The sequence below is a fragment of the Vibrio sp. 10N.222.52.B12 genome (assembly GCF_002875385.1).
Taxonomy (GTDB): domain Bacteria; phylum Pseudomonadota; class Gammaproteobacteria; order Enterobacterales; family Vibrionaceae; genus Vibrio; species Vibrio jasicida.
Window position 1 is genome coordinate 1 of record NZ_MDAW01000109.1, and the last position, 43,719, is coordinate 43,719.

Sequence of the window (43,719 nt, forward strand, 5' to 3'; positions counted from 1 at the left end):
AACTTTGACTTTCCTTACCTTTTAAAGGGCTGAGAGCCAACTTTGGACTTTTCGCTGAAATGGGCGCAACTCCCCATATAGCTCTTATCGCGCAAACAACAGAGTTAACCGAAGATGAGATCTCAAAACTCATCAACTAATGATTTAGTTTCATTCCGACATAATGGCGAAGTGTTAATGACATTTCGCCATTTTTTTAACCGCAAATTGTGACGCCGTAACCATTCATTTCATGAGTCGCTGTGCGACGAATACTAGAACGCGCTCACGAAGTGAGTAAGATGCGTCCTTCCCGAGCTCTCAAAAGCTTTCTTTTATTCGCAGTGATTCCGGTACAAAAATTGCCCTTCGCCTTGCTAGAATGCGCGAGCGTAGCGAGTAAGACTATTCACTGTACTATGCGTATATGCTCTATAGCTTCTTGTCGTATGACAAAAGAAATGTTCAGCGCAGCCAGCTATGCATTTTACTCTTTTAATCATTTGATGCCGATGCTGGCTGTCGGGGCCCATCAAAAGCATCCGCTAATTCTGAATTGTATAGTGTTGTTGATTGCTTTTGATGGGAGGTTCCTTTGAGCGAAGCGATAGCCTTTTCTTAAATATTTATTCTTATATTAATTCTATATACGTAGTTTACATATTTATTCTCATAAGAACGGTATGTCTCTAGATGACCTTTTACAGGTAAAATTAACAGTGATATTCTATAGGTATCTTTTCTGTGAATACTATTTTTTAGGGTGAAATCGTCCATTTGCGTTCACAGTGGGTGGTAACAACGATAGAAATGAGGTGAACACCATCACGAAAGTATGACTTAGATCACATTCAACCTTGTATAGACGTGCAGAATCCTCCGCTTGCGCGGATTCATTGATAAGAGTTAGTGTGGATTGAGGGAGACCTGGGGACTATAAGCCTCGAATACCCGCAAATTTGATTCAGCTACGAGCTCAAACTTATTTGCATTCAAATAGCGTTGTACGACGCCGTTCGCCATGTCTCTAAAACTAATCCAGGCATGACGAAGCCCATTTTTAATTTGACGCTTACGAGTCTCGATGATGGATTCAGCAATGTTTCTGTAACGAACCACTTTCAGATCATTGAAGAACACTTCAGAGAATTGCTTATACGCAGGAGCACCACGAACAGTGCCCTCAACATCACCAATAGGGATGTTAATGGACTCGGAGTTGTAGTAACCCGCTCGTTTAAGGTAACTAATGGCCTTATTAAAGGATTTCGGCGCAATGTACTTACCAAACCGCAAAGCATGGTCTTCATGAAACTGGTGATAACTTAATGGTTTCATACCTTGTGGTGAGGGTTCACCGACACGGCCACTGATAATATCAGTGTTAACCAAAAGACAAGCGAGTACCCTCGCGACGAGTTCACGCGCTTGACGATTATTCATTTCAGGCACCCACGTATACAATTCAGGAAAGCGTCTAGGGTTATCGATAAATTCCTCACACGCTTTTAGGATCATTGCAAACTCAGTAGGAAGATCTACCACCCTTGGGTTTTCTTTGTCACGTAACACACGGCGTTTAGTAAACCCGATTTGATAGTTCGGGTTTGGCTTACCTTTGGCTTCCAGACGTGCTTTTTCCGCTTCAATGGCAGCGTGGTGGATATCAATACACTCTTCAACACGCGCTTTCCGTGCAGCTCGATACGCTGCGCTCGTCTTCTTTCGTTGAGCACGAATATGCTCTTGCGCTTCTTGTGCAAGATCAGAAAGAGTTTGAGAAGTGTAGTGCTCAGAGAGTTGCATAGCATACCTCAACAGAACTCAAGCACTGGTGTAATGGAATAAACCCACTAACGATGTGAACGCTTGAACTGAGAGTATGCTTTGATAGATCGCACCTAGGGTGCGTAAGGTTTGATATTTTCATCTTCGATTCCCAAGTTTGTATGCTCTGCTTGGGTGACTAGTCCAAGCAGTTAAACTAAAGATATAGATAAAAACCATAAAGATCAACGATCAAATTTCATAACAAAGATCGACGCATACAAAAAAGCCAGACCCTTGGGAAAGTCTGGCTTCGTTGTTGAATGTTTAAATATCGAAGTGTCACCTTCAACCACTCAATTGACCTTAATACACTGCATAGAAGACTATGCAGGTAGCGTGCTATGCAATGCACTCTGATCACCATCTATTCTAGTAGACTAGAGATAGGAAATCAATGCAAAACGAGAGGTATCTTTATAAATAACCTAACATTTGTGTTTAAAATGCATAATTAGAGTTATCGTGAAATTTTTAACGTCAATTACTAGATTAGTATGTCAAATAAGTTCTTGTTAAATTTCAAACCACTTCCATTAAGTATGCAGCTCTGTTCCAAATTTCTCTTGTCTTTTCCTTATGCACTTATAGATAAAAATAAAAACATAGAGAAGAGGAATAAGTAAGATCGCATAGATGATCTTAAATAGATAATTATCACTAATTTTTTGAAGTAATGTGAGTGACGTTGATGTATTAAAGAATAATCCGATCCAAATAACAGTATACAATGCTTGTCCTATAATGCTAGAAATAATAGAGCGTTGCCAGATCGAAGCTCTGTAAAGTTTCGAACTTAACGTCTTAAATATCATATTATTAGCTTGATCTGCTGACAATATGCATAAGCTGTTTATTAGATAAAGGCTAATTAGAGGGTAGAAAACTTCACGATAAGTCCCTTCTATTTCAAATATATAGAATGTTAAAGCAATAAGGCCAGAAGAAATAGCACAGAGACCTGCACCAAAATATGTTGTAGTTTTTGCATATTCATATCTCAATGTTGCATTTATTGCGTCTAAAATAATAAACGTCATTGGAAAAATAAGAATACCAGCGGGTTGGAAAGTACCAAAAATCTCCACCGTATCTGGCGACATTGGGATAGCAATGAGCAAAGTACATAGATACAAGCTAGTTAGAAACGCATACCATTTAATATCTAACTTTGTCATTGAAGTCATTGCATAAATAGAATCTCTATCTTGCTTGCAGTCAAAGAGCCTAACGACCCCTCTTGTAACAAGTTCATGCGGCTTCTCTTTCAATACGCAGTCATTATCTTCATTGGTGTAATAAACTAATCCGTCTTCAATTTTTAATAAATTCAATCTTCTTGTCATTGATATGTTCCCTGTTAATCCTAGAGATCACCTTGCCAATGGGAGAGTCTGTTTTTTGGGGTGCTTCAGGATGCCAACTCATTGTCAAAAAGTTGTCTTCTCGATACAGCTCTATTATATCTCCCTCTCTTTCAAACAAATACAAACCACCTCCAAACTTTCGTTTTGTGACTATATTGATTGAGTCATCATGATAAATAATCTTTTCAAATTTTGAAATTGGCATATCAGTTTCATACGTTCCTATTTTTTGAAACCTATTATTTACAATAGACTCAATATCAAACACTTTCTCATATACACCAGAAATCTCTTTTCCCGTCATTAGCCATTCATAAGAAACATCTAAAGATTCAGCAATTTTTCTCATGTTCTTATGTGGCTTTTTTATTTTATTATTTAGTAGCTTACTAATATAGCCAGCTTCAATATCTACTTTCCTTGAAAGCTCTGCCGCTGACATTCCTTTCATAAACAGTATTTCACTTAACCTTCCACCAAGAGTATTTACGTCTTTCACGACTCATCACCTTCCTAACCGTCAATCTACTCTTAATTTTTATATAAAATTTAGGTCATATCACTTGAAAATACTTTCAAAAAGTTTCATTATACTTTCATGTTGACTCTCAAAATGTCACACAAGCAAGAGATAAAAAGCAAAACAACTTATTATCAATAAGTTAGTTATCTTTGAAATGCTTTTTTGTGACTGAAGTTAACAAAAAAACGTAACGTTCTTTAACAAACAATGCCAAGGCAGATGACGTCTCGCCGCAACTACCTCGTTGGATAACGACATAGCATTGCACAGAGCCATCGAAGGGGAAGCCATGATATTCCTCAACCACGCCCTACGTCTAGCGAACGGGTAGGGCGCTGTATGCCTGAACAGCTTAAAGTGAAAGGCTCGATTAACGAGGAGCAAGCCATGCGCGCTAAAGTTCGTTGTTATCAACCAAAACAAGTTAATAAAACGCTTTGTGCTCGCGCGCAAAGAACCAAAGTTGACCGTGCTACCAGCGCAACCTGGAGCACGAGTTCACTGAAAACGCTTGGGCTTGAAAAGCCTAAGCAGCAACAAGCGCAATGGGAAGCCCGACTATCTTCTCTAATGCAACATGAAGAGACATCAATACCCTTGGTATAAGCACAGCTCTGCCTCTATGGAGGCGGAGCTTTTTGCGTTTGTAAAGAACGAGGTTCTGAGCCTCACCTCAAGCGGCCCCGCCTATTTTTAGGTGGGGCTTTTTTATCGCTGCAAGGTTCATGGATACGCCCATTTGCTCGGCATTGGTTTTGTCATTTGATACCGACATAGAAAACACTCTGTTCATCGTCAAACGGTGAGTGATGCCAGCACTTCACCCCCCCCCTACCCAGTCGGGCATCAGCCTTGTAAGCGCCACACGACGCGCAGTCTATTGGCAGTAGGCTAAAAAAGAGCAAGCCGCCCACCTAAAACAGCTCCTATCCAATCCACGAGTGGGCGTATCCATGAGCTTTATTGCAAAAAAGGACATCACGCCATGGAGAAACACACCAGAAAGCGCTCAAAGCAGCAAGAGGAATACGACAAGAGGCAGGGCCACGCTCGCCGCCGTATTGAAATCATGCACGAGTTGAAACAACTGGGGCTAGACCCTTTCAAAGACGACAAGCTACTCATCCGATAACACATAAATAACGCTGCACTTTTTCAAAGAGTGCAGCGTTATTTCAATTTGGAGAACCCAACCTATGTCTTTATTTAAAAACATCCAACGCCGCGGCAAACAACTCGCCGTCGCGTCTTTCACCCTGGCGTGCTCGCTCAGCGCCCACGCCTCAAGCACCGGTCTCCCCTGGGAAGACCCGCTCTCTAAAATCGTGGACTCCATCACGGGGCCGGTTGCTTTTGGTGGCTCAGTGCTTGGCATTGTAGTCGCAGGCCTCACGCTCATATTTGGTGGGGAGATGGACGGTTTTGTGCAAAAAATCATGATGATCGCACTGATTGTGTCAATCATTGTGGGGGCCGTTAACTTGCTGACGATGCTGTTTGGCGTCTCTGGAGCACTCATTGCTTAAAGGAGGGCTCAATGGACGATGAATTACAGCTCACCCCCATTTACGCGTTTAACCGTGCGCACCTTGTGATGGGAGGCGAGCGCGAGATTGTCATGATGTCGATGTTACTGGCCTTGGTCTTGATGGTCCTTCAAAACCTCTATACCGCCGCGCTTGGCGTCATCGTGCTGTTCTCGATGTTGGTTATTGCAAGAGCCATGGCCAAAAGCGACCCCATCTTAACCAAGGTGTATAAACGTTACGCCCGCTATCAACGTTATTACCCCGCGCACAGCGTCAAATACCTACATAAACCCAACCAAAAAAGCGCACGCTAACGTGCGCTTTTTCGTTTCCGATACAGGACATGTCTATGTTGTCTATGAAAACCTATCGTGAGCAAGCCAAAGGGCTGCCTGATTTATTGAACTGGGCCGCCTTGGTGGATGACGGCATATTACTCGGCAAAGATGGCTCATTTACCGCAGGTTGGCTGTTCTCTGGTATGGATGTCGATACCGCCACCAACATGGAGCGCAACGCCATGATGAGCCGCTTAAACCAAGCGCTATCCTCATTAGGCACCGGTTACATGGTGCACGTCGATACCAATCGAGAGCTCGCCACCTCCTACCCCGCGCCAGAGCAGTCCCATTTTCAGCACCCTGTCATGCAGATGATGGACGACTCAAGACGCCTTTTTTTTGAATCACAAGGGGATAAGTTTGCCACGCGAAGCGCCATTTTTATTACGTGGCGCCCCACGTCAAAACGCCTTTCTAAAGTGACCGATTTACTGTTCGACCATGGCAGCACCAAGCGCACGAGCATGGCCGAACGCAACCTGACGCTGTTTAAAGACAAAATGGCCGACATTCAGGGTCGTCTTTCTGGCGTGTTTTCCTCATTGACCCGATTAGGGTTACAAGAGAAACAAGACCACGCGTTCGATGAGATGCTGGCCTATCTTCGCTTTGCACTGACAGGCGTTTGGCATCCCGTTGCTGCCGCCTATACCCCTCTCCCTGTCGATAGCCACATTGGGGGCGTGGAATGCTGGCCAGGATTTCAGCCGAAAATTGGCGAGCACTATACCAGCGTGATCAGCATTGATGGTTTTCCTGACTTTAGCCACCCGAACATGCTGCACCATTTAAGTTTGATGAACGTCGAGTTTCGTTGGAACACCCGTTTTGTTTTTTTTGATACCAATGAAGCGCACGCGTTGCTGGAAAAAGAGCGCAAAAAATGGGACCAAAAGGTGGTGTCTTTTAGAGATAAGCTGCTCAAAAATCCCGATCCGAAGGTGGATGACGATGCGCTAGAGATGGTCGCGCAGTACAAGCAAGCGCAAACCGACCTCTCCGCGGGGCGTGTCAATTACGGGCAGTACACCTCGACCTTTATCTTGCGCCACCAAGACCTTGATGTGCTCAGTGAAATGAGCGAATACGTGGTGAACATTCTCAATAATACGCTTGGCTTAGCGTGTCGAGTCGAAACGGTGAACGCCACCGAAGCGTTTCTTGGCACGCTGCCAAGCGACAGCTTGCACAACATCCGACGCCCTTTATTGAGTACGTTAAATCTGTGCCATTTACTGCCAACGGCCAACATTTGGACGGGCGAAGCCACCTGTCCTTGTCCCTTTTACCCTGAAAACTCACCGCCACTGATGGTCTGCACCGCGGCTGGCAACACGCCCTTTCGGCTCAACTTACACGTCAGCGACGTGGGCCACACCTTGATGTTTGGTCCGACTGGGGCCGGTAAGTCCACCTTTTTGGCCATGCTGGTTGCGCAAATGATGCGCTATCAAGGAGCGCGGATTTTTGCCTTTGATAAAAAATACTCCATGTACGCGTTGAGTCAGCTGGGCGGGCTTCATCTCGATATCGGCGCCAGCGGCTCGCGTGAACAGCCTGCGTTCGCGCCTTTGTCCGCTCTCGATACGGATTTTGAATGGTGCTGCGACTACGTTGAAAAATTGGTGGTGCTGCAAGGCGAAACCGTCACCAGTGATATGCGCAGCGCCATCTTTAAAGCGCTCAGCGACATGAAAGGCTCCCAGCGCCAATCGCTTTCGGAGCTTCATGCTCAGGTTCAAGATGTTCGCATCAAGGCGGCATTGAAGTATTACACCATCGAAGGGCGCGCCGGGGATTTACTTGACGCGGAAACCAGTACCTTGTCGCTGTCGGATTTTACGGTGTTTGAGATGAACCAACTGATGATACGCGGTGAGCGCGATTTAGTGCCAGTGCTCGTTTATCTCTTTCGATGTATTGAGCGAAGTCTCGACGGCAACCCCAGTTTTATTGTGATTGATGAGGGATGGGTAGCCTTCAAACATCCTGTCTTTCGCGACATGTTGTATGAGTGGTTAAAAGAGCTGCGCAAAGCCAACTGCCTTGTGTTGCTGGCCACACAATCACTCACCGATGCCATCAAATCCGGAATCCTCGATGTTCTGGTCGAATCCTGCCCGACTCAAATTTTCTTGCCGAACGATAAAGCGCCGCAGTTTGCCGATGTCTACCATCAGTTTGGCCTCAATGACAAACAAATCGAACTCCTCACGCACGCCATTCGTAAGCGAGATTACTACATCAGCCAACCGGTCGGAGGGCGTTTAGTGGAATTGTCGCTCGATAAGCTGGCGCTGGCGTTTGTGGGCGTCTCGGACAAAAAAGACGTCGCAAGCATTCGCGAGTTAGTCAGCGCACATGGGGAAGATTGGTATTTGCACCACCTCAAACAAAAGCACATTTTGGAGGACACATGAAAACGCTTACCCTCACTTTAACGTTACTCAGCGCTGCAACCTTGCCAGTGAAAACCCACGCGTTCTTTTGCGCCAACTGCGCCAATGTAATGCAAATGGCGCAATCAAATCTTGGGCAGGCGCAAGCGTATGTTGAACAAGTTCAGCAAACCATTAACTCGTTAAAAAATTTGGAATACCAAATTCAAAACCTCGAAAACCTAAAAAATCTAGAGTGGGGGGACGTGCAATCGCAGCTGCGCAACCTCAACACCATTGCCGCCCGCGGCCAGTCGATTTCGTACGCCATGGGAGACGTCACTGAGCGCTGGAACCGTCTGTTTATTGGTATCGACGGCTACGAGAGCCAATCCATCGAAGCCATGAACTCGGTGGAATCCTATAAGCAGCAAGGCGATGCGCTGCGCGACACCGCTCAAAGCGCCTTAGCGCTGGCAAGTCAAATGAGTCAATATCAAATAGACGACCACCAAACGCTATCAAGTATCCAGTCTCACGTCAGAGGCGCCAATGGCGCCATGGAAATTGCCCAAGCCAATGCCGAGCTGCTGGCTCAGATCTCCACGCAATTGCAAAAACTGCAAACCTTGATGCAAGCGCAAATCCAGATGCAAGCCACGCACATGGCGGCCACGGCCGACACCACCGAGCGCCAGCGTGTCGCTCAAGAAAAAATGGTCACCCAACCGCTCGATGTAGACCCCACTGACGGCAAAGACTGGTCACAAGAATGGCAACATCCGAGCATGAGCTGGTGAGCCTAGAGGAGCCTTCACGATGAGCCGAGCACTACAAGGCATCGCCCACCACTTCGAAAAAGCGGGGTTAGCGGGTTATCTCGATGATCCAGCGGTCACCGAGCTCATGCTCAATCCCGACAAAACGCTGTGGATAGAAAAACAAGGTTGCCCGATGGCACGCGTCGGCACCGTCGCCCCCGAAGACGCCACCCGCATTCTTAATGCGTTGAGTGATTACCATCGCCAAACCGTGACGGTCAAACGTCCCATCTTAGAGTGCGAGCTGCCATTAGATGGCAGTCGATTCGAGGGGCTTGTTCCCCCACTGGTTGAAAATCCAAGTTTTGTGATACGCAAAAGAGCGACCCACATTTTTACCTTTGAGGACTACCTCCAGTCCGGCGCCATGACGCCAGAGGTCGCCGCGCACCTCCTCAAGCTCATCGCGGCGCACCGAAACATCGTCACCGTGGGCGGCACCGGCTCAGGAAAAACCACGTTTGTGAACGCCTTGCTGCATCAAATCTCGCTGCTGTTTCCTGATGAACGCTTGGTCATTTTGGAAGACACTAATGAGCTGCAATGCAGCGCCCCCAATCATGTCATCAAACGAACGAGCGTGGAGGCCGATGTGACCATGAGAACGCTGCTGCGCACCACGCTGCGTTATCGTCCCGACCGCATCATCGTTGGCGAGGTTCGAGGCGGTGAAGCGCTGGATTTACTCAAAGCCTGGAACACCGGACATCCCGGCGGGCTGGCCACCATTCATGCCGACTCTGCGCGCCAAGGGCTCGCCCGTTTTGAGCAATGCATCGGCGAGGTCTCGCCCCATCAAAATCCGACGTTGATCGCCAATAGCGTCCACGCACTGGTGTTCATGGCAAGAGACAACACCGGACAGCGCCGCGTGAGAGAGCTCGTTCAAGTCAATGGGTTTGATGGTGAGCGCTACGACACCACCACGTTATACGAAGACCAACAGGAGGCCACATGAGAACGCGCATCACCGCCGCTTTACTCCTTTTTAGCCATTCCGCTTTTGCCGCCAATAACAACGCACTCGACACCATTCTTGATAAGTTCAACCACCTCACCGCCACTTGGTCGCCCATCATCATTGATGCCGTGACAGGGCTCTTTTGGCTACTGGTCACCCTCAGCTTTACGTGGTCTGCCATCTTGCTCTGGATGCACCAAAAAGGCCTCGATCATTTTGTCGCTGAGATGTTTGAACGGGTGATCACCATTGGTTTTTCAGTTTATTTACTCAATAACGCCGTCCCTCTGGCTTGGACCATCATGCATTCTATTCAAGACGTCGCCACGCGCCTGTCCGGGGGCACACAAGCGCTGACGCCTTCCAACATCGTTGAAGTCGGCATGATGTTAGCCCAGCGAATATGGGAGTCGAGCTCAGGGTTCGATGTCGGAGAGTACATCATTATTGGCTTGTGCGGCCTTATCGTTTTGGTGGTCCTGGCACTGATAGCCGCTCAAATGACCATTCTTATCGTCGGCGCCTACGTCATATTAAATGGAGGGGTCGTCATGATGGGCTTTTTAGGCAGTGAATGGACACGTGAGCATGCCATCAACTACTTCACCACGGTGCTCGGCATGTCGGTGCAAATCTTCATCATGCAACTGTTGGTGATCATCGGTAATGACGTGTTCATCGGTTTTATTGATACGCCGTCAGAAGGCGCCGCGGACTACTTGATGATGGTGGTCATGTCCATCATCTATCTGGCCTTAGTCACGACCGTGCCTAATATGGCATCGAGTTTGACGACGGGCCGATTTGTTTTTGATACCGGACGCGCCGTCAACAGCGCGGCAGGCGCCGCCGGGGCGACCGCTGGCCTTGGCTTAGCCGCGTCCGCGTTACTCAAAGGTGGCGGCGCAATGATGGCGAAACAACTGGCTAAGACGGGACTCGGCCAAAAAGCACAAGGAGGGGTAGCGCAGCTATCCAAAACCGCGCCGATGTTAAAAGGCGCCGCCACAGGCGCTGGCGCTTTAGTCAAAGGCGCGGACAAACTCGGCCAAGCCGCATTAGGCGCCATGGCGCAGCAAAGCCCGGTTGGACGCGCGTTCAGCGAGCTTGCCAAAAAAAGCGCGCTGCCCCCCAACGGCCATAAAAAAATGCACGCGACGATGCACGCTTCGCCCTCCTCGGCTGGACTATCTCCAGACCAAGCAGCGATGCAAGCGGCGCAGCCTGTCACCACCACCTCAAATCATGAGGCTCTGAAAGCGCGGTTGCAGCAGCGCTCGCAGCGCAGACCCTCTAGAAAAGCATAAGGGAACCCCACGATGTCAGAAAAAAATGACTACTCCATTTTATATCAGCGCGCCCGCGAAGAGTGGGATGAGCGCATCGGCAGCGCAGTGAAAGAAGCGCACGCTTGGAAGATGTTTGCGTTTTTAGCCCTGCTTGTGAGCGCCCTCGCCGTCGGCGGCGTCGGATATATCGGTGCGCAGTCTAAAATTAAGCCCTACGTGATTGGGGTGAAAAATGATGAGGAAATCATTGGCGTGGCCAGCGTCGAGAAGCTGCCCACCTCGCAGCTCGATGCCCTCAAAGTCCGAGAGCTAGAGCAGTTTGTTGAAGACATACGCAGCGTGCTTTCTGATACCGAAGCGGCAGAAAAAGCCGTTCGACGCGCGTACGCCAAGCTTATCCCCAACTCCCCCGCTCAAACTCAAATCGCCGAAGCGTTTCAAAAAGAAAACCCATTTGAGCGAGCGGCGCGAGAGCTGGTGAAGGTTGAAATTCAAAGCACACTGCCCCTATCAGACAGCACGTGGCAAATCGAATGGACAGAAACCGTCACCGACCGACAAGGGGCGCTGCTCGATACGCCACGATTTAAAGCCACCATCAACACCCAAACGATACAGCCCCAGAACAAAACGCAGATGAAACAAAATCCGCTGGGTCTGTGGATCAACGCGTTCAACGATGTACAAATTAAGTAAGGAATGGATGATATGAATACGCCCTTTCTGCGCCTCACCTTATTAGGGGTGGCGCTCTGGAGCAGCGGCGCCCTAGCGAGCCGCGTCCCGGCCATCTCAACCAGCTCACTGATAGAGCTTGCCGCGCCGCTCAGCCCAACCGAGCAAGCGGGGGTTGAGATAGCCAAGCGATGGATAAACGGAACAGACAAGCCCATACGCGCCCCCGATGGCGCCGTCACCTACTTTTATGGCCGCGCTTTGCCGAGCGTTGTCTGCGCGCCGCTCAAAACCTGTGACATTCAGTTAGAGCCTGGCGAGCAAATCAGCAAAAACGGCTTAAACGCCGGTGATACGGTCAGATGGAACTTCACCCCAACGGTGTCAGGTCAAGGCGCTCAAGCGGTGACACACATTTTAGTCAAGCCGACCGATGTCAATATTGAAACCACCTTGCAAATTTCCACCAATCGCCGCGCCTATCTGCTCAAGCTCACCGCCAAACACAACGACTGGATGCCCATCGTGAAATTCGACTATCCAGAAACGTTGCAAGTGGCCATGGACTCACTGTATGACCGCCAGCAAAGCGAGAAGCAATCCAAATCCATCGGCAATGGACTCAACATTGACGATCTCGATTTTGACTACGACATCGAAGGCAACGCAAAGTTTGCGCCCGTTCGTGTGTACAACAACAGCGTCAAAACGATATTGGAAATGCCTCGCAGTGTCGCCACCGGCAAGTTGCCCTCACTTTTGGTGATCAATGCCGGCCAGCGCGAGCTCATTAACTACCGATACCGGGATGGTAAGTTTGTCGTCGATGGCCTACCTGACCAAATCGCCCTGTTACTCGGCGCAGGCAAACATCAACAAACCGTGCTCATCAAACGTAAGGGGGGAGCATGAAACAGTTTTGTCTCATCGTCATATTGCTGCTGGGCGGCTGCGCCAGTTACGAACCAGACCAATACGGCAATTACAATGATGTGGTGCTAACCCCAACGGAAATGCGCGCCATCAGCCAAGACATTGCGCTCTTTCTTCGTCAATCCGAAGGCGCAAGCCGGATAGTGAACCTCAACCATGATGGCAGCGATTTTGCCAATACCTTAATCGAGACGCTCAGGCGTCAGGGGCTTGGCGTCGCACAAGACAATGCCAGAGACTATTTAAGCCTCAATTATCGGGTGAAGCAGCTCAATCCGACTCAGTTTGCGGTCACCGCCGTGCTCAGTGATGGCCGAATACTCTCGCGCATCTGGGTGGTCAGTAACCACCACCTTATTCCGCTCAAAACGCGGGCTTATGGGGTGACGTATGACTAAATTCAGCCTCAAGCAAAATCCGCTTTCCGGTGTGGGCTCGGTGCACATCAAAAAAAGCGTGAAAATCGCCGGACTGGTGCTGGCGGGTATGATGGTGGTGCTTGTGGTGTTGGTCATTGCCCAAAAAGGGCAACGCGCCAGCGCCTCGGCGCCATCCGACACGCCAAGCACGGTCAACACCGCCACCACGGCGTCCTCTTTGGACTCTGTCTTGGCCAAAAAGCCCACCTCATCGGTGGTCAAACCCACACCGATAACCTCTGTTGAAACGGCGCCCGCCACACCGTCGGTTTCCCCCGAGCTCGCCGCGATGAAAAAGCGTCAACTGGCCGCGTTTGAGGCCAGACAAGCGATGTTAACCGAAGCGGTCTATTCAGGGATGAACATTCAGATTGACGACGCGGCGCTAAGGCAAACGACGGCGCCAGCGCCAAGCCGCGAGCTGACGATGGCGCAGCAAAGGCTCGACCACGCCAAAAAACAAGCCATGTCAACGCCAAGCGGACAAGCGCTTAGCCAGGGCGGCGCCTTAGACACCACGCTCGCCAGTCAGGCCAGCAAAGACGCGTTTTTGGCAAACACCCATCAAGCCGGGTATCTCACTGCGCGGCGTGAACTGCCCGCCAGTGAATACGAGCTCACCGTTGGCACGCTGATACCGGCCGCGCTTATCAGCGCCATCAACTCGGATACTCCCGGTCACTTGGTGGCTCAAGTCAGTCAACACGTCTACGACAGCGCCACGGGCTCGGCCATCCTCATTCCACAAGGGACTCGGCTCTACGGCACGTACGACAGTCGAGTGGCGTATGGGCAACGTCGCCTTCCAGTGACGTGGTCACGTGTTAATTTCCCGGACGGGAAAAAACTTGATATCGGCAACATGGCCAGCTTAGATGTCACCGGCATGAGCGGGTTAACCGGAGAGGTGAACAATCATTACTGGCGCCTATTTGGACAATCCACCTTATTCGGCGGCATCTCAGGGCTCACGCAAGCGGGGGTCAGTGATGGGGATGACGATTCACGCTCCACCGCCGAATCGGTGGCGGATGGGGTCACCCAGCAGTACGCCGAAACGGGCAACCTGCTCATTCGCAAAAACATGAACATCCAACCGACCATTGAAATCGACAACGCCGAGCCATTTTACATCATGGTAAGCCAAGACATCGTCTTGCCGCCTTACTCTTCCATTCGTTAGACACTTCGAGAACCTTTATGAAAACCATGCCTATCGCGATATTAGGAGGGCTCATCACATCTGCGTGTTGGGCGGCGCCCTCCGGCCATTTAAACGATAACCAGCTGGTCATCTCCGGCATACCAGCGCCGCTTCCCGTACAAGACCATTCGACCACGCTAAGGCGAGGGGCGGTAGACGTGAGAGACGATATTCAAACGCCAGCGCCTCAAATCGTCAATGTGGGAGAAAAAACCGTACAAAGAGTGAACGTCGAAAAGCGCAAACCCACCGGCTCACTTACTTCAACGCCAACCGTTTTACCCCCCATCACTCCGGCGCACACCAAGCCAACCACCTTCTTCATCAGTGCCAATGAAGCCCCGTATCGCGCCCTGTCTCGTTGGTTGCAAAAGAAAAACCTCACGAAAGTGGCGTTTTCACTGAGCGAAGAAGAGCAAGCCGCGCTGCTTCGTCCGGTCAGCAGCAACCTTCATTTTACTGGCACCCTCCCGCAGTCTATTGAAGCGTTAGGTCAGCAGCTTGACATGCCTTTGCGCTTTGATGTGCAGCGTGGGATTGCGGCCATCCATACCCAACCTGGAATGATTGATGTCCGATGGGTTCATGGTCGTTCGCTTAAAGAAGCCATTGCCAATCTTACCCGCGCCTATCAGTGGCATTGGCGAGAAGAAGGAGAACGACGCTCTTGGATGAGTGAGGATGATTACCCGTTAATGGCCGAGTACGGCATTGTGACGCCGCGCGGCGCGTTTGACTTAGCGCTGGACACCGTACTTGAAGGCTACCCCGTTCGCGCAGAGCTTATTCCCGGCTCTCGCCAAATCTTTATCAGAGAGAGACAATGATGAAAATGACATGGGCACTCGCCCCTTTTTTCGCCGTTTTGCTCACCGGTTGTGTCAGTCAAGATTATCTCGACCGAAAGGAAAATGCGAAGCACATTCAAAACACCATGGACACCGCACGTAACAAGGCGTCAACGCCACTGGGTAACGTGCAATACCTCAGCAAACCACCCGCCCTGCCAACGCCGATAAAAAAGGACACGTCGCCGCCATGGTTGCAGCAAAAAGTCAGAGTTAAGGCCGATAGATTGCCGTTATCACTGGTGTTATCGAGACTGCTTAGCGGCACCGAGGTCGATATCTCCTTCGATCCTGACGTCGACCCCAATCGTCCCGTCACCATCAACAGCGAGGCGTCCAGAAAGTCGATATTAAATCTGCTCAGCAGCGTGACGCAATATGGCCTCACGCCAGAAGAAAAGAAACTCACGGTCGGCTTTTATCAAACGGAAACTTTCGTGCTCACCCTGCCTTCTGGTGTCTATTCTGGGCAGCAAGGCAGTCAAAGTGAAAGCAGTGGCAGCGCACAAGAAGGCGAAAGCACAAAGGTGGACGGCCAGTACATCACGACCGGATACAATGAGGTCGATGTGGTGTCTGAGGTCGCCGATGCCCTCAAAGCGGTCCTGAATGACGAAAGTGAAGATGACGGCGAGCAATTAGTCGGCTCAGTCAAGGTGGTGCCTGGACTGACCGCCATCACCGTGCGCACCACACCCAGTCGAATGGCGCAGGTGCATCGAGTGGTGGCGGCTTACCAAAAAGAGCTCGAAAAACAAGTGCTGCTCGATGTTCGCGTTCTGGAATTTCGCTCAAACCTTGGTAAAGACCAAGGCATCGATTGGGATCTCGTGAGAGATGTCGGCGATGGTACGTTAAACTTCATCATTCCAGGGACATCGACCACCTCTGGCCTTATCGGCTCAGGCAGCGGTTTGGCGTTCCAAGGCTCTGGAAAATGGGATGGCACCACCGCTTTTATTAAAGCACTAGAACAGCAAGGTACAGTATCAACAGATACCCCCATCAGCGTACTCACGCTCAGCGCTCAACCCGCTCGTATCTCGCAAACGGTTGATACGCCCTACCTTTCCGATATCTCCACTGACATCACCGACACCACCACCTCAACAAGTACGACGCGTGGCAACGTGGTGGAAGGCATCGATATGATGGTCAATACCAACGTTAAAGATGACTTTGTCTGGATACGCACTGCAGGCAAGCTCACTAAAATCGCGGGCGACAGCACGGAAGTGGTGAACGAGGCCACCTTGCGCTTTATTTCCACGCGCAGCGCTGACTTATCATTCACCAACAAACTGCGCTATGGCCAAACGGTGGTGATTGGCTCAGTGAAGCAACAAACCCAAACCGCCAACAAATCCTCAAGCTTTGGCATTGATGGATTAGGGAGTCAAGCGAGTGGTCAAGAAACCGTTGAAACCTTAGTGCTACTGACGCCAAGGAGAGTAAAATAATGACCACATTCACCCCCACTCACGCGGTAATAAAGGCAGACACGCTCTCAAAATGGCAGCTTTCTCGTAAGCTGCCGGGCAAGTTTAGCCTGACCGTACAACGGGGCCATTGGTTAACCCGGTATGTAAGCCAAGAAGCGGGATTTGCGATAGCTGAGGCTTGGCTGCATAAGCTCGACAGCCATGCGCCTGACCATTGGTGTTTGATGGATAAACACGACCATGACCATGTTTTTTTCATGCAAGTGCGCAGTGGTGTGGTCCGAGAAGCCACCACGCTCAAAATAGACGACATCAACACCGTCAAGCTCTCTCTCAGTGAAAGGCTATATCTCACGCCAACCTTAGAAGAAGAGGAGCGTTGGCAGTCGTGGCCATGCGAAAGCGTGCCACCACTGGAAGAGCGCGATTGGCGACCTTACCCACTCAAACCCAACAAAAGCGCGACCTTTATTATCGGTGGCGCTTTTTTGATGGTTTGCCTGGCGCTGAGCGTGTGGCTGACCAGTGCGCCGCCTAAACCCGACACACTCCAGCCGCACGTGGTGGATGTATATCAAAATTATCGCCACACCATGACCCAAGCGGTGAGCGCATCAGAGGGATTCAATGACGCGCTTTTGCTCACCAGTATGAGTGCCCTCGCCCCCTCTGGTTGGAACTTAAGCAAGGTAACCCTTCAAGGCAGCACCATGGTCGCCGTCATCGAGCGCGGTGACGACGGGCTCATGTCAAGCGCGAAACACTACTTGGCAAGCCTCGACTCACCGGCGACGTCCGTCTTGACCCTCGACGCGCTGACGCTCACCAAACCGGTAAAGGGGCATCTTGACCAGTGGCAAGACGAACTGGCGCCCTATTCACTTGGTTTTCAATTGGTCGATGTGCTCACTGGCCTCGGCTGGCATACCAGCAACAGCAAAGAGAGCAAATCCGCGACCGCGAGCACCTTGGATGTCACGTTGAACAAAAACAGTGTCGCGCTCAGTGAGCTCCCCTCTTTAACCACCTTGTTTCGTCCGTTGCCGCTGAGCCTTCAAGCGCTGACGCTCACCCCAAACACCGATGGTACTTACCGCGCAGTCATGCGCCTTCAATACATTGGAGAGTAATATGAAAATCACGAAAGCCCATATCCAGATTGGCATTCTGGTGATTGGCGGGCTCGTTGTTGCCACTCTTTGGCTGGCCAAAAATACGCCTATCTCAACGGCGCCACGTTCGATTGAAACGACAAAACCAAGCTGGGTCAATGCAAGCCCTGCGTCCCCGCCGCCACAGCCAAACAACGTCATAAGAAAGCCCAAACCCAAAAGCGTAAGCCCCGCGCTTGTCATCGATGCGAAGGCAAAGCAGCTCATTGACCGCTCAGAAACCTTAGCGCTGGCCAAGCTTGATGCCAACATCGCCGAGCAGCAAGCCAGGACGCGCAAAGCAACTCGCAGTGAGCCGTCACAAGAGCGCGCTGACTACGTGCCGGCCATTTCGGTGATTGATGATTACGCCCCACCGAGGACGCTATCGAAACCCCGCACCTTAAAGGCCATTGACCGCTTCACGCTCAGTGGCCTTTTTGTTGACGAGCAAGAAGCGAGCGCCTATCTGAGCTTTGATGGCGGCGCGCCAGTGCGAGTCCGTGAAGGGCAAAGCATTCAAGGTGTGCGTATTACCCACATCAATGCCAATGGGGTTCGACTCATGCAAGGCACCCAAGCCAAAGTGTTAGAAGGTGGACTATGAATCACTTACCAAAGCTCACCAAAGCTGAGGCAGAGACGTTATTAACGCTGTGTCGTGATGATGGTTACACCATCGTCGCAGACGACCTCACCATACAAACCGCGAACCCACACGCGCCCAATCTTGGCCGCATCGTTGATTTGCTGCAAGGCAGCGAAGCGATGTTAGGCAAGTCAGTCATGATTGAAGAAGTGCCTCAAAGCGTCATCGATAACACGCTTTCTACCTTCACTGACGAACAAAGAAAGGAAGGGATGACACAAGAGGCGACCAATACGGTGGAGCGGTTACTGCTGGCACTGTGCCAAACCGCCGTCAATGAAAATAGCTCCGATGTCCATGTGCTCACCACCGCAGAAAGTACCTTGTTCTTGATCCGCAGTGTGGGCGTCAGGCGCGTGATCAGCCGCTTTCATAACCAGCAAAGCGCGCAAAATCAACCTCGCCAAGTCGGGCTTTCCTTGATGGACTATGTGTTCTCCGAGCTTGGCGGACAAGACATCAAATACACCATGCCCGCGCAAGACCGTTTTGAGGTCACGCTGACGGTCAATAACGAGCTGCGCGTGTTTGAGTGGCGAGCGGCGCTTATTCCAACCGCAGAAGGGCCAAAGCTCACTCTGCGCTGCCTGACACCACGCGATAAAGCGCTGTCTTTGGAGGACATGGATTTACCCGCGCCTTATTTAAGCACACTGATAGCGATGATCCACAAACGCCAAGGCGGAATAATCATCACCGGCCCAATGGGCTCAGGGAAAAGCTCACTGGTCTATGCGCTCCTTGAAAAAGTGGATCGCATTGCACGTAACGTTCATTCCTTAGAAGACCCCGTTGAGTTTTCACAGCCGTTCGTCAGCAAAACCCAAGTGCAACCTGACGTCGAAACGGTGGAAGGCTCCGGCGTTAAGCTCGACTACGCCTTTTACTGTAAAGAAACGCTGCGTCATGACGTTGACATCTCTAACATCGGTGAAATTCGTGATAACCCGACGGCCGCCGAATTTTGTCGTAAAGCCGAAACCGGTGGCTTGGCGCTGGCCACGCTGCACACCAACAGTGCGCTCGGCGTCCCTCAGACCTTCATACAACAACTCAAAATGCCCGCCGCCATCATTGGTGCGCCTGACCTGATGGCGCTGTTTGTTCACGTGAAACTGGTCAGAAAACTGTGTGGCTGCGCGTTTGAGTTTAGCCAGCACGACAGCGACGAGGTGATCAGTGCTTATCGCGATGCAAATGCAAGCGACAAGCTTGCGCTTAAAGTGCGCCAACTTAAACAGCTTTGCAGTGAAGAAGAGCTAAAAAGCGTCAAACTCTTAAATCCGAAAGGTTGTGATGCCTGCACTGGAAAGGGGGCGGTGACGGGGGAAACAGGCCGCTTAGTGGTCATGGAGATGATCATTCTCGATGACAAAGACCGAGCGTTTATCGTCAAAGAAGACGATTTAGGGTGGAAAGCGCATCTGCAAAGTCAAGGATGGCCCGACATCAAACAGCACTGTAAATCTCGCATTGTCCGGGGGCAAGTGGACATATTATCTGCCTCAGAGCAAGTGGATGACCTCGTTCCAACGCCGGTCAGTGACACCTATCGCGCACTCAAGGAGGCATTATGACGCTACTTGGTCGAACCCTTGAGCAGTGGCTGTTTAGCGACAAAGAAAGGCTCGCCTTTTTACAGCAGTGGCAAAAAGCCGATAAGTACAACCTCACCACCAAAGAGTTTTGTCAATCTCTTGTCGATAATGGCACGCCAACCTTCCAGGTCATTGGTCTTGCGGGAAAAGCGGCGCCAAAGCAAGGAAAACGCTTTGTCGATGTGCTGGAAGGCTGGTTTCCGAGTGTGGTGTTAAGCTCCATCCGCGCGGCAGAAAGCGCCGGTCAACGCGGCGTTGGCATTCAGACCGCCATCGAGCAGTTGCAAGGCGGGGAAAACATTGTCACCAAACTGGTTCAAATGCTGGCTTTCCCTTATGGCTTAACGGTGGGCGCGGGGCTCTACGGCGTGTACATCGCCGATAAGATGTTAAGCGCCGTAGAGCATGCCGATGGGATTGGGTTAACGGTTCGCAATCTCGTGGCGGGGTATGGCCCACTCGTCGCGATATTGTCCGCGTGTTTACTCGTGGCCTTAGCCATTGCGTTGCCAAACTGGGCAGGCCCGAGCCGACATATCACGAACCGATGGCCGCTGTTTTCACTTTACCGCGCGGCAGTGGCCGCGACATTACTGAAAACCTTAGCCAACCTCACTCAATGTGGCATGAAACTCAGCGATGCCCTCACCCAAGCTGAAATTCGCAACAGTGCGTTTGTCAAAATGCACATTCAAGCCATGAAAGACCAGAGTATCGGACAAAGTAATTTGGGGCATATTCTCGATACGCAGTTACTGCTTCCAGACGAACTCAGTGCCATGAAGGTACTGGGTGAGCGCGTCAATTACACCGAACTGCTCAGTCAAAGTGGCGCAAACCATAGCCAACATGTCGATAAGCAAATCGCCAAGATGAAACTTTGGCTTCCCAAAGCCGGATTGGTCATCACCATTTTGGTGCTGGGCTCACTCGTTATCAGCGCCGCCTATCAACTCTACCTCAGTTTTCAATAAGGAAAAAACAGCATGACATACACAAATCCAACCCAAACCTCTCGAAAAAAAACACCACAGGACAACACGGATGAACCCGTGACAGTGCAACAGACGCATACCCCGTCGTCTGCGCCACCTTCATTTAAAAAGCAATTGGGCGCCTCACTCATGGACTTCATTTTTTGGATGGGTCTCGCGGCCTTGGTGCTCGCTGGTATCGTCGCCATGGCGTCATCTGGGAAAGGACAGCTGAAAGTCAACACCACCCTCACTGAAGTGAGTGAAATTCGCCAGGGCGCCGATGCTTGGGTCGGCGCGGGCACCGATACGACCGGCGTGAGCCTGACCGAAATCTGTAAAGAAGGCTACGGCTACAGTAAAGCGACGTGGTGTAGTGCGAACCAATTTGGTGGCACGTACACGGTCACCACCAGTGCCAACAAATCGTTCATTGACATCACCATCAGCAACGTCGATGCCGAAAACATCCTGGCACTGGCCAACAAGCTGGCGCCAGTGAGCTCAGAACGCTGTCCAAAAGCGGACTCAAGCTGCACGAGCATTAAAACTTCTGGCTCTGACATCACTGTGACCATGTAATGCAGCGCCAAACTGGCGCCTCTGTGATCTCGTTTTTATTTGCGTTTGCGATAGCCGGCGGTGCGCTGGCTATCACCGTCGCCTTAAGCAGTAGCCTATTGCGACAAGGCGCATTACGAGAAGATTTTTCCTCGGCCATGACGGATGTGTTTACTTATACGGAGCACGCCATCAGTGCGCAATGGGAAGCGTCTGGCTGCCGCGCCCAGCTTATCTCGCCAACGGTGTCGCAATTAGTCAATGACTACAATGCGCCCCGTTACTTATTAACCACCCCTTACGCTATCGCTATCGACCTTCAAACCTCCCCAGGGTCAACATTCAGTGTCGGCATCAAAGTCACTGTCAGCCTCCCACAAGGGATGACGGGCTACTCACTGAAAACGCCCGCTATGCGGGTCGCACAAGCTGTGTTTATCACAAGCCGTCGCCTGACACTTTATCGGTCGATGGCCACCATTCAATCCCAGCTGCAACTTCAGTATTTCGATGGTGAAAACGGCTGTATGCAACAGGACTTTTTATGATGAAACACCAACGAGGTCTTGGTCTTCTTGATGTGTTATTTGCTATCGCGTTGCTTGGCCTTGTGTATGCCGGCGTCGCAAAGTGGGCCCTCATCAACAAAGAAAAAAACGCGGCTCAAGACTACCGTAACCGGATTGAGCATGTCGTCGAAGCTCTGCAGAAGTACCAATACCAACAAAAGACCATTAAGCCCCCCGTCGCCGTGATTGACCAGTTTCCAACCAACCTTAACGATCTGGTGACCCCAGACGAACAGTTTTGGATCAACTGCACCGCGGCCGATGAAGCCGCAAGACGCTGCGTCAGACCGGACTACTTGCCTTGGTCTTCGCTACGTATTGGTTATGAGGCGGGCAGAAAAACCGTCACCATCGGCTCGGATTTAAGAGACATCGCTTATGCCCAGTTAACGTTCCCACTGTCTAGTACCGCCATACAACCTATCTATCGAGCAAAATGGGCCACCGAACTGCTCAAGGTGCCTTATGCCAAGGCACTCAGTAACGGCGATATTACCGTCATGGTTTATGACCCGCTCCTTTCACAGCTTTACGATGAGTTCTTGCAACGTGATGGTAGCGTTCAGCTCACTGACGACTGGGATGTAGGCGGGGATTATGCGATCACCAACGCTAAGGATTTAACCCTCTTAAATTCAGATGGTACTCAAAAAATCATCAGTAAAGGACTAGTCAATGTAATCACGGTAAAGCACGGAGACCGAGTAGACAAACCGTCGTGCCCTGACGGTATGGCTCCCGACATCATGCTCAGCATTGCCAACATATACATTGAATCCGATTTAGAACTGACAGGAAGTCAAAAGCCCTACCTAATGACTACCACCGATAGCTATTGGCAAGTCGGATTAGAGGTGCGAGTCAAATCGTTAATTACTGGTCAATTTGAAAAAGCTACCACAGGCGAAATCACCGCCTTTACCCAATGTAAGTAACCAAGGAGCATATATGAAAACGCAGTATTTACTCATTCCCGCGCTGTGCTTGAGCACCGCCGTGCACGCAAAAGTCACCTACGACGACGCACTGGAATCAAGCAAACCTTATGAATCCGCGAACGCAGCGGTACATAACCCTCCAGATACAAAAGGTTTAACCGACGCTGAATTCGACCCTGATGCATCAGAGAATGGGGAGTTTGGAACCTGGGCCACATTCACAGGAAACCCTTACTACATCGAATCTTCAATGATGTTTAAGGGAGACCCAACAGGGCAGCAATGCACCCCTAAAGGATCTTATGGCAGCCAAGATTATGAAGATTGCACACACGTTGGAAATGGTGATTATGATTGTGATATCCGCACCAAATACTACGAGTGCGAGTAGCCATTAATACACCTTCAAAAGCGCCGTCATTTAACGGCGCTTCTTTTTAAGAATCAAGTATGCCGATCGATCATAAAAATGCGTTTTATAGAACAAATGATCATAGATAAAACAGGATGTTAATGTCGTTTCATATGGTTAAATTTGATACAATTCGGCTAAGCAAGGAACCCGATTTAGGATAAATTATGCTCAACAAAACTTTTACGTTCATCTCTTTTGCTCTTTTATCCAGTCAAGCGTTTGCGGTTGAAAACGGAACTCCCATAGACTGGTCACAACACGATAATACGGTTCGATTCGACAGCCAACAAACCGGGCGTCAAGGTTTGTGTAGCGGCACCATCATTGCGGGACGCTACGTGCTAACCGCCGCGCACTGTCTTGAAGAATCAGAGCTTGATACTTTCACTATCTCAACCGGCGATAACTATTCCGCATCCAACCGAATTGGCCACCCAAACTTTGTCGAAGATGGTAGTTTCTCTGGTGAAGATGTGGGCATTGTGACCATAGCTCAACCAATCGAATACTCAAACATCCAATTCTTAAACATTGAAAACCGAGAAGAAAATGAGCCGATCATCATTGCGGGATTTGGAGGCACCATTGATACCCTCAACTCCGTTGGGCTGACGTTTAGCCATTACCACTGGGTCGATCATTTCGCTCTCTATGCCGACGTGGTTGACGAAGACAAGCACACCACCGGTGGGGATTCGGGGGCGGCGTGGATTAACCAAGATAATGACATTATGGCGATTCACAAAGGGAGTATTATGGTTAACGGTGCTAATGAAAAATATCGAGAAACCTACGGCACTGATATCCAAGCCGTACAAGATTTCTTAACGAGCAACATTGATGGATGGCATTACCCAACCTTAGCTGATGCGAATGGAAGAACGACCATCACCGTACAATCTCTGCACCAAGGTGGTGTCACCGATTCTGCTTATACAGAGGGCGATGTCACACTCCTTACTAACGAGAGCACCTGTATAACGAAAGGGATAATTTCCCCCTTTGAGCAGTGCACGTACGTCATTGAAAGCAATGGCGGTGAAGGCAAGTTGTTCTTGTCTGACTCTGAATCGGTTCACATCAACAAGCCAGAAGACAATGCCGGTGGCGGAAGTTCTGGCGGTGACAGTGGCGGTTCTTTGGGATTTTGGAGTCTACTCTTACTGAGTATTGCCTCACTACGCCGTAAGTACTAAGATTTCGGACTCATTTGATATTGGCCAGCGCTCACGCTGGCCTTTTTATTGGGTAAGTAAATCTCCACACACCAACTTATCCACAAAAAATATGAACAACTTAGGGATAACTTATGCAAGATACTGATATTAAGCGCTTAACGCCTCCGCCTTTGATTGACCGCTCGGCCATCATTGAGCTGATACAAAAAGAGCTCGTCAATTCACCGGAAGACCCTAAGTTCGATTGGATACTCCCTTTGATTCAGAGCACCCTCACTGAGTCAGTTCTCATCCATACCTACGGCAATCAAACCCAAGCGGCGGCGATACTGGGGATACATAAAGGCACGCTGCGTCGATATTATCGAGCACACGCTCATTGGAAAAACAAGAAGGCCAATCAGAGTCAAAACTAACGCTCACCTGCGCCGACGATAAATCATCACGGCATAACCGATGATTAATATCATCAGTCCCGCAGCGACATGAAACCTTGTTGTCGCCCACCAAGGTTCGCTGATTAACGCTTCTGTGTCATAAAAAATGGCTAGGTAGTCCAACACTGGTACAAAGCCGAGATAGAAAAAGACGCCAGAGATGGGCAGAAGATATTCCGCCAATGGGTTATGGAACAAGATAAACACAAGAAGCGCAAATGCTATGGTATGGATGTTCAGCATTTCTACTGTCACATCAAAAGGGATGCCAACCCACTGCTTAAAACCATTAGCAAGAAGCAAAAAGTACAAGCCTAGCCCACCAACAGTCACCCATACCCAATATTGTTGCTTGTATTTTCCCATCGACGTCTCCGCATTCTTTTATGATAAGTGTAGCGTAGCTACCCGAGCCATCACCTTGTTTTAACGGCATAAAAAAACCTCGAACCGAAGTCCGAGGTAGATGCGGAATAATAAGTACATCAATAAAGAGTAACAAGAAGCGATTTTCTAATAGGGCCAAGAAAATCGAGACCAATTGTACCCATCCGTTATATTGCTGTGTTAATCGTATGTCATTTTGTTCACAGTTTACCTTATTATTCCCTAGCCATCAGGGAGCGCTTAGAAACATGAAAACCAACGTTTTTCTCACGACGTTCATTGGACTGAGCCTAGTCTACATTCTGGGATTTCGCATTAATTTAACCTCTTCCTATCCGCTAGGTGTGTACCAAATCACGACTTCCCCGCCCTACCAGCGGGGTGAACTGGTCTCTTTCTGTCCCCCTAGTGGCAACGCAATAAACCTTGCTTTAGAGCGAGGCTATGTAAAGCACGGCACCTGCTCAAGTGGCAGCACACCGCTCATCAAGAAAATCATGGCCACTCAAGGCGACACCATTACCTTCGATAGTGTTATCAGCATAAACGGTGAAGCACTCACGCAATACCCAATCCATGCTGCAGATAGTCTTCATCGAACATTACCTAAGCCTCAAGACCTCACTCTGAATAAAGGCGAAGTTTTGCTGCTTTCAGATTTCGCCCCCTTTAACAGCTTCGATGGCCGCTACTTTGGCGCCGTTAGCACTGAGGCTATTCTCGGGCGGGCAACACCCATACTGACTTTTAAAGGAGGTTAGCTTCCTATGATAGACATCACCCCATACACCGACTGCATTTATCAAGTCCACCCGACCACCATCGAACAAGTCATAAAAAACGAATCGAGCTTCAAACCCTTCGCAATCAACGTCAATAAGCTTCCAGGCCATAGCCCACCCAAATTTAAACAACCGAGAACAAAAGAGGAAGCCATCGACTTGGCGAACTACTACCTCTCTCTTGGCCACTCTGTTGATTTGGGTCTGATGCAAATCAACACAAGCAACCTCAAGGCTTACGGCGTCACAATTGAAGAGATGTTTACCCCCTGCAAAAACATCCAGGTTGGCTCGAAAATTCTTCATGAAAGCTACCAACGCGCACTGAAAATAAATCCAGAGCCGGGCGCTGCGCTGCAAATCGCTCTCTCCTATTACAACACCGGCAGTCCTAACCGCGGTTTTAGAAATGGATACGTCAAAAAGTACATCAACAGCAGCATCACCCGACGTGTACGCGCAGCGCCATCCAGTATCTCAACTCAAGGACTTTATGACTAAATAACAAGACAACGTTCGCGCACGAATTTAGCGAGGAATGAAAGAAATGACGAAACTCCGGTTTGTACACGTGCAGGATACATTTTATCTCGTCATTTCTTTCACTATCAGTATAGGAAAAATTTTTCTCAGACAAAAAAATGCCCATATGAGATATGGACATAACGGAAGATTTTCACTTTTACTGTTTTTTGTACTCAACGCTCCATCGCGAGCCAAGGCTTATTGAATTACCTCATATCATGCTAACTCAAGTAATGCAGGACAAGAAGTGTCCTAAGGGTATCTAACTAAACCCTAACAAACATCTGACCAAAATACCCTCGATACAAAATGGACGCTCGTCATGCCATTTTTAAGCCTTAGAAACGGTACTCAATCCCCAAAACTTTCGCCTTTCTCTTTCCCTAACAACATCAAGGATGTGAACGAAATGGACAATGAATTACCCATTTTAGAATGCGATATCGAGCTGATGAGACGGCTCAATGTGCCAAGCCAAACCACATTAAAACAAGCTTCATCTGAGTTTGCCGCTTATTGGCAACGGGTGAGAAAAGAGGCAGACATGCGTGAAAAAACGCTCGTCACCGCGTCACATGCAGCGCCGAGTAAAAGAAATGACACCAAACCGTGAATGAATTTCACGCTTGGAGTGTTGGTGCCACCTCTTTCATAACACCCTACCTTCTCTTAATTAACATCTCAATCAAAAAGAGCTCCCCCATGCAATACGTTTTACTTCCCACCTCCAACGACCAAACCTTTCTTGCCGATTGCAAGGAAATCATCGCTATCAGGGAAGGCGTGACAGACCAACCCAAGTTTGATGAATCACACCTCACCTATCGCCTCATGTATGGCGCCTATAAGCCTCAAACCCACGCGAACGACACCACAGAAGAAGTCAAAGCGGACATCAGTGAAGCCATTGACCAATGGCTTATTCACATTGATGGCAAGCGCATCATCGATTTGAGTATCGAGGCCATTGTAGTTTCAGACAGCGTCATCAAACGCCAATGCAGCACATTAGCCCACCCAATAGAAACCCAAGATGTGGCCTTTGCCGCTCTGGTCAAGGCGCCTGCGTGCTTTGACATTAACAACAGACATTACCAAACCCGCACCGCTTATTTACGTTGGGATGGTATCGATGCCATCACCACACTGATGAATCGAAAAGGGTTGTTTGCCTTCACCAGTGAAGACAAACGATTCACACCAGAAGAGCCATTAACGAAGAAGAATTGGCGCTACTACGTTGACCATCTGCGGATGTTCAAAGAAGCCCGCCGTGCACAATAGGATAGTAAAAATGACCATTGAAAAACTCGATCACCCATCACTCATCGAACAGCTAGCCAAGCAAGCTCATCGAGGCTGTGGACTCAGCTTTGAGCTCTATAGCAGACGCTTTCAATCCTCTGTAAATGCACTTCTAGAACGTCTACCTGACGACGAAAAAGAAACCGTGATTGCGCTTGCAGAGCGGCATGGCTACGAGCGTGACCAACCCAATGTTGTGCAAAGTTCCACGCCAGATTGGGATGAAGACACTCGCTATTGTTCTCACGGCATTGATATCGACTGCGGCCCCAATGGATGCAGTGATTATGAATAACTCCAAGGTGGTAAGAGAGGACAAGGAAATGAATTCATCCATTCAACTGACCGATGAAGAAGAACAAGAACTTAGAGCATTTGAGGAGCAACATCGTCCCCTGCGTCGAAAAGACAAAACGATGACCTTACGCATTCAAGGCTACGACATGATGCGCCGAGCACGTTTACCTTTGCACTTTCGCGCTCGCATTCGAGAAATGAAAGTGGGGGATACTTTCATTATGGGGTCGATTCGTCATACCTATGACGCAGAGGATACTGGTGGGATTGAGTACGAAGGTGTCGCCGAAGTTTACGTTAAGCGTGAGCGCAGAGGGCTCTATCAAATTTATTGTAATTGGAGCCTATTAAGTAAACCGACACGCCCGATGACATTTGCTCATGTCACGTTCAAATGGGAAAAAGGCGGTATTTTTGCCTTTGTTAGCGAAAACGCCAAAATAAACTTACGAAACATTTGCTTAATCAGTCGCTTCATTCAGCGTCTGATCAAAAGGGCATCCTACGAAGACTTACACCATTATCATCAGCTTGGTTTTCCTGCCTTTCTGGTTGGCGTTAATGTAGATAAAAATAACCTCACCACCCGTTCTTACTGGTCCAAAATTCAAGAACGAAAAGTACGCTATAAATTCACCGATGAGCAACTACCCAAACCAATGATCGAGTGCATTGTAGACCTTGGAATGTTCACTGGCGCGATATCTTTTTAACGCATCGCTTTTATCTCCTAACAAGAGGACTGTACCGCCTATGCTTAATCCAATATTTAATCCAGACATCACACCTTCACATAAAAATGCGTTACGCATTTTTATTGATAGCATAACCGAGCACATCACACCGAACACGATAACACTCTATGCGTATCGAGTGGGCGCAAGATGCCTACACGTATTGAAACTCGATGATCAACTTGAAATCACCATCACCGATGGTAAAACCGAAATACCAGACGAGAAAAACAGTTTGGATTACTTACGCGTTAATCATATTCAAATCGGCGTGTTTGACAGTATGGACGTCACCTACTTACTCCATCATTTGTTGGAAGCGCTTAGGAAGAGAAACGCCGATCTCATTTATGTTGTTCAATGATAAAAAAGCAGAAGGGAGACGATGAAACCTGCCCTGAGTTGCGAGAAAGAAACAAGCCACACCGTCACTAATAACAGTAGTATCAATGCGTTGATATTTCCAGCGCTCGATATCGCGGTGGAAATCATCGCGCCCTGCGAGAGTTAAAACACGATCAACGAAATGCACAGCGCGATAACTTCCACACTCAGATTAGCACCTCACGAAACATTTTCCATCCACCGTCTCACTTATCCAACTATCCATCATGAGGAAAACTGGAAACCTCCAGGATCTATTTCCAGCCGATTGTGGGTAGATGGATAAGTGATTAAGTCCTCTGACTCAAACATCAACCAAAGGCAACACAAATTATGCAAGACATCATCAAAAAACTCAGCACCCCAAGACAAGCAAAAACGGTGCTCAAACACGCCAGTGTTGAGCAGCTTGAGCGCGTCTTAACTGTCATTACTGAGTTCAAACAAGAGAAAGAACTGGAAGCTCAAATACAAGCCGAGCGAGAGCAGCAAGAGCGCCAAGAGCTCGAAGCGATGCGCGAGCAAATCATTAATAAGGGGCTCGACTTTGACAAGTTGTGTGATCTAATGAAGCCGAAAAAGAAACCTCGTAAGGCAAGCAAAAGCGGCACCAACACGCCATCAAACACCTACGTTTATGGTGACAACAAAACGTGGGATGGCGTGGGTGAGGTGCCCGCGGAGTTGCAAAGTTTACTCGATGAAGGCTTCGAGCTTTCGGACTTTATGGCGCAATCCTAACTTCGTTTTGTCACAATAACACCGTCTCTTCCCCTCTCTCAATGCGCGCTTCTCGCGCACCACTCATTACGCCATTTCAATCCCAAAGGATTGCTAAATAGCGTAATGACGAACACGCAACATGACCATCCTTGAGGATGGGACGTGTTGTCCTTTCGTGAACGTCTCGTGTCAATTTTACTTTCAAATTTCAATCCCAAAGGATTGTTAAAGAGAAAGGAAAATTCGATGCACGAGGAGTGAGCGCTTAAAAAAGTCCGCAAGCAAAAACGCGAAATGCGTCGCCGCCAAAGTGTGGATTCCGGCGTTCCACGCCCCACTTTGGCAAGACAAATTGAGCGAAACAGCGCGGGCTTTTTTTCAATCTCAGCAAACGAAAAGCTCTGCTTTGAGTGCGCCTAGATTGCTAGCCCTAATTTCATTCAATCGCCCGAGCGCCCCCTCTGCGGGGCTTGATTGATAATGAAAATTAGGGTCGCAGCGTTCAGCGGAGAACCTGAGACAAGGGAGTCCCCGACCGCAGGCTCAGGCGGGGGAGCCGAAACAAAACGCTCAGCGTCCAGCGATTAAAGCGAGACCTCCCCAGAGGTCGATTTTGTTTTGGGGGCTTGCCCCCGAAAACCGTTGAGTAGGCGAGACCAAGCTCGTCTGGTTAGTTGAATAACGCGAATTTGAGCACAGGAGCTCGCCGACTGCCAAATGAGTGTTAATTCACCTTCCAGAGGGGCTTGGTCTCGCGTAGCGAGGCGGTTTTCGGCCTTTAATTAGAAGGATCAGCGCAGGGGCGTCCAGCCCCGAGCATGAGCCTTCTAATTCATTGAAAAAGCGCAGCTTTTGAGATGATTATCCCCTTCGGGATAACCCCATGCCTTGGAGCGTTCAGCGTAAAGGTTTGGGGATTCTATTGGCGTCAGCTATCGGCGTCACCTAAACGCCGATAGCTGACGCCGACCACTGACGCCGATAGTATTCAATCAAGGAGTATCAAGATCATGTTTGATATGATCATCAATCCCATTTTAGATCTGTCTTTACTGGCACTCTCTCAACTGTATTTGCTGACGTTTTACTATGCCAGCGTACTCAGTTTTCTCTCCGGTTTGATCTCCCCAACGATCTACTTTGACAAACCGGAAAAAAACGAAAAAGGCTCCCTATTGCGACGCCTGTTTATCTTCGTTGCGATCTTACTTTTTTTGTTTGGGACACTCGCCAACGTCACCATCCCAACACTGATTGCTGTGGTACAAACCGCCAGCTACGTACCTGTTTCAGAATTGGTGTATCCGTTTATCTCGTACTTCTATATTCCGCTGTTCTTCATTGGTGTGGGCACCCACATTGCCATTCGCCGAGTCGCGACACCACATCTGAACCAGCTTAAATCTAAGTTCACCAAACGCACGCAAATGGCGCGTGATGAACGCACCGACGTGCGCACGGTAAAGCACTTTTTACCGGAAACGCTGGCGTACGATCCCGAAGACTACATTGATCTCAATAAAGGCGTGTTTGTCGGATTGGATCGCGTACATAAACCGCAATACATCCCACTGGCTGACTTCCAAAAACAGCACGCGGACATCATCGGCACCACGGGTGCCGGTAAAGGGGTCGCCTCAGGATTGATCTTGTATCAACTTATCCTTGCTGATGAAGGCGTGTTTGTGATGGACCCTAAAAATGATGAATGGGCACCGCACTTGATGAAGTACGCCTGTGAAAAAGCGGGCAAACCTTTCTACCTGATTGACCTGAATAAAAAAGTGCCTCAACTCGATCTCTTAGCGGATGCAACGCCGGAACAAATCGAAGAGATAATGGTGGCTGGATTCAGCCTTGCCGAGAAAGGCGACGTGGCTGATTTCTATCGTATCGACGACAGAAAAGCGGCCAGAGAAGCCCCAATGAAGGCAACGGAAGAAGAGCGCCAGTCATTCAAAGGACTGTTCAGTTCACTCTATGTTCAAGGTCTTGAAGACACCATCAAAGCGTTCTACGGCAAACTTGAAGAACTCTCGTTAGTCGAGTCCATTAATGCGGTTGGCGGCATGCGACTGCAAGATGTGTTCGACCATGGCGGCTGTTGTTACGTCATTGGTTCAATGCGTAATTCGAAGATATTGATCACGCAGAAGATGATCTTAATCCGTTTATTTCAGCTTGCTGAAATGCGCGACCGTGTGGCGGGTAAGCCGCGTCCCATTGCTATCTTCTTGGATGAATTGAAATACCACATTTCAAAACCGGCGATGGAAGGTTTGGGCGCCGCACGTGACAAAGGGGTGCACATGCTTCTTGCCCACCAATCGATTGCCGATTTAAAAGACTGTCCGGCCGATCTTAACGGTGATGCCGTGGTGGGTGCAGTGGTCGAGAATACCAAGTTCAAATTGGTGTATCGCTTACAAGATCCCGACACCGCCGAATGGGTGTCTAAAATGTCCGGCACTATCTTGGTGGATGACGAAACTCGCTATGTCGAATCCAGCAAAACGCTCAATGAAGTGGTCGATGATAAACGCAACATCAGAATGGCCGAGAGGCAATATGTCGATACCAACATGTTGCTCAACCTGCCCAACTTTGTCAGCTATATCTTCACAACCAATGACGTTCCCAAGCCATCCTTGATTGCGCCGATCAAAGTACAAAAACAAACCCTCGTTACGTTCGATGAAACGCATCAAGAAAAAGAACTGGAGCTCTCTGTTGTGGCAGAAACGCGACAAGAGCTGGATGACCACTTAGCTTCACCAGAAGCGATAAGTGAAACAAATCAAGCGCCTGATGAAGACCTGAATCTTGATGCGTTCAACACTCAACCTACCCCCCTCGAACCTCACGACGAACAAGCGTTAGCAACAGAGATTGATGAGAAAGAAGTTGAGGCATTTCTAAAGAAAATTGAAGGAGTGGAACAATGAAACTGCACAGTAAACGCCTGTTATCGATATGGGATCACCACACCTACAGCGCCCATAAAAAGAAAATTAAAAAGCCCATCGATGGGCTTTTTATTTTCCAATCGCTTTTCTCTGTTGAAGCATTTGCGTCACGACCGGCTCAAAACCTGACCACGCAACTGGCCAAACGTACCGCCGACGCGTTACTTGAAAAAGTGCGTGCTCTGCGTAATGACATCAATCAACAGCACCGCCAGTTGATCAATGACTGCGACAGTGAAGACATTCGAGAAATCATAGTCAATGAGCCGATCGATGTGGCGGTGGAGTCGCGCCACTATACGCCAGCGAGCGTCATGTTAATGAAGGTCTTTTTATCTTGTGATGCGTACTTTGCTGCGCTTTATCAAGCGCGAATGGAAGGTGAGTTAACCGAAACAGAGATGCAACATCATCGAACCAGCACGACCGTTCAACTCGACGAACTGTTACGTAATGTGCATCGAACTTGCCTCTCTTTTCACAAAGTGCGCAAAGAAGCGGAGGCAAAAACATGAACCAATTGATCGCATCCAAACAAGCACGCTTACAGCGCAACCAGGAGAAGATGGCAACGGTAATACAGTTTCTAAAACATGAAACTTATACCGACTTAAATAACTTCATGTTGCTGCTTAATTATCGTGATAGAGCCCCCCTCGATCGACTATTAAATAAACTTATTCACCTTGGTTACCTCCACAAACATGAGTTTGAGTTTCAAACGGGTAAGGTTTCCATTTGGGGGATCACCGATTTAGGGATCACACAGAACATCAAAAGCATCAATGAAGACTTTCGTCCTTTTGAGCCACACCGAGTGAAGTTTCCAACACTGGAGCACAAGCTCATGAATCAAAAGGTGCAAATTTACTTACAGCAAAATGGTTGGAGCGATTGGCACAATGCCGATCAATATTCGTTTCGGCACCATTATGACGTAGAACACCGGCCTGATGCCATCATGACCACCCCAAACGGGTTCACTATCGCGATAGAAACAGAGCGAACCTTAAAAAACGCGTCTCGATATCGTTCGATATTCAAGAGCCATATCTTGGCGAAGCAAAAAGGTTATTGGAGCGCCGTGTTTTACATTGTCCCCAATGAAAACATGAAGCCACTGCTCGAAAAGCGCTTTGACCGCATTGAATACATTCCTTTCAGCGAATCCAAACACCCGTTTGAACATTACCGTTCAAAGCTCGTGCGTATCTTCACGCTCGACGAACTCAAAACCCTTACCCTTCAATAATTTCATCACTCACGCCTCCCTATCGATGCGTCGCATCGAGGGACACTGACATCTGGAGAAAACGTTATGCGTGTATTTATTGCAGAAAAGCCGTCGTTGGCGGTGGCCATCTTTAAAGGTCTCGGCGGTGACGTCAACACCGAGAAAAAAGACGGATACTATCAACATGGCCAAGAGGTGGTGACATGGTGCGTCGGTCACTTGCTTGCCCTGTGCGACCCAGAAGATTACAACATTGAACATAAAAAATGGGCCTTGTCGTACCTACCTTTGAGCACACACTACCCGCCAAGAATGAAGCCGCGTCAGGGCGCAGCGAAGCAGCTCAAAGTTGTGCTGAGTTGGATAGACAAAGCAGACAGCATTGTTCACGCAGGCGACCCCGATCCGGAAGGCTGTTTGTTGGTCGATGAGGTGCTGACCTATGCAAACAACACCAAGCCGGTGCAACGTGTCTTGATTGCCGATTTGAACGATAAGCCGGTGAAAGCTGCGCTGGCAAACTTACAGCCGAATGAACACTTCCAACCACTGACCCAAAAAGCGTTAGCTCGCGCTATCGCCGACCAAACCTTCGGTTATAACCTGACTCGCGCCTATACCCTTAAAGCGAGAGAGAAAGGTTTTGATGAAGTGCTCAATATTGGCCGAGTCATTACGGCGATGATAGGCATGATTAACGAACGCACCCTGGCAAACCAAAACCACCAGAAGCGCTTTTACTACGAGTTATTTGGTCACTTTGATATGGGTGGCAACATCATCAAAGGCAAGCTCATTCCTGATGAAGCATTCGAGCTCGATGACAAAGGTCGTATGATTTCGTCACTGGAAGTCGCGGCGACCAAAGAAGCGGACACCGGAGCAAATGCTCATATCTCCAGCATTGAACAAAAGACGGAACACCGCCAACCACCAATGCCATTCAACCTGTCAAAGCTGCAAATTGAAGCGTCAAAGCGATGGGGCTATAAACCGAAAGACGTGCTAGATACTTTGCAAGGGCTGTATGAAAAGCATAAGCTGCTGACCTATCCGCGCAGTGATAACCAGTACCTTTCCGATGCGCATCTGGAGAACCGCTCCAGTATCTTTGCGGCCATAACAGGGACACTGTCCCATCTTGATACCGCCATTGAACACGCCGCGACGACCTCCAGTCACAAAGCCTTTAATGCCAGCAAAATAGAAGCGCACCACGCGATTGTACCTACCGAGAAAAGCGGCGCTGGTATCGATCTTAACGACCGTGAGCGCAACCTGTATGAATTGGTGGCCAAACGCTTTATTGCGTTGTTCTACCCTGGCTCCGTACGCGACAAAGTGGCGCTTGATGTGGATTGCACCGGCCGCTGCTACCGTGCCACCCAAACCACTCTCAGCAAACAAGGGTGGGAAGTGCTGTTTAAAGGTGAACATCAAGACGAACCGAATCAAAACGCCCTAGATCTCACCTCGATGGTCAAAGGTACGCAAGGCTCGTGTACACAAGTGGATATGGAGCAGCGTGAAACCAAACCACCAAAATACTTTGATGACGCCGGTTTACTCAAAGCCATGACCCAAGCGGCCAAGTTCATTAAAGATCCGGAACTGCGCAAAACACTGGAGGCGAAAGACAAAGACACGGCGGGGGAAAACGGATCCATCGGGACAGAAGCCACGCGAAGCGGCCATATTGAAAAGGTAGGTAAGCTGACACACCTTGTTCGCTTAGGCAAAGAGAAAGGCTACAAAAACCCGGTCTACAAAACGACGGAAGCGGGACAAGAGTTCTGCGCCCTCCTCCCTGATGAGATTGTACGGCCAGACATTTCCGCGATTTGGGAGGGCAGCTTAGATAAGATTTCGAAGCAGCAGCTCAATATTGAATCGTTCTTAAGTGACGTAAACAAGTATATCCATCTCCAAGTCGAGCACGTCAAAACACACGGTGTGCCTTTCGTGAAGCGCAGCGGCGTGACTTGCCCAACCTGCCAGCAAGGCACGCTCATTAAACGCCCTGGTAAACATGGCCCATTTCATGCCTGCAATCGCTACCCTGATTGTAAGACGACGTTCCCTGACGACAACGGTAAGCCAAACTTCAACCCCAAGCCACGCCAGAGTGTTGCGCCAAGCACAGAAGAGTTCTGCAAACAGTGTGGCAATCCGCTTGTGCGAAGACCTGCCAAGAAAGAAGGATCATTTTGGTGGGGATGCAGTGGCTTTCCGAAATGTAAGGTGCGCTATTTTGACCAAAACGGCAAACCTGACCGTGATCGAGGCGAACTCTAACACTGAACAAACATCACAGCGCGTGATGATGTTAACCTTCCTTCAAAGTGCTGATTTATCTTAGCGCCATGGAAGGTGCTAAGATAAATACACCACCTCCCCGTCCAGTACGATAGAGCGTTATCCAAATGCGAGACAATCACGATCCTTGGGTGTGCTTAGAAGATGATGAAGATGACTATGTCCTCGAACGATTTGAGTTGCGAGTTCACGGTCGTAAACCACTCGTCCTCAATCACCCCTCGTTTTCCAAACTCATGTTCGTCACCCAGCAGTATCTCCACACGTCACAGGAAACCACCAAGCGAATATTAAGAGCCACCATCTTAGAAAGTGCTGAGCCCTTCACGGCGGATGAACACTGCCGATTGGTCTCTGCACTCGAAAGGCACTTAGCTGACGTCCATGAATGAAAAAACCCGATAACATCATCATGTTATCGGGCTATTTGGTGTCATCACAGTGTTCATGCGTGGCCATTTATTACAACCACTTTTAAACATTAATTCGCCTCTAAAGCGCCGTTATAAGCATAGACAAATGCGTCATAAACACTTGAATCTAAAAATTTTATGTTATCCAGAGCTTCACGCATGGTAGCCAACAATTCAACTTTACGGCTTCCTAAGTCTAAACCTACCTCTATTGCCTCAAGGTCTAATGTCGCATCCTCGTGACTAACAGGGGTATAGCGGTGTTTCGCTACTGAAATCATAAGATTGAGTTCAATATTGCATAGCGATATTGTCATGTTTGTTTTCATTTCCCCTCCATTTGACGATGAGTCAGTGAACCAACCACGCCGTAGGGTATCGACTATAATCAGCGCGGACATGATTCAACGAGAGTATAGGGTTGAGCTCCTTTCTGGACGCCCTCCCAAATATCACGCCATACGTTGATAACCGAACCACAACTTAGGCAGTTCAACACCACGCTGCCATCACGACCAACCATAATATGATTGTGTATGGTGCTGTGGCATCGAGCGCATGGGTGCAAACCCGCAAAGCTGACACCGGCACTGGCAAGAGCGCGAAGATTCAGGACCAGCCCCTCTTCATGAAGCGGACTTTGTGTTTCAATCCAGGCTTCATTGACGCAGCACCAAATGTACAAGCGCCCCTCTTCTGTCAGTGACAAGTAGCTATGACGCGCTAAATGATAGTGCGTCGCCACCTTCGATGGGGTGTTTTCAAAGATTTGTTGGGTGTTCACGATAGCATCAAGTTTTAACATTAGACTTCTCCAATAAAGTAAAAAAGAGAAGCCCCACAGGACTTCTCCTGTGGTAAAAAGCGCTTAACGCTTCAATGGCTTAAACCATTAGTTAATCACGCGAGCAATGTTCTCCCACTCAGCGTGTTCTCTGGCGTAATCCATGAGCAAAACTTGATGCTCACTGAGGTTATCCAGCTCCGCTTTGTTGCCCTTTTGATAAGCAGACATGGCGCAGTTGCCCAACATGATTATCCAGATACAAATACCTGCGGCTTCCTTAGAAAGCGATGCTGACGCACAGTTGTAATCATTATTGACAGCGACAGGCTCACCCATTTCTGGATAAGCAAACTTCCCGCCATTGCTTAACGTCACAAACTCCCAGTAACCACCAGAATAATCCGGTAAAAACTGATCAGAAAAATGATACACAGCTTGCTCAACCGTGAGGTAGTTTGAGGTCATTGATGGATAAAAATTAGGGCGTTCCTGAGTGGGAACAATTGATGCAGTAATCATGACGATCACCTTTGAATTGATGGATTGACAACAAGCGAGGCTATCAATCATAATCTTGGGCTCTGGCACCACTCGATTATGAATGGTAGCACTGGCCAAGATTTACAACGTCTGATGCGTTGTGCTGCTAGTATAACGAAGTGTGAAAAAGCTCGTCAATCAATGACGGGCTTTTTTCTTATCAAAATCGGCTAACATGCCACTCAATTGAAGCTCTGTCCCTCCTTTTTCTAGGTGGTCTTGATAGCGACGCTGGGCGTGAACCTTTTTCACGAGCAGTGCTTGACGCTCTTCGGGTGTGCGTCGAGGTAAATGGCTTTCGGTTTCATGTGCCAAGGCAAACTTGAAGTCCTCATTTTTGCTCAGCAAATAGAGGTCGAACATCATGTCATCGAATGAGCAGTAAACTTGGCTTTCAAAGTTCTCTCTGAGAGACCGGTTTGACTCCCCGTCATCGTAAAAAAACAGCCCAGTTTTAATCGCTTCTATTTTTTTCATTGCGCCTCCATTTAAATGCATCCAAACGCATAGATTAACCGATCCAGATTGAACAAAAAAAAGCCCGATCATGCAATAACATGATCGGGCACTTTCGCTATGCCGCTTTAGAAATCTTCATTTCATTCAGCGACATGAGGTATTGATGCGCTTTACTGGCTTGAGCGGCGGCTTTAAAAACATAACGCTTGTCATTTTTCAACGCCTCCAACCAGTTTGCGATATAAGATTCGTGTTGAACGTCACCAACTATCCCCAAATCAGCCATGGTAAAAGCGGCCCCGAGTTCAGCGATTAACTCTTCAAAAGCGTAATCCTTGCTACCAAACCGCCCTTTGCTGTCACGATCTAAACGAGATTGATGTCCCGTCCAATGCGTCAACTCATGCATAATGGTGGCATAGAGATCGGCTGTCGAAGCGAACCTTTCACGTTCAGGAATGACAACGTCATCCGTAGATGGACGATAAAACGCTTTCTGTCCACCATAACGAATAGATACCCCCGTCTGCTGAATGAAGCGCTCAGCTTCATCAATCAATGCTATCTCATCACGTTCAGGGCGCGCCATGGCCACTTCATCGTCTTCAATACCATCAATTTGATCAACGTTAAAAACCTTAAAGGTTCGTAACATCGCGTAGGTATCTTGCTCGTCATTATCATCTTCGTGCCGGTTTTTCTTCTCCACGATTTTGAAAAAGAAAATCGCTGTCCCTTTTTCTCCCTTTCTAACCTGGCCACCAAGCGCTTTCGACTGCTTGTACGTCAGCCATTTGTTGGATGAAAAGCGGTTAAGCTGCGCACTCATCCAAAGTAACATGATATTCAACCCTTTATATTCGGTTTGACTCTGATAGTTACATGGAATGCCTGATGCGTGGGTCACATCCCAAGGGCATGACCAAGGTTTAACCCCTTGCTCTAGCGCCTCGATGACTTGATTGGTGATGTCTTGGTAAAAATCGTTTTTCATTGGTTTTGTAGCCATGTCGCTACTCCTTGAATGAGTAAATTGATAACAATTTGCTTATTCGGCTGGCAACGGCCAGTCGAACTGGCGTTGCCTGCGGAGTCGTTCCGCTACAGAAGGGGGTCACTTAGTCACATAAGAATGTCACCTTGATGACAGGCTTGTGACCTAAGTGGTAAGCGTCACCAAAAAGTAACGGCCCCATAAAGGAGCAGTCTTGGATGTCACTCTGACCAACCGTCTTTAGATTTTCATTGTGGATCACCGTATCACCGGCGTTGATGGTTTTGATGTGCACTTCTTCTAAGCGCATAGCGCTTGATTTTTGGAAGCTCGTACCCAGTTCTAGCATCAGGCGTCTCCTTTAAAATAAAACAAGAGAAGCCCCCACAGGCCTTCTCCTGTGGTGAGTACAACGCGCTGAGCGCTAATGAATGGATGTGATAAAGTGAGCAATATTATCCCACTCTACGTGCTCGTTCGCGTATTCCATAAGTCGCGAATGATAATGGCTGAAATTGTCCATTTCGACAAAATGGTCTCGTTCAAGCGCCACCGTTGCACAGGTTCGTAATGCCACCAACCAAATACAAATGCCTGCCGCTTCTTGAGAAAACGCATGCCAGGTATCGTGATTCGGATCGTAGAAAGTGACGGGCGCCTCCATAACCGGATAGGCGAACCGACCACCGTTACTTAGTGTCAGAAATTGCCAATACCTTCCCCCCTTCCTGTAATACCCCTTTAGGTATAGTTCAGAGAAGCGGTGGATCGTTCTTTTCAAAAAACGAAATTGCTTTGTCGTGGATGGATAAAACGTTAAACGTTCTTGCTTGGGGATCATTGCGGCAGTAATCATGACGATCACCTTTGAATTGATGGATTGAAGACAAGCGAGGCCATCAATCATAATCTTGGGCTCTGGCACCACTCGATTATGAATGGTTGCCTTAGCCAAGATTTACAACGTCTGATGCGTTGCGTCTCCAGTATATCGGAGTATAAAAAAGCCCGTCAATTTAATGATGGGCTTTTTTGAGGGGAAAATCAGAAAGAGCGCTGCTGGTCTCTTCCTCGGAGCCTCCGTTTTCAATGTGCTCTTGATAGCGTCGTCGTGCATGAACTTTTTTGATGATGATGTCCTGCCGCTCTTCTGCCGTGCGTCGCGGAAAATGGCTGTCCGTTTCATGCGGTAAAGCGAACTTAAAATCATCATTTTGGCTAAGCACGAGCAAATCCGCCATGTAGTCTTGGTAAGAGGCGTACACCACGCTTTGAAATGACGCGATACATTCTTGGGTCTCTTGACCATCATCAAACATCCATTCATCCGTTATGATTGCTTCGATACGCTTCATGTCTCTTCCTCGTCGTTAAGGTTTCATATATTCCGTTGCCAATAAGCTTGCGAGCGCCATCAGGAACGGGACGGCTCTTAAGTAACTGGCCATGTTCAATGATGATATGACCGCCCCCTATGCCATATCGCCTTTTAGGCTCACTCGTCATCGCCCTCTTTATTCATCGTCGGTGAATGTGCCGAAAACCGTGATTAAGGCGTCAACAAACTCACCCGCTTTAACCTCTCCCAGAAAGCACGGCTTGAAATCGTCGGTTGCCATGTATTTTTTCTTGGCTGGCACGTAAACCATCGAACTAGGGTTCGCCGCTAAATAGTCTTGAAATACCTTGCTCACCTTTTGCCGACCTAAGCCCAGGTGACGGTAAATGTCTTTACTGGTAACGTGACCGTTTAGAAGTAGCTTGGCATCAATCAGCTTTAAAACGGCATCATCGAGCAAGGGTTTAGACATGCAATTCCCTCTCTGCTCGCGCATTGGCTTGGCGTTTGATCTCTTGGGCTTTCATGACTTTAGCGCCCATGATGACGACTCTCAGAAAGCCTTGTTTGGATTCGGTTTTGTTCCAGTTATCGAGGTTCTGGCGGGTAGTACATGCGTACATCGCCAATTCATCAACGGTATTAAAACCGGCCATTTTGCTCAGCTCTGACAACTTATAATCGGGTATAAAGCTCAAAGGATACCTCCATCATCGTAAGTAAAAATACTTTACCATTAAATACAAATCAGTAAAGTATATTGACACTACACAAGTAATCTGTATAAATAATTGACGAAGCAATCACATTTAGAGTCCTTCGCGGCGGCTTGAACGGCTTTGAGAAATCGTCGAGAAACAAAACGATAGAGAGGGAAGTAGAAAGCTTTAAACAGACTACCGATTCACTGTTAAACCTCTCTTGACAATAAGGCATCACTCAAAAAAAAACCACCGTGAGAGCGGTGGCAGTACAAAATAGACTTGTCGATTTTACACATTGGAGTGTTGAGTAGTGCTATAAACAAATACTCGTCAGATGTATAAGGCAAATCGGAGTGAAGTAACTTGCCTTCGTTAAATAGCCTAACGCCCATCGCACCAAGTAGCAATGCTATTGCATATCATTTACAAAGCAATAGTGAGATATGTCGCTCCCCTCACTTTTTGAGGCTTTATTAATCACTGTTCCGTTATTAGCAATGTGACGACATGACGTTACTTGCGCCTCACTCCCAAAGATACTTTCTTGATACAGATAAAGACCAGCACAGAGCATAACCGCATTGATAACCGCCAAACACAAGCAGCGTCAAAATAGTAATAGACAAACAAAAGGATAGAGAGGGACGCTGAAAAGCTTTAGAATGGCGTTGGGTGCTCTTGGTGTTTCTACCATGAGCATTTCACTTGAGCATATTTGCAAGTGGTAGAAAGAACAAAGCCCCGAATGAACTATAAATTCAAACGAGGCGATGTAATGTATCTGACAATACAAATACTAGCCTCTTCATCGAGTGGAGGCAATGAAAAATGCCAAAAAGTAAAACCGCCCTGATGGGCTTAGTGGTCATTTGCATCACAATACTGTGTGGACTTCTGATAGTCCGAGACTCGCTTTGCGAGGTTCGGTATAAAGGAGGCGGCACAGACTTTCTGGCACGCTTCGTTGTCTACGAAACACGTATGAAGTAGCTGGACAGGAAGAGGGGCAACCCTCTTCCTGATTCAGTATTGTAACGAGACAGGTCAACGAGCACCCATATTCTAAAAACTAATCCTCAACGTTATCTTGGCTATGCAAATCAAACGAGACTTTGACTACTACCACAACCTTCACAACGTAATTACCCACGCCCTGCTTCATTTACTGTGTCAGGTATCCGTATCCACCCGCTTTGTACCAGTCGCGACACGCAATGACATTCTGATCAAATACCTCAAACCAAAGCTCAACGATAAGTCATTATCGAATATCAAAAAAGACATCAAACTGATGCTCAGCGTAGCGAGAAAACAAGGGGGAAACTTAGAGATGCGATTACATGAACTGAACTCACAAGCAAATCGAACGAAACTTGTTGGCGCTGAAAAACTGTATAACTTACTGGTTCATTTATATGACGCAGAAGGGATCGAGTCTCGATTGTTTGAAGAAGGCAGCGAAGCAGAACCTAATATTCTTTACATGATTTCAGATCAGATAGAGCATGGCTTTGATCAAGAACACAAGCAAGTGGCACCACTGTCTATGCTAATCCAGTTGGAACGCGCACCAGAGCTCATTAACTCCATCAACACTCACGGCCTGTTCCTGGCTGAAATGAAGGAGTGGAATGCCCAGACACACCAAGCGCATATCCTAGTATATCCCGTTGACTATCGGGTGTAATGCAGCAGAAACGTATGCGACACAGTGAATCACAAACCGAACAAAGGACACCGATTTTATGCCGACTTTTCACGTTACGTATTTCAATGCAAAAGAAAAGAAAATTGAGAAAGAAAGGGTCATGACTCAAATAGGTT

52 protein-coding genes are annotated in these 43,719 nt (G+C 48.5%); 38 read left to right on the forward strand and 14 right to left on the reverse strand.

The features are described from left to right. Positions 1-885: 885 nt before the first annotated feature. The 3 genes from BCT11_RS08830 to BCT11_RS08840 form a co-directional block, all read right to left on the reverse strand. On the reverse strand, positions 886-1,785 hold the full coding sequence (locus tag BCT11_RS08830) for a hypothetical protein (RefSeq protein ID WP_102388042.1): 900 nt from the start codon (positions 1,783-1,785) through the stop codon (positions 886-888). 557 nt (positions 1,786-2,342) lie between these two features. Further along, a complete protein-coding gene (locus tag BCT11_RS08835) occupies positions 2,343-3,152 on the reverse strand; it encodes a VUT family protein (RefSeq protein WP_102388043.1) in 810 nt (269 codons plus the stop codon). Next, positions 3,121-3,672, reverse strand: a complete 552-nt coding sequence (locus BCT11_RS08840) for a helix-turn-helix transcriptional regulator (protein WP_045417674.1) — start codon at positions 3,670-3,672, stop codon at positions 3,121-3,123. The genes BCT11_RS08835 and BCT11_RS08840 overlap by 32 nt, the downstream gene beginning before the upstream one ends. A gap of 363 nt (positions 3,673-4,035) precedes the next feature. On the opposite strand from BCT11_RS08840, the gene BCT11_RS08845 reads away from it, so the two are divergent. From BCT11_RS08845 to BCT11_RS08955, 24 genes are all read left to right on the forward strand, one after another. Continuing rightward, positions 4,036-4,302 carry a hypothetical protein gene (locus BCT11_RS08845; protein ID WP_045402091.1) on the forward strand — a complete coding sequence of 89 codons (267 nt, stop codon included), beginning with the start codon at positions 4,036-4,038 and terminating at the stop codon, positions 4,300-4,302. A 379-nt stretch (positions 4,303-4,681) separates the two neighbouring features. Further along, positions 4,682-4,828: a hypothetical protein gene (locus tag BCT11_RS28040; RefSeq protein WP_155398296.1), complete on the forward strand. Its 147-nt coding sequence runs from the start codon at positions 4,682-4,684 to the stop codon at positions 4,826-4,828. Between the two features lie 64 nt (positions 4,829-4,892). Next, positions 4,893-5,222 carry a TrbC/VirB2 family protein gene (locus BCT11_RS08850; RefSeq protein ID WP_045417671.1) on the forward strand — a complete coding sequence of 110 codons (330 nt, stop codon included), beginning with the start codon at positions 4,893-4,895 and terminating at the stop codon, positions 5,220-5,222. A gap of 11 nt (positions 5,223-5,233) precedes the next feature. Further along, on the forward strand, positions 5,234-5,539 hold the full coding sequence (trbD, locus tag BCT11_RS08855) for a conjugal transfer protein TrbD (RefSeq protein ID WP_102388044.1): 306 nt from the start codon (positions 5,234-5,236) through the stop codon (positions 5,537-5,539). A gap of 35 nt (positions 5,540-5,574) precedes the next feature. Further along, the gene (locus BCT11_RS08860; protein WP_102388045.1) at positions 5,575-7,986 is read left to right on the forward strand and encodes a conjugal transfer protein TrbE; all 2,412 of its coding nucleotides are present in this window, start codon (positions 5,575-5,577) and stop codon (positions 7,984-7,986) included. Further along, positions 7,983-8,744, forward strand: coding sequence for a P-type conjugative transfer protein TrbJ (trbJ, locus tag BCT11_RS08865; protein ID WP_102388046.1), 762 nt, complete (start codon positions 7,983-7,985; stop codon positions 8,742-8,744). Before BCT11_RS08860 ends, trbJ begins: the two co-directional genes overlap by 4 nt. 19 nt (positions 8,745-8,763) lie before the next feature. Continuing rightward, positions 8,764-9,723 (forward strand): P-type conjugative transfer ATPase TrbB, encoded by a 960-nt coding sequence (trbB, locus tag BCT11_RS08870; protein ID WP_102388047.1) that lies wholly within the window; start codon positions 8,764-8,766, stop codon positions 9,721-9,723. Further along, positions 9,720-11,033 (forward strand): P-type conjugative transfer protein TrbL, encoded by a 1,314-nt coding sequence (trbL, locus tag BCT11_RS08875; protein ID WP_102388048.1) that lies wholly within the window; start codon positions 9,720-9,722, stop codon positions 11,031-11,033. The genes trbB and trbL overlap by 4 nt, the downstream gene beginning before the upstream one ends. A gap of 12 nt (positions 11,034-11,045) precedes the next feature. After that, a complete protein-coding gene (locus BCT11_RS08880; protein ID WP_102388049.1) occupies positions 11,046-11,711 on the forward strand; it encodes a VirB8/TrbF family protein in 666 nt (221 codons plus the stop codon). A gap of 12 nt (positions 11,712-11,723) precedes the next feature. Then, a complete protein-coding gene (trbG, locus tag BCT11_RS08885) occupies positions 11,724-12,602 on the forward strand; it encodes a P-type conjugative transfer protein TrbG (protein WP_102388050.1) in 879 nt (292 codons plus the stop codon). Continuing rightward, positions 12,599-13,021, forward strand: coding sequence for a hypothetical protein (locus BCT11_RS08890; RefSeq protein ID WP_102388051.1), 423 nt, complete (start codon positions 12,599-12,601; stop codon positions 13,019-13,021). The genes trbG and BCT11_RS08890 overlap by 4 nt, the downstream gene beginning before the upstream one ends. After that, positions 13,014-14,225, forward strand: coding sequence for a TrbI/VirB10 family protein (locus BCT11_RS08895; RefSeq protein ID WP_102388052.1), 1,212 nt, complete (start codon positions 13,014-13,016; stop codon positions 14,223-14,225). Before BCT11_RS08890 ends, BCT11_RS08895 begins: the two co-directional genes overlap by 8 nt. Positions 14,226-14,404: 179 nt before the next feature. After that, a complete protein-coding gene (locus tag BCT11_RS08900; protein ID WP_241909004.1) occupies positions 14,405-15,073 on the forward strand; it encodes a hypothetical protein in 669 nt (222 codons plus the stop codon). After that, positions 15,070-16,554, forward strand: coding sequence for a type II and III secretion system protein (locus tag BCT11_RS08905; RefSeq protein ID WP_241909005.1), 1,485 nt, complete (start codon positions 15,070-15,072; stop codon positions 16,552-16,554). The genes BCT11_RS08900 and BCT11_RS08905 overlap by 4 nt, the downstream gene beginning before the upstream one ends. Beyond that, positions 16,554-17,666: a hypothetical protein gene (locus BCT11_RS08910; RefSeq protein WP_102388054.1), complete on the forward strand. Its 1,113-nt coding sequence runs from the start codon at positions 16,554-16,556 to the stop codon at positions 17,664-17,666. The genes BCT11_RS08905 and BCT11_RS08910 overlap by 1 nt, the downstream gene beginning before the upstream one ends. Position 17,667: 1 nt before the next feature. After that, positions 17,668-18,294 (forward strand): hypothetical protein, encoded by a 627-nt coding sequence (locus tag BCT11_RS08915; RefSeq protein WP_102388055.1) that lies wholly within the window; start codon positions 17,668-17,670, stop codon positions 18,292-18,294. Beyond that, positions 18,291-19,913, forward strand: a complete 1,623-nt coding sequence (locus BCT11_RS08920; protein ID WP_102388056.1) for an ATPase, T2SS/T4P/T4SS family — start codon at positions 18,291-18,293, stop codon at positions 19,911-19,913. Before BCT11_RS08915 ends, BCT11_RS08920 begins: the two co-directional genes overlap by 4 nt. Beyond that, positions 19,910-20,908: a hypothetical protein gene (locus BCT11_RS08925; protein ID WP_102388057.1), complete on the forward strand. Its 999-nt coding sequence runs from the start codon at positions 19,910-19,912 to the stop codon at positions 20,906-20,908. The genes BCT11_RS08920 and BCT11_RS08925 overlap by 4 nt, the downstream gene beginning before the upstream one ends. A 207-nt stretch (positions 20,909-21,115) precedes the next feature. Then, positions 21,116-21,490 (forward strand): hypothetical protein, encoded by a 375-nt coding sequence (locus BCT11_RS08930; protein ID WP_230599519.1) that lies wholly within the window; start codon positions 21,116-21,118, stop codon positions 21,488-21,490. After that, complete coding sequence (locus BCT11_RS08935; protein ID WP_102388058.1) at positions 21,490-22,017, forward strand: hypothetical protein; 528 nt, start codon at positions 21,490-21,492, stop codon at positions 22,015-22,017. The genes BCT11_RS08930 and BCT11_RS08935 overlap by 1 nt, the downstream gene beginning before the upstream one ends. Beyond that, the gene (locus tag BCT11_RS08940) at positions 22,014-22,973 is read left to right on the forward strand and encodes a prepilin-type cleavage/methylation domain-containing protein (protein ID WP_102388059.1); all 960 of its coding nucleotides are present in this window, start codon (positions 22,014-22,016) and stop codon (positions 22,971-22,973) included. The genes BCT11_RS08935 and BCT11_RS08940 overlap by 4 nt, the downstream gene beginning before the upstream one ends. 13 nt (positions 22,974-22,986) lie before the next feature. Beyond that, positions 22,987-23,367: a hypothetical protein gene (locus BCT11_RS08945; protein ID WP_102388088.1), complete on the forward strand. Its 381-nt coding sequence runs from the start codon at positions 22,987-22,989 to the stop codon at positions 23,365-23,367. A 188-nt stretch (positions 23,368-23,555) separates the two neighbouring features. Further along, positions 23,556-24,587 (forward strand): trypsin-like serine protease, encoded by a 1,032-nt coding sequence (locus BCT11_RS08950; protein WP_102388089.1) that lies wholly within the window; start codon positions 23,556-23,558, stop codon positions 24,585-24,587. A 113-nt stretch (positions 24,588-24,700) separates the two neighbouring features. After that, entirely contained in the window at positions 24,701-24,985 is a 285-nt protein-coding gene (locus tag BCT11_RS08955; protein WP_102388090.1) for a helix-turn-helix domain-containing protein, read from the forward strand. Positions 24,986-24,988: 3 nt separating this feature from the next. Here the strand turns inward: BCT11_RS08955 and BCT11_RS08960 are convergent, their stop codons facing one another. Beyond that, on the reverse strand, positions 24,989-25,372 hold the full coding sequence (locus BCT11_RS08960) for a hypothetical protein (protein WP_102388091.1): 384 nt from the start codon (positions 25,370-25,372) through the stop codon (positions 24,989-24,991). 269 nt (positions 25,373-25,641) lie between these two features. On the opposite strand from BCT11_RS08960, the gene traF reads away from it, so the two are divergent. From traF to BCT11_RS09025, 12 genes are all read left to right on the forward strand, one after another. Next, complete coding sequence (gene traF, locus BCT11_RS08965) at positions 25,642-26,154, forward strand: conjugative transfer signal peptidase TraF (RefSeq protein WP_157939358.1); 513 nt, start codon at positions 25,642-25,644, stop codon at positions 26,152-26,154. A gap of 6 nt (positions 26,155-26,160) precedes the next feature. Continuing rightward, positions 26,161-26,676 (forward strand): lytic transglycosylase domain-containing protein, encoded by a 516-nt coding sequence (locus BCT11_RS08970; protein WP_102388093.1) that lies wholly within the window; start codon positions 26,161-26,163, stop codon positions 26,674-26,676. Between the two features lie 346 nt (positions 26,677-27,022). Further along, on the forward strand, positions 27,023-27,313 hold the full coding sequence (locus BCT11_RS08980; RefSeq protein WP_102388095.1) for a hypothetical protein: 291 nt from the start codon (positions 27,023-27,025) through the stop codon (positions 27,311-27,313). A gap of 89 nt (positions 27,314-27,402) precedes the next feature. After that, positions 27,403-27,984 (forward strand): hypothetical protein, encoded by a 582-nt coding sequence (locus BCT11_RS08985; RefSeq protein ID WP_102388096.1) that lies wholly within the window; start codon positions 27,403-27,405, stop codon positions 27,982-27,984. Positions 27,985-27,994: 10 nt separating this feature from the next. After that, positions 27,995-28,300 carry a hypothetical protein gene (locus BCT11_RS08990; protein ID WP_102388097.1) on the forward strand — a complete coding sequence of 102 codons (306 nt, stop codon included), beginning with the start codon at positions 27,995-27,997 and terminating at the stop codon, positions 28,298-28,300. Continuing rightward, complete coding sequence (locus tag BCT11_RS08995) at positions 28,293-29,015, forward strand: hypothetical protein (RefSeq protein WP_241909006.1); 723 nt, start codon at positions 28,293-28,295, stop codon at positions 29,013-29,015. Before BCT11_RS08990 ends, BCT11_RS08995 begins: the two co-directional genes overlap by 8 nt. Before the next feature lie 40 nt (positions 29,016-29,055). Next, on the forward strand, positions 29,056-29,400 hold the full coding sequence (locus tag BCT11_RS09000) for a hypothetical protein (RefSeq protein ID WP_102388099.1): 345 nt from the start codon (positions 29,056-29,058) through the stop codon (positions 29,398-29,400). Positions 29,401-29,753: 353 nt separating this feature from the next. After that, positions 29,754-30,161, forward strand: a complete 408-nt coding sequence (locus BCT11_RS09005; protein WP_102388100.1) for an H-NS family nucleoid-associated regulatory protein — start codon at positions 29,754-29,756, stop codon at positions 30,159-30,161. 992 nt (positions 30,162-31,153) lie between these two features. After that, positions 31,154-33,088 carry a type IV secretory system conjugative DNA transfer family protein gene (locus BCT11_RS09010; RefSeq protein WP_102388101.1) on the forward strand — a complete coding sequence of 645 codons (1,935 nt, stop codon included), beginning with the start codon at positions 31,154-31,156 and terminating at the stop codon, positions 33,086-33,088. Next, on the forward strand, positions 33,085-33,624 hold the full coding sequence (locus BCT11_RS09015; protein ID WP_102388102.1) for a DUF1845 domain-containing protein: 540 nt from the start codon (positions 33,085-33,087) through the stop codon (positions 33,622-33,624). The genes BCT11_RS09010 and BCT11_RS09015 overlap by 4 nt, the downstream gene beginning before the upstream one ends. After that, the gene (gene mobC / locus BCT11_RS09020; RefSeq protein ID WP_102388103.1) at positions 33,621-34,361 is read left to right on the forward strand and encodes a MobC family replication-relaxation protein; all 741 of its coding nucleotides are present in this window, start codon (positions 33,621-33,623) and stop codon (positions 34,359-34,361) included. The genes BCT11_RS09015 and mobC overlap by 4 nt, the downstream gene beginning before the upstream one ends. Positions 34,362-34,427: 66 nt before the next feature. Continuing rightward, positions 34,428-36,638: a DNA topoisomerase gene (locus BCT11_RS09025; RefSeq protein ID WP_102388104.1), complete on the forward strand. Its 2,211-nt coding sequence runs from the start codon at positions 34,428-34,430 to the stop codon at positions 36,636-36,638. A gap of 502 nt (positions 36,639-37,140) precedes the next feature. Here BCT11_RS09025 and BCT11_RS09035 read toward each other — a convergent pair. The 10 genes from BCT11_RS09035 to BCT11_RS09080 all read right to left on the reverse strand — a co-directional run bounded on the left by BCT11_RS09035 (position 37,141) and on the right by BCT11_RS09080 (position 41,889). After that, positions 37,141-37,401, reverse strand: coding sequence for a hypothetical protein (locus BCT11_RS09035; protein WP_133152145.1), 261 nt, complete (start codon positions 37,399-37,401; stop codon positions 37,141-37,143). 59 nt (positions 37,402-37,460) lie between these two features. Next, the gene (locus tag BCT11_RS09040) at positions 37,461-37,877 is read right to left on the reverse strand and encodes a hypothetical protein (protein WP_102388107.1); all 417 of its coding nucleotides are present in this window, start codon (positions 37,875-37,877) and stop codon (positions 37,461-37,463) included. A gap of 87 nt (positions 37,878-37,964) precedes the next feature. Further along, the gene (locus tag BCT11_RS09045; protein WP_025789709.1) at positions 37,965-38,378 is read right to left on the reverse strand and encodes an antirestriction protein; all 414 of its coding nucleotides are present in this window, start codon (positions 38,376-38,378) and stop codon (positions 37,965-37,967) included. Between the two features lie 159 nt (positions 38,379-38,537). After that, a complete protein-coding gene (locus BCT11_RS09050; protein ID WP_102388108.1) occupies positions 38,538-38,876 on the reverse strand; it encodes a hypothetical protein in 339 nt (112 codons plus the stop codon). A 97-nt stretch (positions 38,877-38,973) separates the two neighbouring features. After that, positions 38,974-39,867 (reverse strand): zincin-like metallopeptidase domain-containing protein, encoded by an 894-nt coding sequence (locus BCT11_RS09055; RefSeq protein WP_102388125.1) that lies wholly within the window; start codon positions 39,865-39,867, stop codon positions 38,974-38,976. Between the two features lie 109 nt (positions 39,868-39,976). Next, positions 39,977-40,201, reverse strand: coding sequence for a hypothetical protein (locus BCT11_RS09060; protein WP_198593933.1), 225 nt, complete (start codon positions 40,199-40,201; stop codon positions 39,977-39,979). Positions 40,202-40,276: 75 nt separating this feature from the next. After that, the gene (locus tag BCT11_RS09065) at positions 40,277-40,807 is read right to left on the reverse strand and encodes an antirestriction protein (protein ID WP_241909007.1); all 531 of its coding nucleotides are present in this window, start codon (positions 40,805-40,807) and stop codon (positions 40,277-40,279) included. 61 nt (positions 40,808-40,868) lie between these two features. Next, on the reverse strand, positions 40,869-41,207 hold the full coding sequence (locus tag BCT11_RS09070; protein WP_102388129.1) for a hypothetical protein: 339 nt from the start codon (positions 41,205-41,207) through the stop codon (positions 40,869-40,871). A gap of 159 nt (positions 41,208-41,366) precedes the next feature. After that, entirely contained in the window at positions 41,367-41,663 is a 297-nt protein-coding gene (locus tag BCT11_RS09075) for a hypothetical protein (protein ID WP_102388131.1), read from the reverse strand. After that, on the reverse strand, positions 41,656-41,889 hold the full coding sequence (locus tag BCT11_RS09080) for a hypothetical protein (RefSeq protein WP_023623340.1): 234 nt from the start codon (positions 41,887-41,889) through the stop codon (positions 41,656-41,658). The genes BCT11_RS09075 and BCT11_RS09080 overlap by 8 nt, the downstream gene beginning before the upstream one ends. Before the next feature lie 834 nt (positions 41,890-42,723). On the opposite strand from BCT11_RS09080, the gene BCT11_RS09085 reads away from it, so the two are divergent. Continuing rightward, positions 42,724-42,885, forward strand: a complete 162-nt coding sequence (locus tag BCT11_RS09085) for a Hok/Gef family protein (protein WP_077202352.1) — start codon at positions 42,724-42,726, stop codon at positions 42,883-42,885. 103 nt (positions 42,886-42,988) lie between these two features. Then, positions 42,989-43,582, forward strand: coding sequence for a DUF2913 family protein (locus BCT11_RS09090; RefSeq protein WP_102388132.1), 594 nt, complete (start codon positions 42,989-42,991; stop codon positions 43,580-43,582). The last annotated feature ends 137 nt before the right edge of the window (positions 43,583-43,719 follow it).

Excerpts from the sequence above, each read along its gene's own strand:
- BCT11_RS08925 (WP_102388057.1), top strand. The coding sequence starts at position 19,910 with ATGACGCTACTTGGTCGAACCCTTGAGCAGTGGCTGTTTAGCGACAAA.
- BCT11_RS09090 (WP_102388132.1), top strand. The coding sequence starts at position 42,989 with ATGCAAATCAAACGAGACTTTGACTACTACCACAACCTTCACAACGTA.
- BCT11_RS09045 (WP_025789709.1), bottom strand. The coding sequence starts at position 38,378 with ATGATTACTGCATCAATTGTTCCCACTCAGGAACGCCCTAATTTTTAT.
- trbJ (WP_102388046.1), top strand. The coding sequence starts at position 7,983 with ATGAAAACGCTTACCCTCACTTTAACGTTACTCAGCGCTGCAACCTTG.
- mobC (WP_102388103.1), top strand. The coding sequence starts at position 33,621 with ATGAACCAATTGATCGCATCCAAACAAGCACGCTTACAGCGCAACCAG.
- BCT11_RS08845 (WP_045402091.1), top strand. The coding sequence starts at position 4,036 with ATGCCTGAACAGCTTAAAGTGAAAGGCTCGATTAACGAGGAGCAAGCC.
- BCT11_RS09060 (WP_198593933.1), bottom strand. The coding sequence starts at position 40,201 with ATGCTAGAACTGGGTACGAGCTTCCAAAAATCAAGCGCTATGCGCTTA.
- BCT11_RS08835 (WP_102388043.1), bottom strand. The coding sequence starts at position 3,152 with ATGACAAGAAGATTGAATTTATTAAAAATTGAAGACGGATTAGTTTAT.
- BCT11_RS09010 (WP_102388101.1), top strand. The coding sequence starts at position 31,154 with ATGTTTGATATGATCATCAATCCCATTTTAGATCTGTCTTTACTGGCA.
- BCT11_RS09005 (WP_102388100.1), top strand. The coding sequence starts at position 29,754 with ATGCAAGACATCATCAAAAAACTCAGCACCCCAAGACAAGCAAAAACG.
- BCT11_RS08980 (WP_102388095.1), top strand. The coding sequence starts at position 27,023 with ATGCCATTTTTAAGCCTTAGAAACGGTACTCAATCCCCAAAACTTTCG.
- BCT11_RS09025 (WP_102388104.1), top strand. The coding sequence starts at position 34,428 with ATGCGTGTATTTATTGCAGAAAAGCCGTCGTTGGCGGTGGCCATCTTT.
- BCT11_RS08915 (WP_102388055.1), top strand. The coding sequence starts at position 17,668 with ATGAAAATCACGAAAGCCCATATCCAGATTGGCATTCTGGTGATTGGC.
- BCT11_RS08850 (WP_045417671.1), top strand. The coding sequence starts at position 4,893 with ATGTCTTTATTTAAAAACATCCAACGCCGCGGCAAACAACTCGCCGTC.
- BCT11_RS08940 (WP_102388059.1), top strand. The coding sequence starts at position 22,014 with ATGATGAAACACCAACGAGGTCTTGGTCTTCTTGATGTGTTATTTGCT.
- BCT11_RS09070 (WP_102388129.1), bottom strand. The coding sequence starts at position 41,207 with ATGAAGCGTATCGAAGCAATCATAACGGATGAATGGATGTTTGATGAT.
- BCT11_RS08970 (WP_102388093.1), top strand. The coding sequence starts at position 26,161 with ATGATAGACATCACCCCATACACCGACTGCATTTATCAAGTCCACCCG.
- BCT11_RS08990 (WP_102388097.1), top strand. The coding sequence starts at position 27,995 with ATGACCATTGAAAAACTCGATCACCCATCACTCATCGAACAGCTAGCC.
- trbL (WP_102388048.1), top strand. The coding sequence starts at position 9,720 with ATGAGAACGCGCATCACCGCCGCTTTACTCCTTTTTAGCCATTCCGCT.
- BCT11_RS08985 (WP_102388096.1), top strand. The coding sequence starts at position 27,403 with ATGCAATACGTTTTACTTCCCACCTCCAACGACCAAACCTTTCTTGCC.
- BCT11_RS08860 (WP_102388045.1), top strand. The coding sequence starts at position 5,575 with ATGTTGTCTATGAAAACCTATCGTGAGCAAGCCAAAGGGCTGCCTGAT.
- BCT11_RS08905 (WP_241909005.1), top strand. The coding sequence starts at position 15,070 with ATGATGAAAATGACATGGGCACTCGCCCCTTTTTTCGCCGTTTTGCTC.
- BCT11_RS09040 (WP_102388107.1), bottom strand. The coding sequence starts at position 37,877 with ATGTTAAAACTTGATGCTATCGTGAACACCCAACAAATCTTTGAAAAC.
- trbB (WP_102388047.1), top strand. The coding sequence starts at position 8,764 with ATGAGCCGAGCACTACAAGGCATCGCCCACCACTTCGAAAAAGCGGGG.
- BCT11_RS09035 (WP_133152145.1), bottom strand. The coding sequence starts at position 37,401 with ATGAAAACAAACATGACAATATCGCTATGCAATATTGAACTCAATCTT.
- trbD (WP_102388044.1), top strand. The coding sequence starts at position 5,234 with ATGGACGATGAATTACAGCTCACCCCCATTTACGCGTTTAACCGTGCG.
- BCT11_RS08830 (WP_102388042.1), bottom strand. The coding sequence starts at position 1,785 with ATGCAACTCTCTGAGCACTACACTTCTCAAACTCTTTCTGATCTTGCA.
- trbG (WP_102388050.1), top strand. The coding sequence starts at position 11,724 with ATGAATACGCCCTTTCTGCGCCTCACCTTATTAGGGGTGGCGCTCTGG.
- BCT11_RS08945 (WP_102388088.1), top strand. The coding sequence starts at position 22,987 with ATGAAAACGCAGTATTTACTCATTCCCGCGCTGTGCTTGAGCACCGCC.
- BCT11_RS08880 (WP_102388049.1), top strand. The coding sequence starts at position 11,046 with ATGTCAGAAAAAAATGACTACTCCATTTTATATCAGCGCGCCCGCGAA.
- BCT11_RS08950 (WP_102388089.1), top strand. The coding sequence starts at position 23,556 with ATGCTCAACAAAACTTTTACGTTCATCTCTTTTGCTCTTTTATCCAGT.
- BCT11_RS08910 (WP_102388054.1), top strand. The coding sequence starts at position 16,554 with ATGACCACATTCACCCCCACTCACGCGGTAATAAAGGCAGACACGCTC.
- BCT11_RS08930 (WP_230599519.1), top strand. The coding sequence starts at position 21,116 with ATGGCGTCATCTGGGAAAGGACAGCTGAAAGTCAACACCACCCTCACT.
- BCT11_RS09000 (WP_102388099.1), top strand. The coding sequence starts at position 29,056 with ATGCTTAATCCAATATTTAATCCAGACATCACACCTTCACATAAAAAT.
- BCT11_RS08920 (WP_102388056.1), top strand. The coding sequence starts at position 18,291 with ATGAATCACTTACCAAAGCTCACCAAAGCTGAGGCAGAGACGTTATTA.
- BCT11_RS09075 (WP_102388131.1), bottom strand. The coding sequence starts at position 41,663 with ATGTCTAAACCCTTGCTCGATGATGCCGTTTTAAAGCTGATTGATGCC.
- BCT11_RS09085 (WP_077202352.1), top strand. The coding sequence starts at position 42,724 with ATGCCAAAAAGTAAAACCGCCCTGATGGGCTTAGTGGTCATTTGCATC.
- BCT11_RS08890 (WP_102388051.1), top strand. The coding sequence starts at position 12,599 with ATGAAACAGTTTTGTCTCATCGTCATATTGCTGCTGGGCGGCTGCGCC.
- BCT11_RS08935 (WP_102388058.1), top strand. The coding sequence starts at position 21,490 with ATGCAGCGCCAAACTGGCGCCTCTGTGATCTCGTTTTTATTTGCGTTT.
- BCT11_RS09055 (WP_102388125.1), bottom strand. The coding sequence starts at position 39,867 with ATGGCTACAAAACCAATGAAAAACGATTTTTACCAAGACATCACCAAT.
- traF (WP_157939358.1), top strand. The coding sequence starts at position 25,642 with ATGAAAACCAACGTTTTTCTCACGACGTTCATTGGACTGAGCCTAGTC.
- BCT11_RS09050 (WP_102388108.1), bottom strand. The coding sequence starts at position 38,876 with ATGAAAAAAATAGAAGCGATTAAAACTGGGCTGTTTTTTTACGATGAC.
- BCT11_RS08955 (WP_102388090.1), top strand. The coding sequence starts at position 24,701 with ATGCAAGATACTGATATTAAGCGCTTAACGCCTCCGCCTTTGATTGAC.
- BCT11_RS08960 (WP_102388091.1), bottom strand. The coding sequence starts at position 25,372 with ATGGGAAAATACAAGCAACAATATTGGGTATGGGTGACTGTTGGTGGG.
- BCT11_RS28040 (WP_155398296.1), top strand. The coding sequence starts at position 4,682 with ATGGAGAAACACACCAGAAAGCGCTCAAAGCAGCAAGAGGAATACGAC.
- BCT11_RS08995 (WP_241909006.1), top strand. The coding sequence starts at position 28,293 with ATGAATAACTCCAAGGTGGTAAGAGAGGACAAGGAAATGAATTCATCC.
- BCT11_RS09015 (WP_102388102.1), top strand. The coding sequence starts at position 33,085 with ATGAAACTGCACAGTAAACGCCTGTTATCGATATGGGATCACCACACC.
- BCT11_RS08895 (WP_102388052.1), top strand. The coding sequence starts at position 13,014 with ATGACTAAATTCAGCCTCAAGCAAAATCCGCTTTCCGGTGTGGGCTCG.